Raw genomic sequence first — 56,409 nt, forward strand, 5'->3', positions numbered from 1 at the left:
CCTTCGTCGATCAGGCGGCGGATATGGCGGATGACGGGGTTCTGGATGTAATTGTAACCCATCGCTGCCGCCTTGCCGGAGCGGCGGGCCGCATCGCGCATCTTCACCGCGTCAGCAAAAGCGGGCGCCATCGGCTTTTCACACCAGACATGTTTGCCGGCCTCAAGGGCGGCAATGGCCATTTCCGGGTGGAAGGCGTTGGGCGTGGTGACCGAAATCACGTCGATCTCGGGATCGGACAGCAGGTCGCGCCAGTTGCCTGTCGAGCGGGCAAAGCCGAACTCGGCGGCTTTCTTCGCGGCAAGCTCGGAGTTAACTTCCGCGAGCGTCACGAGGCGGGGGCGTTCCACATCGCCGAAGACGCTGGTGACGTTGTTCCACGCCAGCGCGTGGCATTTGCCCATGTAACCGGTGCCGATAAGGCCCACGCCAAGAGCGGCCATGCTATTCTCCTCCCGAAATTATTTGAATTAATTCAATTGTTTGGATGCGTTGGTTCAGCTCCGACGCAGAGTCGAGACGTACCTCCGCAGCCCCCTCATTCCTGTGCCTGTCACAGGAATCCAGCCGACGCGCGTCTGCGCGACGGAAAGACTCCTTTCAGCCCAAGGACTTGGCTGGCTGGATCCCTGTGACAAGCACAGGGATGAGGAGGCGGCGGTGTTTGCCTGAAATGCCTTACGGATTATCCCGCTTGAAAATCCAGTCGTGATCCGGGTGGTTCTTGAACCGCCATTTGCGCATCGGCCCCGCCATCACGTTCAGATAATACATCTCATAACCATAGGGCGCGCCGCAGGGGTGGTGGCCCTTTGGCACCAGCACGACATCGCCGTCCGACACCGCCATGGTCTCATCCAGCGAACCGTCTTCGGTGAAGACGCGCTGGAAGCCGAAACCCTGCGCCGGGTTGAGGCGATGATAATAGGTCTCCTCCAGATAGGTCATATCGGGATAGTTATCCTCATCATGCCGGTGCGGCGGATAGGATGACCAGTTGCCCGACGGCGTGAAGACCTCCGTTACCAGCAGGCTGTCGGCCACATCGCGCTCTTCCATGGCGATGGGGAAGATGTAACGCGTATTGGCGCCCTTGCCACGCTCGGTGAGCTGCACGCCATTCGGGCCGATCTGCTGCGCCTCGCGGCTGCCTTTTTCGCCGGGTGCGGTGCAGACGCCGATGGTGCAATCCGTTGTGGCGGTCAGCGACCATTCGGAGCCGGCCGGAACATAAACGCAATGCGGCGGCTTGCGCTCGAACACATTCATGCGGTCGCCGAGTTCACCGAAGTCCTTACCGCCTGCGGAAATCGTCGCCTTGCCTTCCACCAGCACGAGGATGACTTCCGTATCGCCGGTGTTTTCCGCCGCCGTCTCGCCCGGCTTCAGGCGGTAGAGGCCGAAACCGACATAACCCCAATCCGCGCTTTGGGGCGTGATATCGTGCACCTTGCCGCTGGTCGCGACCGGCTTGCGCAGAAGTGAGGTCATGGTGGTTTTCCTTTTTGGTCAGTCGTTCGTCGGTTCTTGCCGTCTCGTCACCCCGGCCTTGAGCCGGGGTCCAGCCGACGCGCGTCTGCGCGGCGGGGACAACTCTTTTCAGCCCAAGGACTTGGGCTGGCTGGATATCGGCTCAAGGCCGGTATGACGGGCGGGGTATGCCGCCCGTTATCGGTTCAGCTCAAGCAGCCTGAGCCTTGTCCAGCCCTGCTTCGCGCGCAAAAGCCTTCAGCGATTTCAGCCCGAGGCTCTGATATTCGAACGGGTTGCGCACGTCAGGGTCCTGCTCGGCCTCGATCACCAGCCAGCCGCTGTAACCATGCTCGGCCGCAACCTTCAGCACCGGCGGGAAGTTCACGCCGCCTTCGCTGTCGCCGGGAACGGTGAACACGCCGCGGCGCACGCCTTCGAGGAAGGAGAGCCGCTCACCCCGAACCTGATCGGCAATGGCAGGGCGCACATTCTTGGCATGGATATGGCCGACACGACCCATGTATTTCTGCGCAACGCGCACGGGATCGCCGCCGCCGAACAGGCAATGGCCGGTATCGAGCAGCAGATGCGTCTTCGGGCCGGTGTGTTTCATCAGGAGATCGATTTCCTCTTCGCTCTCGACCACCGTTCCCATGTGGTGGTGATAAACGAGGGTGATACCCTGTTCTGCGGCAAAGGCGGCCAGCGCCTCCACGCCCGCGCCGAATTTCGCCCAGTCCTCGGCCGCAAGGCGCGGACGGTCGACCAGCGCCTTGTTGTCATCGCCATGGATGGCGTTGGAGGTCTCGCAGACGATGATGACCTTCGAGCCCATGGCTTTCAGCAGGTCAAGCGCCGGCTGCAACGCCTTCTTTTCGGATTCGATGTCGTCGGTCAGAAGGTTCAGCGAATGCCAGCCGGAGACGAAGGAGAGGCCGCGCGGCGAAAGCACGCCCTTCAGGCCTTCCGCCTCAGTCGGGAACTTGTGGCCCTTCTCGATGCCGTCAAAACCGATCTTGGCGGTCTCATCGAGGCATTGTTCGAGGCTGATATGCGCGCCCAGCGTGCGGTCGTCGTCGTTGGACCAGGCAATCGGGTTGGTTCCGTAACGGATCATCTTACTGTCTTTCCTTGACATGGTTTTCATAACGGACGCGGGCCGGGCCGATTTCGGCGCGGTCGGAAACTTCAGGCACCGCGACATCCCACCAGTGACCGCCGGCCTGCGGCGTCGGGTAAGGGTCGGTATCGATAACGATGACGGTGGTGCGGCTGGAGGCACGGGCTGCCGCAAGCGCCTCTTCCAGCTCGGTAATGGTGGAAACCTTGCGCGCATCCGCCCCCATCGAGCCTGCATGGGCCACGAAATCGATGGCGATCGGGTTGACGTTGGTGTGGGCGTAGAGATTGTTGAACTCCGCGCCGCCGGTTTCCATCTGCAGCCGGTTGATGCAGCCGTAACCGCGATTGTCGGTGATGACGAGCGTGATCTTCACGCCCATGGCAACCGAGGTCGCAAGCTCGGAATTCATCATCATGTAGGAACCGTCGCCGACCATGACGATCACGTCGCGGTCCGGTTCCGCCATCTTGATGCCGAGGCCGCCGGCCACTTCATAACCCATGCAGGAGAAGCCGTATTCCATGTGATAGGAGAGCGGCAGCTTGGATTTCCACAGCTGGTGAAGCTCGCCCGGCATGGTGCCGGCCGCGCACATGACGACGGTATTGTCACGCGACTGGCGCTGCACCGCGCCGATGACCTGCATGTCGGTGGGCAGGCTGTTGGCATTGTCCTCGCCCGGCGCTGCCGTATCGGCATCGGCCTTTTTAAACCATGCAGCCTTGAGGCCGGCATCCGGCGCCGCAAAACGGTGGCTGCCGAGTGCTGCGGAAAGTTTCTCAAGCCCGATCTTCGCATCCGCCGTCAGGCTGATCGCATCGTGCTTGGCGCTGTCATAGGGCTGAACGTTAAGCGCCAGGATTTTGCGGTTCGGGTTCTTGAACAGCGCCCAGGAGCCGGTGGTGAAATCCTGAAAACGGGTGCCGACACCGAAGACAAGATCGGCCTTTTCGCTGATGATATTGGCGCTCTCCGCTCCGGTCACGCCAACGGGGCCGAAATTCAGATCATGGTCCCAGGCGAGGGCCGATTTACCGGCCTGCGTTTCGACGACGGGAATGGAATGGGTTTCGGCAAAGCGCTTCAGCGTTTCGGTTGCGCCGGCAAAATGCACGCCGCCGCCAGCAACGATGATCGGGTTCTTCGCCGCCTTGAGCGCAGCGACGGCCTCTTCGAATTCCACCACATCCGGCTCGGGGCGGCGCTGACGCCAGACACGCTTTTCGAAGAAGCTCTCGGGGTAATCATAGGCTTCCGCCTGCACATCCTGGCAGAAGGCGAGCGTGACAGGGCCGCAATCGGCCGGGTCCGTCATGGTGCGCATGGCGCGGGGAAGTGCGGTGAGCAATTGTTCCGGCCGCATGATGCGGTCGAAGTAACGGCTGACGGGGCGGAAGCAGTCATTCACCGTCATCGTGCCATCGCCGAAATCTTCGAGCTGCTGCAAGACCGGATCGGGCCCACGATTGGCGAAGACGTCGCCGGGGATCAACAGCACGGGAAGGCGGTTGACATGGGCAAGGGCGGCGGCCGTCACCATGTTTGCCGCACCCGGGCCGATGGAGGAGGTGACCGCCATGGCGCGGCGGCGGCGCAGCTGCTTCGAATAGGCGATGGCCGCATGGGCCATGGATTGCTCGTTCTGGCCGCGATAGGTCGGCAGTTCGTCGCGGATACCATAAAGCGCCTCGCCGATGCCGGCGACATTGCCATGGCCGAAAATGGCCCACATGCCGGCGATATAGGTTTCGCCATGTTCATTCCTCTGCGCTGCCAGGTAACGAACCATGGCCTGCGCAGCCGTCAATCTGATTGTCTTCACGCTGCCTCTCCCTTTTTGGCGCGCGCCTCATCCCAAATGCGGCACAGGCTGGTATAGCGCTGCGCCATATCCCTGACCGCTTCCTCATCGGTCATCTTGCCACCGAGCCAGCTGCGGGCGGCATCCGCGAAAATCGTGCGGCCAACGGCGAAACCTTTGACCAGATCGAAACCGGCGGCAAGGCGGAAGCTCTCTTCCAGTTCGCTTTGCGGTGCGTCGAGACCGAGAACGACGATGCCCCGCACGTAAGGATCGTTGCGATGCACGGCGTCGCAGGCATTCTTCCAGGCCGCACGGGTCTTCATCGGCTCCAGCTTCCACCAGTCGGGATAGACCCCGATCTCGTAAAAGCGCTCGATGATGCGGGCGGCGGTCAAATCGTCGGTCGGGCCGACCTTGGAGGGAATGACCTCCAGCAGCATTTCCAGCCGGTTGCGTCGTGTCGCCTGGAACAGACGCGTGACCGTCTCTTCCTGCGCGGCGCGCATCTCATCCGTATCGTCGGGATGATAGAAACACAGAACCTTGACGACATTTTCAAGCGGCCATTCGGAAAGACCGCCGAAATCCTTGCCGAGATCGGGTTCCAGCGTCAGTGGGCGCGAACCCGGCCATTCCACGGGACGGCCGATCCAGAGGCCCGAGCCGCTGGCGGCAAACAGGGCGTCACGTCCGAGACGGCCATCGCAGAGAATGCCGTAACCCGGCCTGTCGCCGGCGACATGCTGCGCGGCCTGAAGGCAGAGTTTCTTGAAAGCGCCGATCTGCTCATGCTTCACGCCAAGCTCGTCGGCGATGGCTTCCAGCTGCATGCGGTGGTCGAAGGCGAAGACGCGCATCGTGTCCCAGTCGCCCTTGCGGTTGGTTGACCAATGCACCTGCTCCAGCGCCTCGTCCTTGCGCAGTGCCTTATTGCGAATGCCCGCCTTGAAGAAATATTGCAGTTCTTCCCAGCTTGGATAGGCCGGCGTGCAGCCATGGCGGGAGACGGCGAAGGCGCCGCAGGCATTGGCATATTTCAGCGTCGTCGGCCAGTCTTCGCCGCGCAGCCAGCCGCGAAACAGCCCGGCCATGAAGCCATCGCCGGCTCCTAGAACATTGAAGACCTCGATGGGGAAACCCTCGCCCGTCTCGCCATCGTCGAGGCTGGAAGGAATTTCACCGGCGAAAACCGAAGCGCCCATCGGCCCGCGCTTGCACACCAGCGTCGCATTCGAGACCTTGCGCACGGCGTTCAGCGCGGTCAGCGTATCGGTGGAGCCGCCGGCAATGTGGAATTCCTCTTCCGTGCCGACGATCAGATCGAAGAGATGCAGGGTGGATTGCAGCTTGGCGGTCACCTTCTGCGATTCCACGAAACGGCTTTCGCCATCGCCATGGCCGGCCACACCCCAGAGGTTGGGCCGGTAATCGATATCGAGCGCGGTCTTCGCGCCATTTTCGCGGGCGAGTTTCAGCGCCTTCAGCACGGCCGCTTCCGTCTTCGGATGCGACAGATGCGTGCCGGTGGCGCAGATGCAGCCGGCCTCGGCAATGAAGGCTGGATCGATGTCGTCTTCGCTGAGCGCCATGTCGGCGCAGTTTTCGCGATAGAAGATCAGCGGGAACTGGTTCTGGTCACGAATGCCGAGCAGCACCAGCGCGGTCAGCCGCTCCGGATCGGTCTTCACACCGCGCACATCGACGCCTTCGCGCACCAGCTGTTCACGGATGAAGCGGCCCATATGCTCATCGCCGACACGGGTGATGACGGCGCTGTTGAGCCCGAGGCGCGCAGCGCCGGCTGCAATATTGGTGGGAGAGCCGCCGATATATTTGGCAAAGGAGGCCATGTCCTCGAGACGGCCGCCGACCTGCGAACCGTACAGATCGACAGACGAGCGCCCGATCGTGATGAGATCAAGTTTTTTCAAAAGGTTCCTCCTTAGCACCGCACCTCGGTACGGTCTGCCTCACATGTCTGGAGCGGCATTCAGGCGACGATCGCCCGCATCTTTCGCCATCCCGCTCCGATGAGCCTCCTCCGCTCATTTTCGTTCGTCACGAGACGGACGATTATGGAATGCCCGTTTCATGGATTTGGATCATAAATTCTATTTTTTCCGTTTTCAATAAAAATATTCAGGCTGTTTTGCGCGTTCCCACAGCCACGGCCAGCGTAATGGCCAGACAGAGCGTGGCGGAAAGCGAGCGGAACGCGCCGAAATCGATCTCGGTGACGGTCAGCAGCGTCGCGCCGGATTTGCGCAGCGGATTGACGGCGGAATCGGAGAGCGCCACGACCGGAATACCGTTGGCGCGGGCGTTTTCCGCCAGCTCCAGCGTTTCTGCGGAATAGGGAGAAAAGGTGATCGCGATCAGCGCGTCGTCACGGGAAATGGCGCTGATATTGCCGAGCCCGCCGACCGCACTGTGCAGAACCGCCGGCACCTTCATCTTCTCGAAGGCGTAAGCGAGATAGCTGGCAATGGGGAAGGACCGCCGCAGACCGATGATATGCACGGTGCGCGCCTTCGCCAGCGCCGAAACCGCCTCGTCAAGCTGGCGGGTATCGACCGATTTCAGCAGCATTTCCAGCGAGGAACGGCCGGCCTCCACGAATTCGGCAAGCAGGCTGGAAGCGCTTTCATCGCCCTTCTCCCGCAGATGGTCGAGTCGCGTGGCATAATCCGGCCAGCCGCCGACGTAGGAATCACGGAACAGCCGCTGCATTTCCGAAAAGCCGGAAAAACCCATGATCTGGCAAAAACGCATGAAGGCCGAGGGCTGCACGCCGGCCCCTTCCGCCATTTCGGCGACGGTGGAAACGGCGATGCGATCCTGATTGGAAGCGACATAATCGGCGCATTGCCGCAATCGTTTCGGCAAACCCTCCGCGACCTGGAGCAGCCGCTCCTCAAAAGCCTTTACGGATTCTGGCGCCTCGATTGCCGTCATTGTCGTTCCTTTGTGCAGACTGAAATCGTGTGCACTTTAACTGCAGTGGAATTTTTATTCCATTGGGTTTTTTGAGGAAGAGCAAATGAGACGGCGGGCGCTTTGTGTGATCGGTCACCCTCCGTCATTCCGGCCTTGAGCCGGAATCCAGCCGGCGCGCGTCTGCGCGGCGCGAAGTGTCTTTTCACCCCAAGGACTTGGGGTGGCTGGATACCGGCTCAAGGCCGGTATGACGAGATTATATATGTGAACGCGCAACGGCGATGCGTTGGCTCAATGCAGCCCGCCAACCCCAAGATGCGTATCGATAATATCCGGGTTCTCCGCAAGGTCGCTCGACGGCCCTTCCCAGACGATGCGGCCGCGTTCCATGATGATGGCGTGGTCGGCGAAGTCGATGGCCATCTGGATGCGCTGTTCGACAAGGAGGATGGTCATTTCGCCCGATTGCGCCAGTTTGGAGAAGGCGGCCATCAGCTCCTCGCAGATCACCGGGGCGAGGCCTTCGAGCGGTTCGTCGAGAAGCAGCACGCGCGGCTGGCCGAGAATCGTGCGGGCGGTGGAGAGCATCTGCTGTTCGCCGCCCGAAAGTTGCGAGCCGAGATTGCGGCGGCGCTCTTTCAGGCGCGGAAACAGCGTGTAGGCTTCCTCAATGGCCGATTTCGGCCGGGCCTTGAGGCCGACGAACAGGTTTTCCTCAACGGTGAGCGTCGGGAAAACGTCACGCGTCTGCGGCACGTAGCCGAGGCCGGCCTTGGCGCGGGCGGCGCTCGGCAGGGCCGCGATGTCCTGCCCCCCGATGCGGATATCGCCGGCAAAACGTTTCGTCTGGCCGGCCAGCGTGGCGAAGAGGCTGGTTTTGCCGACGCCGTTGCGGCCGAGCACGGCAAAACGCGAGCCCGACGGCACGGAAAGCGACAGGCCCTCGATGACGCGGGTGGGGCCATAACCGGCGGTGAGGTTGACGATTTCAAGCGGCGCTGCGGGCATCGGCGTAACTTCCCAGATAAGCTTGGCGGACTTCCGCATTGCTGGTGACGTCTTCCGGCGAACCGTCGAAGATGACCGCGCCTGCGGCTAGCACCACCACACGTTTGGCAAAACGGAAGACCAGATCCATGTCGTGCTCGATCATCAGGATCGCGAGGTCGGCCGGCAGCCGGTCGAGCGCCTGTTCGATGCGCGCGGTTTCCGTGGAAGGCACGCCGGCGGCCGGTTCGTCCAGCAGCAGGATTTTAGGGCGAAGCGCCATGGCAAGCGCGATCTCGATCAGCCGCTGCTGGCCATAGGCGATTTCGCGCACCTTTGTTTCGGCAAGCGCCAGAAGGCCAAGCGTGCCGAGAATGTCGCGGGCTTCGCCCATCACCGCAGGCATGGCGCGGTAACGGCCGAAAATCCGGCGCGTCCTGCCTTCGCGCTGGAGAATGGCGAGCGCCACATGTTCCTCCGGCGTCATGTCCTGAAACAGCCGGGTGACCTGGAAGGAGCGGACGAGGCCACGCTTCACCCGCTGGCTGGCGCTGAGGCCGGTCACGTCCTCGCCGGCGATGCGCACCGTGCCGGCCGAGGGCTTGATATTGCCGGTGACGAGATTGACGAAGGTGGTTTTGCCGGCGCCATTGGGGCCGATCAGCACCGTGCGGTCTCCCGGCGACAGCGACAGCGAGACATTGTTGGTGACGACGAGGCCGCCGAAATTTTTCTTGAGGCCGGAGACTTCGAAAATGGCGCTCATTTGCGACCTCCACGGATGCGCGCAATGATCTGCTCACCCGCGCCATAAAGTCCACGCGGCGCAAAAAGCACGACGGCAATCAGCAGCAGGCCGACAATGGTGAGCCAGTGGAACGGATTGGCGGCGGAAACGACATCCTCGAACCACATGAAGGTGACGGTGCCGATCAGCGCGCCGTAAAGGGAACCCGCGCCGCCGAGCACCAGCATGACCAGCGCTTCGGCCGAAAGCGTGAAGCTGAGGCTATCGAGACCGACGACCTGGGTGGAAATGGCATTCAGCGCACCGCCAATGCCGGCGACGATGCCGGATATGACGAACATCTTCAAAATCGTGCCGTTGACGGCGCCGCCCATGGCCTGAATGCGGATGCTGTCCTGCTTGACGCCGCGGCACAACATGCCAAAGGGCGAGTTGACCACCACCCTGAGGGCGAGGAAGACGACGAGCAGCAGACAGACGCCATAAATATAGGCGGTGCGGCCGAAAAGGTCGAATTCGAAGGTGCCGAACAGCGCGTCCGGGGAAACGCCGGCAAGACCGTCGCTGCCGCCCGTCCAGCCCGATGCCTTGTTGGCCGCCTCATGAAACAGGTGGATGACGGCGATGGAAAGAACGAGCTGCGGCAGGCCCTGGGCGCGCAAGAGAACCGTGCCGGAGACCAGCCCGGCAACGCCGCCCGCGCCTGCGCCGATCACGGTCATCAGCAGCGGATCGGTAATCTCGAAATGGGCGGCGGCAATGCCGGCGGCATAGGCGCCTGCGCCGAACAGCGCGGCGTGGCCGAGCGTGGCGACACCGCAATAGCCGGTAACGAGATCGATCGACAGCACGAGAAGCGCAATGGCGATGATGCGGGTCAGAAGCGCCAGATTATCCGGAAACAGGTAATAACCGGCAATGGCGGCGATAATGATGAGGAGCGGCCCTGCAAGCGTGCGCAGCGGCGAGCGCGCCTTCGGGATTTCTGCCGTTTCAGTCACGTCGTTCATGAGCACCGCCATCTCATTTCGCCCTTCCGAGAAGGCCGCGCGGGAACAGCGTGATGATCACGATGACCGCCAGGTAAAAGAAGAATTCGCCATATTCGGGCGCGAGATACCGCCCGGTCGTATCGATGGCGCCGAGCAGCAGGCAGGCGATCAGCGCGCCGGGAATGGAGCCCGCGCCACCGACCGAGACCACCACGAGGAAGGTCACCATATAACGCAGCGCATAATAGGGTTCGACCGGCAGCAATTCCGCGCCGATGACGCCGCCCATGGCGGCAAGGCCGACGGCGATGGCGAAGCTGACGGCATAGATGACCTCGGTGCGAACGCCGAGTGCGGCCGCCATGGCGGCGTTATCGACAGCAGCGCGCAGCTTGATGCCGAAAGCGGTCTTTTCGAAGGTGAACCACAATGCGCCGGCAACAGCCAGACCGCAGGCAATGGCGAAGATGCGGTGGGTGGCGATGGTGCGGAAGCCGAGATCGGTGGGGCCGGCCAGCTGCTGCGGCAGCGGAATGGTCTTCAGCGTCGGGCCGAAGACGAAATTGGCGATGCCGATGATGCAAAACGTGATGCCGATGGTCATCAGCACCTGTGTCAGCTCCGGCGCGCCATAGATGCGGCGATAGAGAAAACGCTCAAGCGGAATGGCGATGACGATGGTGCCGACAATGGCGACGAGGATCGCCAGGGCATAACCGAGGCCGAGGCCATGGGCGGCATAGGAGGCGAGATAACCGCCGATCATGGCGAAGGCGCCATGCGCCAGATTGACCACCCGCATCAGCCCCATCGTCACCGAAAGGCCGATGGAGATGATGAACAGGACCATGCCATAGGCAAGCGCATCGACAAGGATGCTGAAGACCGTCTGCATGCTGAAAAACCCTCCCGGTGCTGCAATGCCCATCCGGGCCGGAGACGGGCCGCTATTGGCGGCCCGACAACGTCTTTTAAAAGCTGCCGTTACTTCGCGGCGGCGAGGCCCGGATCGCCCTGTTTTTCGAAGGTCTGGACTTCCTTGTTGTAATAATTGCCGTCATCGCCCTTGGCCACTTCGCGCAGGTAGATATTCTGCGTGATGTGGCGGCTTTCCGGATCGATGCTGACAGGGCCGCGCGGGCTTGTCCAGGAAAGACCCTTCACCGCGTCCACGGCCTTTTCCGCATCCTGCTTGCCGCCAGTAGCCTCGATCATCTTGCTGATGACATACATGCCGTCAAAGGCGCCGACGGAAGGGAAGGAGAGCTCCTTCGGGTTGCCGATCGCCTTGGCGGCGGCCTCCACGAAGGTCTTGTTCTCAGGGGAATCATGCGAGACGGCGTAATGGAAGGTCGTCTGCATGCCGAGCGCGGCTTCGCCAAGCGCCGGCAGGTCGGATTCCTGTGTCAGATCTCCCGGCGCGAAGAGCTTGACGCCTGCGGATTTCAGGCCGTTATCATTGAAGGCCTTGACGAAGCCGAGCGTGGTCGGGCCCGACGGCAGGAAGGCGAAGACGCCTTGCGCGCCGGAATCCTTCACGCGCTGCATGATCGGGCTGAAATCATTGGTGGAAAGCGGCATGCGAATGCTTTCGACAACCTCGCCGCCGGCGGCGGTGAAGGCCGCCTTGAAGGCGTTCTCGGCATCGACGCCGGGGCCGTAATCGCTGACCAGCGAAATGACCTTCTTTACGCCGCCATCAAAGGCCACCTTGGCGATGGGGGTGGAGGTCTGCCAGGTGGTGAACGAGGTGCGCACCACATAGGGGCTCTTGGTCACGATGGCCGAAGTGGCGGCATTCATGATGACCATCGGCACATTGCCCTGCTTCAGCAAAGGCGTGACGGCCATGGCGTCGGGGGTGAAATAGAAGCCGGCGAGATATTGTACGCCTTCCTTCACCACCAGCTCCTGCGCCAGCGCCTTGGACTGCGCCGGATCGGCCTGCGGCACATCGCGATAGACGACTTCTACCGTATCGTCGCCGACCTTGTTGCCGTGCAGCGCGAACCAGGCATCGATGCCGGCCTTGAAGTTCTTGCCCTGCAGCGCGAAGGGGCCGGAGAACGGACCGACCACGCCCACCTTGATTGTATCGGCATAAGCGGCAGTACTGAAGCAGATGGCCGCGATGGCGGCGGTGATCCGTAATTTCATGATTTCCTCCCAATTGATCCGTGGCTCCCATCCACCGATCCAGACTGCCAGATTGATGAGTGCGGTGGCCAAAGTAAAATGAAATAAGGGGGGTGATAAATAACCTGACGGTTATCAATACCCGTCCCGCAGGGTTTGTCTCATGCGAGATCGCACAATAGTGATCATCCCGTGATTCTCACTATATAGCGCCGCCGCAGCCATCACGACCGGTGTTTTCGCGGCACGTGGTATCGAAATGCTTCCTCATGAAAACCAGCTTTTGTGACATGTTTCGAAAATGACGGTCATACCCGCGCAAGCCTCGTGCCTTAACCAGTTCTAAGGGGATTGTTTGTAGCCTCGCGAAGCATATTGTGAACTTTATTTGGTGTCTGATGGGCGAATATCAAAATAGAGTTGTTGAGTTGATGCGAGATCGCGTTGGCGAAAGTATACTCAACAATAAGATCGAGCGCCGCGAAGCATTTCTTCGCAAGGCGCTGGCGCTGTATCACGTCATGGGCGGAGACGCGCAAGGCATGCACGCTGCGGCGGAGGATGCGATCAACCTGCAAAAGCCGAGTGTCGATGTCGCTATTGGCGACGTGATGCATGAGCTGGCAGCAATCGGTCACGTTGCCGATCTTGATATTATCCAAGCCGGGTACAACAAGCTTGATGCCGCCAATATGCATATTCTAAGCAAGGGCAAGAGGCTGTTGCAGAAGCAGCGGGACCAAAAACTCGCGAGCACGGCGGGAAAATAGGCCGCCCATCGAGGGCGGCCCGCAATATCAGGCCACTTCCCCCACGAGAATCTCCTGCCAGGCATCATAGGCGGAGAGAACCGTTTCCATCTGTGCGGTGTGGCCGGTGATGAAGTCGTTGCCGTAGATCGTCTCGTCCGGATATTCGGTGATCAGCGTCATCGGCACGGTGTGACGGTCATCGACGGAGGACAGGCACGGGAAGCCGTTGATGATGCGGAAACCGGTTTCGCCGGCGTGGATTTCATAAAGCGCGATCTGGCGGTTATTGTAATCGAGCAGGCCGGGAATGGCGCCGAGATGGCGGGTTACCCGGTCGAGCAGGGCTTCGGCCTGCCTTTCCCAGTCCGCATGGTGGCGGATGATGAGGAAGAACCCTTTCGGCAGCGTCCACATGGCGAAATTGCGCGGGACATAACCGGAAAGCGGCCGGGTCCATTCGTGGGATGGATAACCATGCAGGTTCACATGCAGGCTCGCGCCGCTCATCTCCTGCGCCCTGAAACGGATTGCCTTCTCGTTGAGATGGACACCCGAATTTTCCCGCGTGCGATATTCGAGATCGTCGCCGAGCGCCGTGTAACGCGCCGCGTGATGCATGTGGCGCGGATTGTCGGCTCTCAACCGCTGATGCAGGGCGTAACCATCCGGATTTTCCAACGGCGAAATGGTGAAATGTGCGCCCTTGCGCTCTGCGAGTTTGCGGGCGGCGCGGATGGCGCCAACGATGCCTGTGGTCTCATTGGGGTGCTGACCGCCGCTGATCATCACGGCGGCATCGCTGCCGGGGACATAACGGGCGGCAAGAATGCGGCCGGAACGCGAGCGGGCCTCGAAGGCTTCGCCGCCGATCTCTTCAAGCAGTTTTGCGAGCTGGCCTGCAGCAACCGGTTCGCTGGCCGTATCGATCTGCTGTTCGCGGCCATCGAGAAAGGCGGTGGTGAGCGTGCGCGCCTCGATGCGGACGGAGACTTCGCCTTCGCTTTTGACAATTTCCGGCACGATCTGGCCGGGCTTCAGGCCCCGGTCACCCAGCGGCCGGCCGGACTTCTTCTGGAAGAATTCCAGGAGCGAGAAATAGAAATCCTCATGCAGGGCTTCGCGCAGGCTGACGACCTCATCGCCGAGGGCAAGTGGCAAATCTTCGGCCGGATGCGCGACGCGGATGTTCAGTTCCTCGAAATAGGGCTCTTCATCGCCCCAGCCGTGGTTGGCGACGGCATGGATCGCCGCTTCGAAAAGCCGTTCGTAATCCGTCTCCAGCCGCTCACCCACAGCATCGCCGGCAAGCCGGAACCAGCCCGTGGGTGAAACATTGGTTTCGCCGACGATATCCGTGTGCACCCGGTTTGGCGCCAGAATCTTCAGGGTTTCCTTCTTGCCGTTGCGGCTCAGGGTAACATCATAATGGAAGGCGTCGTCGTTCCGGGCGACGAAGTCGATCTTCGCATCGCCCACCAGAGCCGCCAGCGGATAGGCTTCCAGCCGGAACCGGTTGACGGGGGCGTTTGCGTGTACGGGGTAACGCACCTCGATGGTGTCGACGCCATCCAGATTGATCTCTTCCATAAAGGTGAAGAGAAGCGGCTTGTAGGCGCTGCGGATGCGGGCGCTGACGCCTTTTTTCTTCAGCCGGTTTTCGGCTTCGCGGCGGCTTTTGGCATCATCGAAGCTCCATGCCTCGAAGGACTGGCCGGGCTCGGCATTGGCGAGAAGCGCATCCAGCGTGCGTTCGAAAGTCTGGTCGAAAATCTGGCTCATCGCTGTTACCTCGAGGTTCTGCCGGTGGGGTCGAGGCTGTCGCGCAGCCAGTCGCCGAGAAGGTTGAGGCCAAGCACGGTCAGAAGGATGGCAAGACCCGGGAAGACGCTGACCCACCATGCCGTCTGCAGATAGGTCCGCCCATCCGCCAGCATGCCGCCCCAGCTCGGAATGGTCGGATCGACGCCGAGACCGAGGAAGGTGAGGCTGCTTTCCAAGAGGATGTTATTGGCGACATTCAGCGTCATCAGCACGATGACCGGGCCGATAAGGTTCGGCAGCAGGTGCTGGAGAATGATGCGCCAGTCTTTCACGCCAATAGCGCGGGCGGAAAGGATGAATTCCCGCTCCCGCAGCGTCAGCACCGAGCCGCGCACGAGACGGGCATATTGCACCCATTGCGAGACGATCAGGAGGATGATGGTGTTTGTGAGGCTGCCGCCGACAATGGCGATGAAGGTGATGGCGAGCAGAATGAAGGGCATGGCGAGCTGGATATCGGCAAAGCGCATGACCAGGATATCCCAGAAGCCGCGATAATAACCCGCCACCAGTCCTACCGCGACGCCGAAGATGACCGCGCCGATAACCGAGGTGAAACCGACAAGCAGCGAAATCTTGCCGCCGGCGACGACACGGGCGAGCACGTCACGACCCAGCGGATCGGTGCCGAGCGGATGGGCGGCATTGGCAAAGGGCTTGGCAAGGCGCGCCATCAGGTCGATCTTGTCCGCGCCGCCCGGAAACAGCACATCGGAAAAGACGACGGCAAGGCAGATGACCACGGTGAGGAACGCGCCGAGGACGAATTCGAGATTGGTGAAGCGCGCGAGACGCGAGGTTTTGGCAGCCATCGTCACTTACTCCGTGCGGATGCGCGGATCGACAAGCCCATAGGCGATATCGACCAGAAGGTTGATGCCGACGATCATCAGCGACAGCACGGTGATGACGGCCTGAAGCACGGGATAATCGCGCGCGCCGACCGCATCGAAAGCCAGCGTGCCGAGGCCCGGCCAGTTGAAGACGCGTTCGATGACGACGATGCCGCCGAGCAGCCCACCAAATTGCAGGCCGAAATAGGTGATGAGCGGAATGGCGCAGTTGCGCAGCGCGTGTTTGTAGAGAACCTTGTTTTCGCTGAGGCCCTTGGCGCGCGCCACCATGACATATTGCGAGCGCAGCGTATCGAGCATGGCTGTGCGCACCAGGCGCACATTGGTGGCGGTGAGGATGACACCCATGGTGACGGCGGGCATGATGTAGCTGGCAAAGCCACCCATGCCGCTTGGCGGCAGCCAGCCGAGCGTGATGGAGAACAACAGCACCAGCATGGTGGCCAGCCAGAAATTCGGGAAGGACAGGCCGACGAGCGAGAAGATACGGATCACCTGATCGACCGTCTTGCCGCGCGAGGTCGCCGCCTTGATGCCGAGCGGGATGGAAAGCGCAATCGACACCGCCATGGAGATGAAGGCGAGAAGCAGCGTGGCAGGCAGGGCATCGGCAATGAGGCGCGAGACCGGCGTGCTGCCGGTGAAACTGCGGCCGAAATCGAGCGTCACGAGGCCCTTCAGGAAGCTGAAATATTGCACGAAGAACGGCCGGTCGGTGCCGAGTGCTGCGCGAATGCGCGCCAGATCGTCTTCCGTCATGCTGCCGCCACCCTGGAACATGGTGACAGCCGGATCGCCGGTGAGGCGAATGGCGAAAGAAACGAGAAGGGTGATGGCTATGACGACAAAAATCGCCTGCAGCAATCGCTTGATGAGGAAACCGGCCACGTTTTTTACCTTGAAGAGAAGTTCTGCCTTGCCCGCGCGTGGCGGGCAAGGCGACTTATGAGAGGATCAACCAGCTTATTCGACGGTGACGTCGGTCAGCTTCAGGCGGTTGTCCGGCGGTGCGACGAAACCCTTGACCCGCTTGTTGATGCCGTAAATGGCATTGGTGTTGTAAAGCGGAATTTCCAGCGCGCGTTCGGCGGTATAGCTGCCGATTTCCTTGAGGATCTTTTCGCGCGCGGCACGGTCGGTCAGCGGACGCTGGGATTCCAGCAGCTTGTCCAGCTTCTCGTCCTTGTCATAGGGGTTCCACTTTTCACCGGAGTGATACATGGAATAGGCCGTGTTGTCGTAATCGAAGGTCCAGCCGCCCCATTTCTGCTGGAACATCGCGCCGGTCTTGCCCTGCGGTATGATGTCGTTCAGCAGCACGTTGGTTTCGTAAGGCTTGATGGTGGCGGTGATGCCGACCATGGAGAGGTAGCTGGAAATAACCTGCGCCACCTCGTTCATCGTCGCGTCGTTGCCGCGGATATCGATCTGCAGCGCCGCACCCGGCTTGACGCCGGCTTCCGCGAGCAGCTTCTTGGCGCCTTCCGGATCGTAGGGCAGCGGCTTCAGTTCCGGGTCGTAACCGAAGGACAGCGCGCTCTGGAAGCTCGCGATTTCCGATGCCTGACCGGCAAGGATCGACTTGACGATGGTGCCGCGGTCGACCGCCATGATGATGGCCTTGCGCACCTTCGGATCGGCGGTGATGCCATCACGAGTGTTGAAACGCAGCGCATCGACCGTCGGGCCGGGAACGCTGACGATCTCAAGCTTGGAATCGCCTTGGATAACCGGGATCATGCCAATCGGGATGGTGGGCGGAATGACGAGATCGACGCGGCCTGCCTGCAATTCGGCAACGGCGGTCGCCGGCTCGGCGATGAAGCGATATTCAAGCTCGGAAAGTTTTGGCGCGCCGCCCCAGTAATCCGGGTTGGCTTCCAGCTTGATATTGGTCTTCGGCGCGTAGGAAACGAATTTGAATGCGCCGGTGCCGACGGGGTTGAGATTGAAGTTGTCCTCGCCCTTTTCCTGAATATATTTCGGCGGAACGATCATGCCGCCATAACCGGCAAGCTTGGTCAGAAGCACCGGATCGGGCGCCTTCAGCTTCATGTCGACGGTGTAATCGTCGATGACATCGACGCTTTCGATGGCGACGTAGTTGGAACGCTGCGGGCCCTTGGCACCCTGTTCGCCGAGAAGGCGCTCGAAGGTGAACTTGACGGCGGCGGCGTTGAAGGGCTCGCCATTGTGGAACTTGACGTTCTGGCGCAGCTTGAAACGGATGCGCTTGCCCTCATCCAGCTCTTCCCAGGATTCGGCAAGGCCGGGCACGACCTTCAGGTCCGGGCCGCGATAGGTGAGGCCATCGAAAATGTTGGTGGCGACGGCCGCCCATTGCACGAGGAAGGTGTCGATCGGATCCCAGCTGCCCGGATCCTGCGGGCTGGAAATGGTCATCTTGCTGGCGGCGAAAGCCGGTGCGGCGGTAAAGGCCGTTGCGGCCATGGCAAGCGCGACGAACGTTGTCGTCATCCCCTTCTTTATCATTGTCATCTACCTGTTCCTCTTCAGATGGTTGCGGTTCTGGTTGTTATTCAGGCGCTCTTCGCGATGAAGTGGCCCGGATTGATTTCCTCATGGGCGAGAGTGGCCGGCTCATCGCCGACACGGCGCACGGGATTGGGTATTTCGCCCTCGATCATGGCGATGCGGCGCTCGATGGTCGGATCGGCGACCGGCACGGCTGATAGCAGGCGGCGGGTGTAATCATGCGTCGGGGTTTCGAAGACCTGGCGGCGGCTGCCCATTTCCATGATCTGGCCAAGATAAAGCACGGCGACGCGGTGGCTCATCTTTTCCACGACAGCCATGTCATGGCTGATGAAGAGATAGGCGAGCCCGCGTTCGGCCTGCAAATCCATGAACAGATTGATGATCTGCGCCTGAATGGAAACATCGAGCGCCGAAAGCGCCTCGTCGGCAATGATAAGCTTCGGGTCGGAAGCGAGCGCGCGGGCAATGCAGACACGCTGGCGCTGGCCACCGGAAAACTCGTGCGGATACCGCGCGGCGTGCTCGGAGGAGAGGCCCACACGCTCCAGCAATTCGTCCACGCGCCGGCGTACCGCCTTCTGATCGTTGATCAAACCGTGGGTGTTGATCGGCTCGGCAATCGAAAAACCGACCGTCTTGCGCGGGTCGAGCGAGGCGAAGGGATCCTGGAAGATATATTGCACTTCCTGGCGCATGCGGAAACGCTCCGCCGCCGACATCTCAGAATAGCTGCGACCATTGAAGGCAATTTCGCCCGAGATGGCCGTCTGCAATTGCTGGATGGTGCGGCCGATGGTGGATTTACCGGAACCGGATTCGCCCACCAGCGCCAGCGTTTCGCCGGCATGAATATTGAAACTCACCTTCTGCACGGCGCTGAGGCGGTGCGTCGCCTTGCCGAACAGGTTCTTGCGGATATCGAAGCGCACGAACAGGTCCTTGACCGACAGAAGCGGCTTCTGGTCGTATTTCGCGGTATTTTGCACGCGTTCCTCACCGACCACGACAGGCTGGCCATCCTGCAACACGGTGAGCGGCAGGCGCTTGGGAAACTCTTCACCTTCCATGCTGCCGAGGCGCGGAACGGCGGACAGCAGGGCGCGTGTGTAAGGGTGCTGCGGGTTGGCGAAGATATCCTTGACCGGACCTTCCTCCACCTTCTTGCCCTTCCACATGACGACCACGTCATCGGCCATTTCCGCCACCACGCCCATATCGTGGGTAATGAAGACCATGCCCATGCCGAGCTTCTTTTGCAGGTCGCGCATGATGTTGAGGATTTGCGCCTGAATGGTCACATCCAGCGCCGTCGTCGGCTCGTCGGCGATCAAAAGCTTCGGCCGGCAGGCGAGCGCCATGGCGATCATCACGCGCTGGCGCATGCCGCCGGAAAGCTGGTGCGGATACCGCTTCAGAAGCTCGGCGGCATCGGGCAGGCGCACCATTTCGAGCAGCGTCTGTGCTTCCGACATCGCTGCCTGCTTGCTCATCTTCTCATGCAGGACAAGCACTTCGCAGATCTGGTCGCCGATGGTGAAGACCGGGTTGAGCGAGGTCATCGGCTCCTGGAAGATCATGGCGATCTCCTTGCCGCGGATCGCGCGCATCTCTTTCTGAGACGCCTTCAGCAAGTCCTTGCCTTCAAACAGGATTTTGCCGGTGGGGTAGGTCGCGCCCATCATGTCGGCAAGGCGCATGGTGGAAAGCGAGGTGACCGATTTTCCCGACCCGGACTCGCCGACGACCGCGACAGTGCGGCCGGGCTCGACGCTGAAGGAGATATCGTCCACGACGCGGCTATTGCCGAACTCGACGCTCAGGCCTTCGACCGAGAGGAGGGCGTTTGCGGGTGCGGCAGTCATGTCAGCGTCTCCGGCGTGGCCTGCGCGGCGAAGCTGGCGCGGCCATGTGAAAGTGAGGAAGGGGAAAATGTCTCGGGCAGGTGCGTGCTGGGCGACGCCACGGGCAGGGACGGGGATTTCGCGAAGAACTGCATGTCTTCAGGCCGCTTTGCCAGCGGAACGCGCATTGGCCGTCGCCCGCGGACACGGCACATTCGATGTCACCGAAGCGCCGCAGGCAACCTCATCGGTACCGGCCGGATGATTTGCGTCGGCCGCAGATTCGACGATGCGCATGTAACTCTAATTCCCCACCCTTGTTTTGCCGAAAAAGCTAACAAAACCGAACAATCATGTCCAGAGTGTTGAACAATTTTTGTGTACTGCTCTACAAATACGCAATGTGCATTTTAATTTGGCGCGGATTCGTCCGGGATGGGACCAAACAGCGAGCAGTGGTTCGTTGCACTCACCTCCCTCATCTCTGTGCTTGTCACAGAGATCCAGTCAGCCCAAGTCCTTCGGTTGAAAAGATTCTTCCCGCCGCGCAGACGCGCATCGGCTGGATCCCTGTGACAAGCACAGGGATGAGGAGGGGGAAGGTGGCGGCAGGCTGAAAGGAGCACCCTCTTAGCTCAATGCCACCCGGTTTCCATGCCGGCTGTTATTCCTTCGGCATGCCGACCGGCGGCGCAAGCCGTCTTTGTGCGGCAATGCGGAAGGGGGCGTTCATTGCGCCATAACCGCCATAGGCTCCGCGCCTTTCGATGATTTCGAAGAAGAAACCCTCGCCGAAGGTGCGGCTGTAGATCTGGAAATATTCGCCATTGTCGTCGCGGTCATAAAGAATGCTCGCGGCTCGGAGCGCATCGGAAAACTCCGGCTCCAGCCCGAAACGGGCTTCCAGATCGTCGTAATAATTGCGCGAGATCGGCAGGGCGTGGAAACCGCGCGCCTGCAGGGCTTTTGCTGTGGCGAAGATATCGTCGGTGGCAAACGCGATGTGCTGGATGCTGGTGCCGAAGCCCTCGGCCAGAAATTTGCCGGCGAAAGTCTTGCGATTGTCCGCACCGTTCATGGTCAGACGGAAATGCGGCGAGGGCACGCTTTCAATCGCCTGGCTGCGCACCAGCCCGCCCGGATCGACCACATCGACCATCGGCGTGCGCCGCGTCGCAAACAGCGAGGTGTAGAATAAAAGCCAGGTCAGCATTTCATCGTAATGCGTTGTTTGCGCAAGATGATCGATCCGCCTGAGGCCGGCATCGCCTTCCGGCGTTCGGCCTTCCGTCGGTACGAATTCATTGTCCCAGATGGAAGAAAGCTCCGGTGAACCGTCAAGGAAATAGATGACGCCGTTGCCCACGCCCTGAATGGCGGGAACGGCGACCTCGCCTGACTTACGCGGCTCGGCGAATGTAGGCGCGCCGAGCGCTTCGGCCCGTGCCAGCGCTGCTGCGGCATCATCCACCTTCAGCCCGAAGGCATAAGCATTGGTGCCATGGATGGAATAGGAGGCTCCCGCGAAACTGTCGCCACCATCGCTGGTATTGATGACGATGCGAATATCGCCCTGCGTATAAAGATCGACATCGCGGTTGCGGTGCCGGGCGGTGTTTTCAAAGCCGAGCGTGGCGAGAAGGGCTTCCAGATTAGGCTTTTCTTCCGGTGCCGTGGTGAATTCGACGAACTCCACTCCTTGCGTCTCCACCCGTTCCGGCATGGCGGGCACATCGATGCGGATGTCGGGTTCGAGACGGCGCACCTGGTCCATCAGGTTGATGAGCGAGCGGTGGCCGTCTTCGGCCAGCAGCCGTGCCGAGCCGCCGCGGAACTGGTCGTTGAAGATTTCGAGCGATAGCGGGCCGCTATAGCCGGTTGCCGCCACGGCGCGCATGAAATCCACCACCGGCAGATCGCCTTCGCCCGGCATGTTGCGGAAGTGGCGGCTCCAGTAGAGCAGGTCCATGTCGATCAGCGGCGCATCGGCAAGCTGCACGATGAAAATCTTGTCGCCGGGAATGGAGCGGATCGAATTGGGATCGATCTTGCGCGACAGCGTGTGGAAACTATCGAGGATGATGCCGACATTGGCGTGATCGGCGCGGCGCACCACCTCCCAGGCATCGCGGTGATCGCTGATATGGCGGCCCCAGGCCAGCGCCTCGTAACCGACGCGCGCGCCATGTTTTGCCGCAAGCTCGCCTAGCTGATGGAAATCGGCGGCGGCGCGGTCGATGCCGCCGAGCGAGACCGGCGAGACATTCGAGCAGATCAGCATCAGGTCGGTGCCGAGTTCGCCCATGATGTCGAATTTGCGCTGAGCGCGCTCGAAGGCGCGGGCACGGTGGGGTTCCGGCATGCCCTCGAAGTCGCGAAAGGGCTGGAAGAGGGTAATCTCAAGGCCGTGATCGGCGGCTAGCGCCTTCACCTCGCGCGGCGAAGCATCGTAGGTCAGGAAATCGTTTTCAAAAATCTCAACGCCCGAAAAGCCTGCCTTGGCAATCGCCGCCAGTTTTTCGGGGAATTCGCCACTGATCGATACGGTTGCAATGGATGTGCGCATTGGCATGCCGTGTCCTGCTGTGTCATAGCTCGCCATATTGCCTTCCTTTTCAGCCTTATGTACTGATTGGTTAATAATACGGGCGTGGGCGGTAACCGCAAGCCCAAGGGTGGATTGATCGACCATGACGAAAACCGCGACCTCCAAAGGCACAGCAGAAACTCGCCCGGCGAAAAGAGACCCGGAGGGTGTGCGGCGCGATATTCTGTCCGTGGCGATGGAGGAATTTTCGCAAAACGGACTGTCTGGAGCGCGGATCGACGAGATCGCCGCGCGCACGCGCACGTCCAAGCGCATGATCTATTATTACTTCACCGACAAGGAGAGCCTTTACCAGCATGTGCTGGAAGAGGCATATGCCAAGGTACGCGGTGGGGAAAGCGATCTGGGCCTGGATGATCTGGAGCCTGTGGCGGCACTCGAGAAGCTCTGTCGGTTCACTTTCGATCACCACCGGCGTAACCCGGCCTTCATCCGAATGGTGATGATCGAGAATATTCACCACGGGCGGCACATGCAGTCTTCCGGGACGATACGCGAGTTGAACCGTACCGCCATCGAGGCGCTGGAGAGCGTGCTGGTGCGCGGCCAGCAGAGCGGCATCTTTCGGCAGGGCATCGACGCCTTGGAATTGCACTGGCAGATCAGCGCCCTGTCGTTTTTCAACGTCTCTAATGTCGCGACGTTCTCGTTTATCTTTGGCGACAGCCTGTTTACCGATGAAGGCCAGGAGACCTTGTCGCAGCACGCCAGCGACATGGTGCTGCGTTATGTGCTGGCGCCCGCCCATCTCACGAAGATCGTGAAAGACGCTTGATAAGGTGGCTGAGAGCCACCTCGTATCCTTCGATACCCAACCCAGCGATCACGCCCTCTGCACGGGGCGAAATGTAGGAGTGGTGCCGGAAGGCCTCGCGCTTGTGAATGTTCGAGATGTGCACCTCGATGACGGGAGCCTCGAAGGTATTCAAGGCGTCGAGGATTGCCACAGAGGTATGTGTGAACGCGCCGGGATTGATGACGATGCCCGCGGACTTGCCGCGGGCTTCATGGATCCAGTCGATGATCTCATATTCCCGGTTGCTCTGGGCAAAAAACAGTGTGTGCCCGGCAGCGTCGGCAATGGCGCGGCAGTTTGCTTCGACGTCGGCAAGCGTTTCATAACCATAGATTTCCGGCTGGCGCTGGCCAAGCAGGTTGAGATTGGGACCGTTGAGGACCGTGAAGAGGCTCATGCGACGCCCTCCGCCATACAAAGCTCGGTGAAATGCGCCGTCATGCGCCCGGCATCCGGCTCGCGGCCGCAGAATAGGCGGAATGCGCCGACGGCCTGAAACACCGTCATGCCGCCGCCTGGCAAGGTGCGGCAACCCTTCTGTGCCGCGGTGGCCAAAAGCTCTGTCACAAGCGGCATGTAGACAATGTCGGCCACCCAATGTCGCTGTTCGATGAGATCGGCGGCAACAGGCATTCCGGGATGCGCTGGCATGCCCATCGGCGTGGCGTGAATCAGGCCATCTGCATAGGGCAGGGACGCGGCCGGGTCCTTCACCGCAAAGGCGCGACCCTCGCCAAAACGGCCGTTGAGGTCCTGCGCCAGGCGTTCGGCCCTTGCCAAATCCCGATCAAAAATATCAAGGCGGGCAATGTCGAGCTTCAACGCCGCGTGTGCGACGGCAACCCCGGCGCCACCCGCGCCGACCAGCAGTGCCCGATCGCGTTTTGCATCCGGCAGGCCACGGACAAAGCTTTCGTGAAAGCCGTACCAGTCCGTATTATGGCCGATCCGTCGCCCATCGCGAAAAACCACCGTATTGACCGCGCCCAGCATCCGGGCGTCGTCCGACAGTTCATGCAGATGCGGGATGACCGCCTGCTTGAACGGATGGGTAATGTTGGTGCCGGCAAACCCGCGTGCTTCGAGCTCGGAAAGAAGCTCCGGAAGCGCCGTTTCCGGCAGTTTGCGGGCGGTGACATCCACAAGCTCATAGGAATAATCGAGACCATGGGCCGCGCCCTCGCGCATATGCAGAGCAGGCGATTTCGATAGCTGGATGTCGGCGCCTATCAGGCCGACCTTGAAGGATGTTTTTTCTGTCATGATCACGTGTCGCTCATCGGACGGTGTGGGAGAGGCGGGATTATTCCCGCCTGTCTTAAGAGCGCGCGAACCTCAGTGGTGGGCGAGAATTTCGCCGAGGAACGTGCGCGTGCGCTGGTGCTTGGGATCGCGGAAGAATTCCTCCGGCGGGCCTTCCTCGATGATCTCGCCGTCCGACATGAAGATCACCCGGTCGGCCACCTGCCGTGCAAAGCCCATTTCATGGGTCACGCAGATCATCGTCATGCCGTCGCGGGCAAGGCCGATCATGGTGTCGAGCACTTCCTTGACCATTTCCGGGTCGAGCGCCGAGGTCGGCTCATCGAACAGCATTGCCTTCGGCTCCATGCACAGCGCCCGGGCGATGGCCGCACGCTGCTGCTGGCCGCCGGAAAGCTGGGCCGGGTACTTGTCTGCCTGGTTGAGAATACGCACGCGCTCCAGATATTTGCGCGCCGTCGCTTCCGCATCGGCTTTCGACAGGCCTTTCACCCGCATGGGCGCGAGCGTACAGTTTTCCATGATGGTCTTGTGCGGGAAGAGATTGAAGCTCTGGAACACCATGCCCACTTCGCGGCGAACCGCATCGATGGCGCGGCTGGAATCCGACAGCGTCGTTCCCTCGACCGTGATCTTGCCCTCCTGGATTTCCTCCAGATGGTTGATACAGCGGATGAGCGTGGATTTGCCCGAACCGGACGGCCCGCAAAGAACGATTTTTTCGCCTTTGCGAACCGTCATGTTGACGTTTTTAAGCGCGTGGAAGGCTCCATACCACTTTCCCACCCCTTCAAGGGCGATCAGCGGAGCCTGAGCGGTGGATTGCGGCATGGAACTTTCCTTCATGCTAAGCAGGAGTTTCAGTTGACGATGCAGGGAGACGTCGTCTTCAAATGTTCTGGCACTTGCACTCGCAGGCGTCAGGATTGGCAGCAAGCTGCCAATCGTGACGCCAAGCGCAGTGCGCATGCTGTCTCTTGTCTGAAGATTCCCATCGGTTTCCCGATATTTCGATCTTGCACCGCGGGTGAAGGGTCACTTCACGGTGAACGGGATATCAGGCAGGCTTTCCGGGAATGCAGGCACTTCGCGCTTCATCCACTTGTCGTAGATCTTGGCGAGCTGGCCATCCGACTTGATCTTGTCGAGGAAGGCGTTGATGGTTTCATTCCAGTCCTTTTCACCCGGGCGGGTGCCGGCGCCATTGTAAAGCGTCGTCAGGTCGAACTTCGATTCGTATTTTCCATCAGCAGCCTTGTTCAGGCGGTCACCGTAGAACTGGTTGCCGCCGACGACTTCAACCTGGCCTGAGATCAGCGCCTGGATGTTGGCGGCGTCGTCGTCAAAACGCAGAATGTTGGCCTTGGAGCCGGCGCCGGCGGTGATAGCCGTATCCATGGCGCTCGACTTCGGAACGCCGACGGCAACGCCGGTCAGATCGTCGTAACCAGCAATCTTCTTGTCCTTGGGACCATAGACGGAGAGCACGTTACCGGCATAGGGCTTGGAATACTGGATGGTCTTGGCGCGCTCTGCAGTCATGCCCATGGTTGCGAAAAGGACATCGACCTTGCCGGTCAGCAGTGCCGGAATACGGTTGGCGACAGCGAGCGGCACGAACTCAACCTTCACGCCAAGATAGTCGGCGAAAGCCTTACCGATGTCGGCATCGAGACCATCCTGAACGCCGCTGGAATTGACGAAGCCCCACGGCGAGTTGTCGCCCTGAATGCCGATGACGACCTTGCCCTTGGCCTTGGCCTCTTCCACCGTGCCGGCGAAAGCATCGACCGGTGCGACGAAGGGCAGGGCAACGGTTGCCGCGGCGAGCGCGAGCAGGGCGCGGCGAGAGAATTTCATGCTGGTGGTTTTCATCTTTTGCTCCTCCTTACAAAGCTGATGAGATCTTCATGGACTTAGCGGGTTGCGGTCTGCAGCCGCTTTTCAACGCTGGCGCCCCACAGGGAAAGCGGCCAGCAGATCAGGAAATAAATGACGCCGACGAGGGCGAAGACGGTGAGCGGGCGGAACGTCTGGTTGGAGACGATCTGGCCGGCGCGCGACAGTTCGACGAAGCCGACAATGGCCGCAAGCGAGGTGCCCTTGATGAGCTGCACGAGGAAACCGATGGTGGCCGGCAGCGAAATCTTGAAGGCCTGCGGCAGAACCACGTCCTTCATGCGCGAGATGTAATGCAGGCCGAGCGCATTGGCGGCTTCCGTCTGGCCCTTCGGCACCGCCTGGATGCCGCCGCGCCAGATTTCGCCGAGGAAGGCGCTGGCATGCAGCGTAAAAGCGATGGCGACCGCAATCCAGGCATCGACATTGAGGCCCGCAAGCGCCACGCCGTAATAGACCACGAAAAGCTGCATCAGGAGCGGCGTGCCCTGAAAGACGGCGATGTAACCGGTGCTGGCGCGCTGGATCGCCGGGCTATCCGCGACGCGGGCAAGCGCCACGCAAAGGCCGAAGACGCCGCCGCCGATAAAGCCGATGATGGTCAGCGCAAGCGTCCATTTCAGGCCTTGCAGCAGGAAGAAGAGTTCGTTGGGACCGATGGATGCCATTGTCTTTTCCTCACTTGACCGGATAGCTGAAGGATGCGCGGGAGATGAGCGAGAAAATGCCCATCATCAGCGAGGAAATGACCAGATAAAGCAGCGTGATCGAGAAATAGACCTCGAAGGACCGGAAGGTATCCGCCTCGATCTTCTGCGCCACCGAGGTCAGCTCGTAAGCGGCGATCGAGGTGCAGACCGAGGTGGTCAGCGTCAGCATGATGAACTGGCTGGTGAGCGAGGGATAGACCGCCCGCAGCGCCGGCTTCAGGATGATGTGCCGGAAGATTTGCGCGCGGTGAAGGCCGAGCGCAAGTCCCGCCTCCACCTGGCCCTTGGGAATGGAATCGACCCCGCCGCGAATGATTTCAATCGCATAGGCGCCGCCGTTCAGAGCCAATGCAATGATGGCCGTTACCGTCGGGTTGAGCTTGATGCCAATCTGCGGCAGGGCGAAGAAGATGAAGAATATCTGCACCAGAAACGGCGTGTTGCGGATTGTTTCCACAAAACCGATGACGAGGCCGCGCAGCAGCTTGAACCGCGAGCGGCGGGCGACGACGCCCAGAACGCCGATGACGGTGGCGAGCGACATGCCGGCAATCGCAAGGCCGATCGTCGCCAGACAGGCTAAAAGCAGCTCGGGAAGGCGGTCTATGACCGCCGAAAAATCGAGACTGTAAGACATTCTTCCTCCCAACCCGTTCGGGTCCGGACAGGCGTTTCGCCTTGTCCGCATTGCTTTGGAAACCTTGCGGCGCCAAAGCCCTCCATTTGTCGTTCACTGTCGCCGCAGGCTTCAAAACCCTTGTTGGCGGCAGGCTGTTAATTATAATGTTTGTACCAGTTAGTTCATTTTTGTGTCAAGCGGCATGTCCGGTTAAAAAGCAGCTTTCATGCTGTTTTTTCATTTTCTGGATTTCTGAATAAAGTCTTTTTTATCAATGACTAATGCGGAAAAGCGCAATCACTTCCCGCGCGTCGTCGCATCGTCTCCGGCTGCTGTTCGGCAGTGCCCGAAAACCAAGTTTGCACACGAAATCGACCGGCCTTGCGGCTAGTTTTCGCCTGTGCCCAGCCTGTCTATCTGCTCGGCCAATCGCCCGGCGATCAGCAGCGAGGCGCCCGTTGCCGTCACCATTTGCGGCAGCGACAGCCATTCCAGCATCCAGCCCGCGCCAGATCGTTCCTGTTCGTGCACGAGCGACTGGTGAAGGGCGGATATCTGCACCGCATTGAAGCGTGCGAGCGTCACCAGCGTTTCGGCATTGACCGGGTTCTGTTTGTGCGGCATGGCCGAAGAGCCGCCGCCACCGGAAAGGCGGATTTCCGCACCGAGTTCGGCCATCAGCGCAATATCCTGCCCGAACTTGCCGAGCGCGCCGGTGATCAGCGAGAGCAGATTGGCGAATTCGGCGATGCCGTCGCGCTGGCTTTGCCATTGCGGCCTGTCGGCAAGGCCGAGCCGTTTTGCGAGATCGGCTCGCACCGCTGCGGCATCGTCACCAAGCTTTTCCAGGGTACCGGCCGCCCCGCCGAATTGCAGGGCGAAGCCGCTCTGCGTAAAACTTTCGAGCCGCAGCAGGTGGCGTTCCAGCGGCGCAGTCCAGCTCGCCGCCCGGTCGGCGACGGTGATGCCGATGGCGGCCTGCATGCGGGTATAGCCCGTCAGCGGGTTGTGGCCGTCGCGGGAGGCAAGGTCTCCCAGCGTATCGATTAGGCGGCCGAGCCGGGCGGAGATGATTTCCGTCGCAGCCTTCAGCCGCAGCATCAGGCTGGTATCAATGACATCCTGGCTGGTGGCGCCGAAATGCACCCTTTCCGCCGCCTGGCCGGCGACCGCCGCGCGCATCTGCCGGATGAGTTCGGGAACCACGACGCCGTCCTTCGCGACGCCATGGCGAAGCGCGGTCATATCGGCGGCAAAGTCTGAAAGCCGCGAAACGATCGTTTCCGCCGCATCCTCGGGGATGATGCCGGCCTGCGCTTCCGCCTGCACCAGCCCCGTCTCGAAACGGACCATGGCGTCGATATCCGCTCTTGCCGAAAACAGCTCGACGATCTCGCTGTCGCCGAAGAGGCCTGACAAAAACGGATGCTCGAAGGGGGAAAGGCTCATCTTCCGTCTCGCTTTCTTTTGCGCGATATGCGTCAGATATCGAAAAACACGGTTTCGCCTTCGCCCTGAAGGCGGATATCGAAACGATAGACGTTGCCTTCCTCTTTTTTGGCGACAAGCGTGGCGATGCGGCTTTTCTGCTCGATGCGGGCAAGAACCGGATCGGCGGCATTGGCCTCCTGTTCTTCCGGGAAATACATGCGGGTCTGCAGGCCGATATTGATGCCGCGTGCGACGATCCAGAAGGTGATGTGCGGCGCCATCGGCCGGCCGTCGCGGAACGGCACCTTGCCCGGCTTTATGGTTTCGAAGACGAATTCGCCCGTATCCATGTCGCCGGGCGAGCGGCCCCAGCCGATGAAATTCGGATCTGCCTTGCCGCGGGTTTCGCTGGGGCTGTTGTAATAACCGTCGGTATCGGCCTGCCAGATTTCGATCAGCGCGTCCTTCAGCGCCATTCCGGCCCCGTCATAGACCGTGCCGCGCACGCTGATGCGTTCGCCGCGGGCCTTGTCGTTATAAAGCGGACCGGAGCCGAGATCCTTCTCGAACACGCCCTCGATGCCGACGAAATTCGGCGTGCAGCCGATATGCACGTAGGGCCCCGCCGTCTGCGAGGCGGTTTCCTTGAGATAGCTGAGTGGCTGAACCATGGTCAGTTGCCCTCCATGCGGTTTTCGAAAAGGGTCGAGCGGCGGCCGCGCAGCACGATATCGAACTTGTAGGCCAGCATGTCCATCGGCAGCGTCGCATTCATGTCCAGCGGCGCGATCAGCCTTCTGATCGCATCCTCATCCGGAATGGTCTTGACGATCGGACATTTCCAGATGAGCGGGTCGCCTTCGAAATACATCTGGGTGATGAGCCGCTGGGCGAACCCGTGGCCGAAGACCGAGAAGTGAATATGGGCCGGCCGCCAGTCATTGACGCCGTTGGGCCAGGGATATGCGCCGGGCTGGATGGTCTTGAACCAATAATAGCCGTTCTCATCCGTGATGGTACGGCCGACGCCGCCGAAATTCGGATCGATGGCGGCGAGGTAGCTTTCCTTCTTGTGGCGGTAGCGTCCGCCGGCATTGGCCTGCCAGAATTCCACCAGCGCGCCATCCACGCCGCGGCCACGCTCGTCCAGCACCCGGCCGTGCACCAGAATGCGCGGCCCGACCGGCATTTCGCCGGGGCGGGCATAGTTGAGGATGAGGTCATTATCCAGCGGGTTCAGCATGCCATGGCCGAAGACCGGGCCGGTGATCTCGCTCCTGGTGCCTTCCAGCGAAATCAGTGCGCGCTGCGGCGAACGCAGGATCGAGGTTTTGTATCCGGGCGCATAGGCGAGCGGATGAATGTCGCGGTTGCGTGCGAAGAACGGTCCGGTTTCCGGCGGCTGGTTGCTCATTTCGTCTCCTCCTCGCTGGAACTATCGGCTTTCATGCTGGCCAGGGCAAGCTTGGCGATTTTGAAAGCGTGGTTGGCGGCGGGCACGCCCGCATAGATCGCCACATGCAGCAGGGCCTCGCGAATATCTGCCTCGGTGGCGCCGGTATTGGCGGTGGCGCGCACATGCATGGCCAGCTCTTCGTCCTGCCCGAGTGCGGCGAGCAGGGCGATGGTCACCATCGAGCGCTCGCGCTTCGTCCAGTGGTTGCCGGACCACACCGTTCCCCAGGCGGCTTCGGTGATGAGCTGCTGGAAAGGCTGGTCGAAACCGGACGTCATGGTTTGCGCCCGGTCCACATGGGCGTCGCCGAGCACGGAGCGGCGGGTTTTCATGCCCTGTTCGAAACGTTCGTTCTTGTCGATATGGTCCGCCATCGGTCAGTGCTCCGGCAAGGTCTTGAGAAAAATGGAGGCTGCCTGCGCGTAGGTGAGCGGCTGTTCAAGGCAGGGAATATGGCCACAGCCGGCAATGGTGACAAAGCGGCTTGCGGGAATGAGACCGGCCAGCGATTGCACCAGTTCCGGCGGTGTTGAGCCGTCCTGATCGCCCGCGACACAAAGCGTCGCCACGGCGATGTGCCCGGCCTCTTCGGTAAAATCCGCATCGCGGATGGCGGCGCAGGTGCCGCTGTAACCGGCTTCCGGCTGTTGCGAAAGCATGTTGCGCGCGCCGGCATAGGCGGCATTGTCGGGCTTGCGAAAGGCGGGTGTGAACCAGCGCTCCATGACGGGATCGACCAGCGAGACGAGGCCGTCTGCGGCGATCTTGTCGATGCGGGCGTTCCACATCTCGGCCGTGCCGATCCTGTGGGCGGTGTTGCTGAGCACGAGTGCGCGCACCAGATCAGGACGGCGGGCATAAAGCCCCTGCGCAATCAGGCCGCCCACCGACAGGCCCCAGATGATCGCGCTCTTCACGCCAAGATGATCGAGGAGTGCGATCAGATCGCCGGCATGATCGTCGATGGAATAGGGAGCGTGCCCGACATCCGAGAGCCCGTGGCCGCGCTTGTCGTGCAGCACATAGGCATAATCATCGCCGAGCGCTTCGATCACCGCATCCCAGATGCGGAAATCGGTGCCGAGCGAATTGATGAAGGCGATGACCGGCTTGCCTGTGTCCAATCCCTTGATGCGGTAATGGATCACGGTCTCGCCACAGCGCAGAAAATGCATGATGTGCTCCTCCTGCCGGGGATATTGCAAGCGGGTTCCGGTTAAGTAAAATGACATTATCGATGAAAATCATAACCTGTGGATTATATGAGCGATGGTCGATCAGCGTATCAAGTTCCGCCACCTGCAGACTTTCGTGGAGGTGGCGCGGCAGAAAAGCGTCATCCGCGCTGCGGAAATCCTGCATGTCAGCCAGCCGGCGGTGACGAAGACGATCCGTGAGCTGGAAGATATTCTCGGCGTCTCGCTGTTCGACCGGGAGGGGCGCGGCATCCGCATCAGCCGTTATGGCGAGGTGTTCCTGCGCCATGCCGGCGCGACGATGACGGCGCTCAGGCAGGCGGTCGATTCGGTATCGCAGGAGGCGGCGCGCGCCGGTCCGCCGGTGCGGGTCGGCGCTCTGCCCACGGTGTCTGTTCGCATCATGCCGAAGGCGATGGCCGGTTTTCTGGCCGAGAAAACCGGCAGCCCGGTGAAGATCGTCACAGGCGAAAACGCCGTTCTGCTGGAGCAATTGCGCGTCGGCGATCTTGATCTTGTCGTCGGCCGTCTGGCCGCGCCGCAGAAAATGGCGGGTTTTTCCTTCGAGCATCTCTATTCGGAAAAGGTCCGCTTCGTGGTGCGCGCCGGCCACCCGCTGTTGTCACCCGGCCTTTCGGTGTTCGATCACCTGCATGAATATCCAGTGCTGATGCCGACACGCCAATCGGTCATCGGCCCCGTCGTCGAGCAATTTTTGATCGCCAACGGCGTTCCGGCCCTGCCGATCCGCATCGAAACCGTGTCCGACGCCTTCGGTCGCGCCTTCCTGCGCACCAGCGATGCGATCTGGATCATCTCGGAAGGTGTGGTGGCGGCGGATGTGGCGGATGGTGTTCTGGCTATCCTGCCCGTCGAGACCGGCGATACCAGCGGCCCGGTGGGGCTGACGGTGAGGGCCGATACGCAGCCCTCGCTGCCGCTGTCGCTGCTGATGCAGGCTATTCGCGAGGCGGCGGGCGAGTTGCTGGATGGGAGGCCGGAGGCCGGTTATTGAGATGAGGGCGAGAGTCGGAAAAGTCTGAGAACCTCTCCTCCGTCATTCCGGCCTTGAGCCGGAATCCAGCCACCGCGCGTCTGCGCCGTGAAAAGAGTCTTTTTCGATCAATGACTTGATCGCGCTGGACCCCGGATCAGGTCCGGGGTGACGGGTGTGAAAACGGTAGAGATAAAAGCCGCGTGTCTGGGGCAGCCCCTAATAAGGAAGCCCCACATAATTCTCTGCAAGCGCGGTGGAAGCGGCGCGCGATTGCACGAGGTAGTCCAGTTCCGCTTCCTGAATGCGCTGGCCGAAATCTCCTGTGTCAGGGAAGCGATGCATCATCGTCGTCATCCACCAGGAGAAACGCACGGCCTTCCAGACCCGGGAAAGCGCCTTCTGCGAATAGCCGTCGATGCCGGCCTCGGAACGGTCGCGATAAAATTCGATCAGCGCCTCGCTCAGATAATGCACATCGCTGGCGGCGAGGTTGAGACCCTTCGCGCCCGTCGGCGGCACGATGTGGGCGGCGTCTCCGGCCAGAAACAGCCTTCCGAACCGCATCGGTTCACAGACGAAGGACCGAAGCGGCGCGATGGATTTTTCGAAGGACGGGCCGGTGACCATGGCATCCGCATGGTTTTCCGGCAGGCGGCAGCGGATTTCGTCCCAGAAACGCTCGTCGCTCCAGTCCTCCGGCCGGTCCTCCAGCGAACACTGAATGTAATAACGGCTGCGGGTGTGCGAGCGCATGGAACAGAGCGCAAAACCGCGCGGGTGGTTGGCATAGATGAGTTCATGGTTGACGGGCGGCACTTCGGCCAGAATGCCGAGCCAGCCGAAAGGATAGACCTTCTCGAATTCCTTGATGGCGCCCTCAGGCACCGATTTGCGGCTCACCCCGTGGAAGCCGTCGCAGCCGGCGATGAAATCGCAATCGATCCGGTGGGTTACGCCGTCTTTCTGATAGGTGACATAGGGGCTGGCGCCATCGAAATCATGCGGTTCGACATTGCTGGCGTCGTAGATGGTCACAAGGTTTGCCGCTTCGCGGACATCCATCAGGTCATGGGTCACTTCGGTCTGGCCGTAAACCATCACATGGCTGCCGCCGGTCAGGTCGAAGAGATCGATACGGTGGTCGCGACCGTCGAAGGTCAGCGAAAATCCGTCATGCGGCAGGCCTTCCCGGTGCAGGCGTTTATCCGCGCCGACCTTTTCCATGAGCTGCACCGTGCCTTCTTCCAGCACGCCGGCGCGGACACGGCCGAGAATGTAATCCTTGCTGACCCGGTCGAGAATGACAGTCTCGACGCCTTCTCTGGCCAGAAGCTGGCCAAGCAGAAGCCCTGAAGGGCCGGAGCCGATGATGACGACCTGGGTGCGCATTGTTTCCTCCCGAACTTGTCTCCTATCAAGAAATTGACCAAGCGACGCGGCAAGCTCAATGGACTTTCTGATCGGTAAATTGCACAATCCGACCATTGTGCGGAGGAGCGAAGGAACATGCGGCTTGCTGCGAGTGAGGGTTTGTATGGCGAAGAAGCGGTGCAAGGCACTGATTTCCGGTTTCATTGCGAGACGCTTTTTTCGAGAAGCAGCCTGCACCGCTTTGAAATCGGCCTGCACCGTCACGCTGCGTTTCAGCAAATCTTGTACATTTGGGGCGGCGAGGGCGATGCGCTGCTGGATGGCCGCATCGAGGCGATCCGCCCGCCGGTCGCCATTGTCGTGCCGCCGGGGTTTGAGCACGGATTTCGGTTTTCGCGCGATATTGGCGGGGTGATCGTTACCGTGCTGCCGGGCGCCCTGCCGGCCTCGGTGCAAGCGCTGCTGCTGCGGAATTTCCAGCGGCCTGTCCTGTTGCCGTTGCGGGATTTTACCGATGGCGAACGTCTGCGCAGCGGGTTCGAACAGATTTCCGCCGAATATGAAACACGCGAGACGGGCCGGGATGCCATCATCGAAGGTCAACTGGCCATCGTGACGGCGCTTCTGGCGCGGGCGGCGCGGCCGCTCATGGAAGGCACCGGCGAAGGTTTAGCGGAGCAGCGTTTCGAACTTTTGCTGTCACTGATTGCACGCCATATTCGCGAGCCGCAAAAGGCGGAGTTTTATGCGAAGAAGCTCGGTCTTTCCGAGACGCATCTCAACCGTCTGGTCCGCTCCGTTTCCGGCCTCAGCCTGCAGCGGCTGATCGCCAAACGTCAGATCGAGATCGCCCAGCAGGAGCTGATCTTTACCGTTTCCAGCGTGCAGATGATTGCGGAGGGGCTGGGTTTTGCCGATCCGGCCTATTTCAACCGGTTCTTCAAGCACGAGACCGGCATGACCCCGCGCGCCTGGCGGCTGGCGGAGCAGCGGAAAATGGGGGATTCCGGGGCGCGGCAGGTGCCGCTTCAGACCAGCATTCTTGCCAGTTCCCGCTGAACGGCAAGAAGCGCGGGCAGGTATCGCTCCACGAGGTCTTCCATCGAGGCGACCGAGGCGGCAAGCCCGACATTGAGGGCGGCCACCGTCTGCCCGCGCACGGTTTTCAGCGGCACTGCAATGGAGCGAAGGCCGATCTCCACCTCCTGATCGATCAGCGCATAACCGCGATGGCCGGTGGCCTCGATTTCGGCGAGCAGAGCGTCCATGCTGGTAATGGTCTTTTCCGTACGGCCGACCAGCCTCGAGGCTTCGAGAATGTCGCGCTGCCGCTCGGCAGTCTGCGCCGAAAGAAGAACCCGGCCCATGGAGGTGCAATAGGCGGGCAGGCGCGAACCCGGCATCAGCGCAATCGACATCACCCGCTGCTGCGCGGCGCGGGCCACATAAACGATCTCGGTCTCATCCAGAATGGAAACGGAGGTGCTCTGTCCGATCTCTTCGGAAAGGCGGTCGAGCAGCGGCTGCACGATGCGCGGCAGCGGCATGGTGGCAAGACAGCCGGTGCCGAGGCGCAGCACCTTCGGCGTCACGGTAAAGAACTTGCCGTCATAAGCGGCATAACCGAGTTCCGAAAGCGTCAGCAGGCAGCGCCGCGTCGTGGCGCGGTCCAGCCCGGCAATCTCGGCGGCATCGGAAATCGACAGGCGCGGCCGTTCGGCGCTGAAGGCCTCGATCACCCGCAATCCCTTGGCGAGACCGCCCATCATGTCTCTTTCGCTGACAGCCATGTCGCGGCTCCATTTGTGCGATATACGAACAAAAATCATATAGCGCACAAAACCCTTGCCGTCGAGGTGCTTTCGGATTTACCTCACGCTCAGGCAGCCTTGCGGGTTCCATCCGTCCGGCTGGATGGAGGTTTTAATGGACAAGACAATCAAGAGCGCGGAAGAGGCGCTTTCCGGCATCGGTGACGGTGCGACGATCATGATCGGCGGTTTCGGCGGCTCCGGCGCGCCCATCGAACTGATCCATGCGCTGATCGACAGGGGCCCGAAGAACCTGACGGTCATCAACAACAATGCCGGCAACGGCCGCATCGGCATCGCCGCGATGATCGACGCCGGCATGGTCAAAAAGATGATCTGCTCCTTCCCGCGCTCTTCCGATCCGCGCGCTTTCACCGACCGGTATCTGGCCGGCGAAATCGAGCTGGAACTGGTGCCGCAGGGCACGCTTGCCGAGCGCATCCGCGCCGGCGGTGCCGGCATTCCGGCCTTCTACACCCCCACCGGCTTCGGCACGGAACTGGCTGAAGGCAAGGTGATCGCGGAATTCGAGGGCCGCTCTTACGTGCAGGAACGCTGGCTGAAGGCGGATTTCGCCATCGTGAAAGCCGAGCTTGGCGATACCTATGGCAACCTCACCTACAACAAGGCCGGGCGCAATTTTAACCCGCTGATGTGCATGGCCGCGAAAACCACCATCGCGCAGGTCTCGAAGATCGTCGCTGCCGGCGAGATCGACCCGGAGCATGTCGTGACGCCGGGCATTTTCGTGAACGGTGTCGTGGAGATTCCCGATCCGCAACAGGAAGAAGTCCTCATTCGTGCGGGAGTAGCCTACGCATGACCCAGACCATCGACACCCGCGAAGACATCAAGCTTTCCAACGCCCAGATCGCATGGCGCGCGGCGCAGGACATCGAGGATGGCGCTTATGTCAATCTCGGCATCGGCTTTCCGGAAATGGTGGCGCGCTACCAGCCGCCCGGCCGTCAGGCGATCTTCCATACCGAAAACGGCATCCTGAATTTCGGCGAAGCGCCGCCGGAAGGCGAAGAGGATTGGAACCTCATCAATGCCGGCAAGAAGGCTGTGACGCTGAAGCCGGGTGCGGCCTTCTTCCACCATGCCGACAGCTTCGCCATGGTGCGCGGCGGGCATCTGGATGTGGCGATCCTCGGAGCCTATCAGGTGGCGCAGAATGGCGATCTCGCCAATTGGCGTGTCGGCTCCAAGGGCGTGCCGGCCGTCGGCGGCGCCATGGATCTGGTGCATGGCGCCAAGCAGGTCTTCGTCATCACCGAACATGTGACCAAGAACGGCGAACCGAAGCTGGTTGAGAAATGCGCCTTCCCGCTGACCGGCGTCGGCTGCATCACCCGCATCTATACCAGCCACGCGGTGATTGACGTGGTCGATGGCCGCTTCGTGCTGCGTGAAAAGCTGGCCGCGATGACGTTTGAGGAATTGCAGGCCATGACCGGCGCGCCGCTTCATGTGGATGGCGTGGTTGCCGATCTCGTTGCACCGGAACTTTGAGGAAACACCGATGACCGAAGCCTATATCTGCGATTATATCCGCACGCCCATTGGCCGTTTCGGCGGTGCGCTTTCTTCCGTGAGGGCGGATGACCTCGGCGCGGTGCCGCTGAAGGTGCTGATGGAACGCAATCCTTCCATCGACTGGGAAGCCGTCGAGGATGTGATCTTTGGCTGCGCCAATCAGGCGGGTGAGGATAACCGTAACGTGGCGCGCATGTCGCTGCTGCTTGCCGGCCTGCCGGTTTCCGTGACGGGAACGACGATCAACCGGCTGTGCGGCTCCGGCATGGATGCGGTCATTGCAGCCGCCCGCGCCGTCAAGTCGGGCGAGGCTGAACTGATGATCGCTGGCGGCGTCGAAAGCATGAGCCGCGCGCCCTTCGTTATGCCAAAGGCGGAAAGCGCCTTTTCCCGCAATGCCGAAATCTATGACACCACCATCGGCTGGCGTTTCGTCAACCCGCTGATGAAGGCGCAATATGGCGTCGATTCCATGCCGGAAACCGGTGACAATGTCGCGGTCGATTATCAGGTCTCGCGCGAGGATCAGGATGCCTTCGCCGTACGCAGTCAGCAGAAGGCGGCGGATGCGCAGGCCAATGGCCGTCTCGACAGGGAGATCGTGTCCGTGACCATCCCGCAGCGCAAGGGCGATCCGCTGGTGGTATCGAAGGATGAACACCCGCGCGCCACGAGCCTTGAAGCGCTGGCGAAGCTGAAGCCGGTCAACAGGCGCGAGGGCGCGACGGTGACGGCGGGCAATGCGTCCGGCGTCAATGACGGCGCGGCCGCACTCATCGTCGCATCGGCGGAAGCTGCGAAAAAATACGGGCTGACGCCGATTGCCCGCATTCTCGGCGGTGCCGCCGCCGGTGTGCCGCCGCGCGTCATGGGCATCGGTCCGGCCCCAGCATCCGCGAAGCTGCTGGCCCGGCTCGGGCTGAAGCAGGAGCAGCTCGACGTAATCGAGCTGAATGAGGCTTTCGCCAGCCAGGGCCTTGCGACGCTGAGGCAGCTCGGCATTGCGGATGACGATGCGCGGGTGAATGCCAATGGCGGCGCCATCGCGCTCGGCCATCCGCTCGGCATGTCCGGCGCGCGCATTGCCGGCACGGCGGCGCTCGAACTTTCGCTGACCGGCAAGCGTCTTGCCCTCGCCACCATGTGCATCGGCGTCGGGCAGGGTATCGCCGTGGCGCTGGAAAGGGTCTGATTGTCTGGCGGCATTCGGCATCGCCAAAACGGTGCGAATGCCGCTGCCGCAGTTTCCTTACGTGTGACAGTGGCCATTCGGGCTACTCGGCGGGCGGGTGATTTTCTCGCTCTGACATATCCCGGCCTCCTCATTCCTGTGCTTGTCACAGGAATCCAGCCGACGCGCGTCTGCGCGGCGAAAGGACTCTTCTCAGCCCAAGGACTTGGGCTGGCTGGATCTCTGTGACAAGCACAGAGATGAGGGAAGGAGCCTACTGGACCAGGCAAGTCGGCCCTGCGGTGTAGCTCTGGCCTGATTACTCTCTGATGAAGCACTCCATGCCCTTATCCCTTCACGCATGTTGGATTCCATCATAATCCGTGACATGTTTTGCGAGATATGACAGGAATCTTTCCGTCTACGGGGTGCCCGCATGAAACGTCCGACCATCACAGATGTTGCGACAGCCGCCGGTGTCAGCGTCGCCACCGTCGACCGGGTGCTGAACGGTCGCCTGCCGGTGCGGGAGGAAACCTCCCGGCGGGTGTTCGAGGCGGCGGAGAAGATCGGTTTCCATGCCACCAACATCATTCGCCAGCGCATGCTGGCCGATCTGCCCTCCTATAGTCTCGGCATCATCCTGCGCAAGGAACGGCACGCCTTCTACCAGACCTTCGCCGACGAGCTGGAGCTTGCGGCGCGCAACGTCCGGGATCGCCATCTCAATCTGCGCATCGAATTTGCCCAGTCGGGCGAGCCGAGCGAGCTTGCGGCCCTTCTGGCGGGCATGAAGGGCCGCGTGCAGGCCGTGGCGGCCACGGGGCCGGACCATCACGATGTCACCGCCGCCGTCGAGGCCCTGAAGGCGAAGGGCATTCCGACATTTTCGCTGCTTTCGGATTTCGCGCAGGGGGTGCGGGAAGCTTATCTCGGCGCCAACAACATGAAAGTCGGGCGCACGGCGGCCTGGATGATCTCGCGGCTGGCGCGCAGCAGGGGCAAGGTGCTTCTGCTGCTCGGCGGGCACCGTTTTCACGGTCATTCGCTGCGTGAAACCGGCTTTCGCAGCTATATGCGGGAATATGCGCCGGAATTCGAGGTGATGGATGCGCTGATCACGCTGGAAACCCGGCGGCTGACCTATGAGCTGGTGATGGACACCATCGCCAAGCACAAGGATCTTGTCGGCATCTATTGCATCGGCGGCGGCATGGAAGGCGTCATCGAGGCCCTGCAGCAGGAAAACCGGCAGGAGGCCATCGTCTGTCTTGTGAATGAACTGACGCCCGAATCCCGTCAGGCGCTGCTGGAAAAGCGTATCAGCGGCATATTCCAGACGCCGCTCCGTGAATTATGCACGGACCTCATCGCCACCATGGTTCACAGCATCGAACATGGCATGGCGGAAACGCCGGGACAGCGGTTTGTACCCGCCCATCTGTGGGTTCCTGAAAGTCTTTGATGGTTTGATAGATTCTATCATAAATTCGGAGTCTCTTTCTATCAGCCTTGATGGTTTCGGTTGCCGCTGACCCGTTGACGCCGGGCTGGGACTGGGAAATCTTGCCTGCGTGTGGAGCGGGCAGGAGGCTGATCCACGATAATAACGATGTTTCGGATTGCTTCAGGCTGCGGACTTGTCTTCGCGGCGACGGGTACTTTTTTGCCGGCAAACGGTGGCGGCGCGATGGGCGCTGGACCGTGCAGCCGGTTCTTTTCAAGGGTTTTGGAGGAGAACGACATGAAAAGACATTTCGCGATTGCAGCGCTCGCCACCATGCTGGCGACGACCGCCTCGGCGGAAACCATCGGCGTTTCGATGGCCCTGTTCGACGATAATTTCCTGACCGTGCTGCGCAACGGCATGATCGATTATTCCAAGGGCATGAGCGGCGTTTCGCTGCAGATCGAGGATGCGCAGAACGATGTCGGCAAGCAGTTGAGCCAGGTGCAGAACTTCGTTGCCGCCGGCGTCGACGCCATCATCGTCAACCCGGTGGATACGGATGCGACCGTGGCGCTTTCGCAGGCTGCCGCTGCCGCCGGCATTCCGCTCGTTTATGTCAATCGCCAGCCGGTCAACCTCGACAGCCTGCCGGAAAAACAGGCCTTCGTTGCCTCCGATGAAAAGCAGTCCGGCACCCTGCAGACGCAGGAAGTCTGCCGCCTGCTGAAGGCCGCCGGCAAGGCGGAAGCGAAGGCGGTGGTGATGATGGGCGAGCTTTCCAACCAGGCGGCTCGCATGCGCACGCAGGATATCAAGGATGTGGTGGCGACGCCCGATTGCAGCTTCATCAAGCTTGTCGAGGAGCAATCCGCCAACTGGTCGCGCACGCAAGGCTCGGACCTGATGACCAACTGGCTTTCGGCCGGGGTCCAGTTCGATGCGGTGATTTCCAACAATGACGAAATGGCCATCGGCGCCATCCAGTCGCTGAAGGCGGCAGGCCGGTCGATGGATGACGTCATCATCGCCGGCATCGACGCCACGCAGGACGCGCTGGCCGCCATGGCGGCGGGTGAGCTGGATGTGAGCGTTTTCCAGAATGCCGCAGGGCAAGGCAAGGGCGCGGTTGATACGGCGCTGAAACTGGCAAAGGGGGATGCGGTGGACAAGAAGGTTTTCGTACCCTTCGAACTGGTCACACCCGCAAACCTCAAGGACTATCAGGCCAAGAACTGAGACCCGTTCGGGCCCGACAAGATGTAACAGACCGAAGACGCTGAAGGCGGGGGGAGGATATTCCGGCTTCAGCGATATCAGTGCGATTGAACCAGCGGAGGTTTTCCGCGGGAGGAAAGACTTTGAAAAACCTGTTGATGGCGACTGCGCTCTGCATTTTCGCAACGCCTGCCCTTGCCGAGACCCGTGTTGCGGTCTCCATGACATCGTTCGACAATCCGTTCCTGACGATTTTGCTGAACGGTATCAGGGCTGAGGCCGGGCGTGACAAGAACATCGAGCTTCTGGTGGAGGACGCCCAGCTCGATCCTTCGAAACAGCTCAATCAGGTGCAGAATTTCATCGCCAACGGTGTCGATGCGATCATCGTCAATGCCGTGGATGGCGATGCCACCTCGGCGATCACCAAGGCTGCATCCGCCGCAAAAATCCCGCTCGTCTATGTCAATCACCCGCCGGCAGAACTGGAAACCGGCCTGCCTGATGGCACGGCCTTCGTCGGCTCCAACGAACTCGATTCCGGCACGATGGAGGCGGAAGCCGCCTGCAAGCTGATGGGCGGCAAGGGCAAGGCCGTGATCCTGATGGGACCTTTGGAAAACCATGCGGCGCTGGTGCGCACCAAGGATGTGGAAACGGTGTTTGCCCGGCCGGACTGCAAGATCGAAATCCTCGAAAAGCAGACGGCGAATTGGAGCCGCACGCAGGCGCAGGATCTCGTTTCCTCCTGGCTGACGGCGGGCATCCAGTTCGATGCCGTCATCGCCAATAATGATGAAATGGCGATCGGCGCCGCGCAGGCGCTGAAGGCGGCGGGCGTTTCCATGAAGGATGTCGTCATTGCCGGCATCGACGCCACGCCGGACGGCCTTGCCGCCATGCAGGCCGGCGATCTCGACATTACCGTCTACCAGAATGCGACCAAGCAGGGCGAGGTCTCGGTTCAGACGGCGGTGAAGGCCGCTGCCGGGCAAGGCACCGAGAAGACGCTTTGGGTGCCCTTTGAACTCGTGACCCCGGAAAACATGTCCGCCTACGCCAAATAAGCGGGGGCTTCGACCCGGTCCATCTATCACTCCACTGGAAACAGCCATGAAACATACGCTCGATCCCCACATGTTCCGACACCTTTCGCTGGCCGAGACCTGCCGCAAGGTTGCCGAACTCGGTTATGATTACGTCGAACTTTCACCCCGTCCGGATTGCCTCTCCTGGTGGACCCGGCCGAAGGTCTATCCCGAACGGGTCGCCGAATTTAAAAAGGCGCTGAAGGACCATGGTGTCGGCCTTGCGACGCTGCAGCCCATGTATCGCTGGGCAAGCCCCTATCCGGACGAATGGGAGGTGGCGATCGACAACTGGAAACGTGCCATCGAGATTGCGGTCGAAATGGAATGCCCGATGTTCGTTTCGGAATTCGGCCGTGGCGGCTCGCCGGATCGCAGCCTTAACGACCGTTCCGGCCTGCATCGCCCGGAAACCTGCGAAGCGCAGTTCTTCCGCGCAATGGATATTCTGGTGCCGATCCTCGAACGGGAAGGTCTGGTGCTGTCGCTGGAGGCCCATCCAGAAGACTGGATCGAGGAGATCGCGCCGGCCATCGACATCATCAAGACCATCAATTCCAAGGCGGTAAAGGCCTCCTTCATCGCGCCGCACACGTTCTTTTACGGGCCGGACATGGTGGCTAACCTGCGTGCCACCGAGGGCCATCTGGTGCATGTGCGCCTTGCCGATACCTATGACCACAACAAGTCGTCGCAGCTGCGCTACATCGTTAATCCCCCCGGTTCCAAGGTCAGGGTGCACCAGCACACCGATTTCGGCCAGGGCGAGATCGACTGGGAAACCTTCTTTGCGACGCTCGCCGACATGAAATTCGACGGCGTGCTCTCGAACTGCGTGTTTGCCTGGGAAGATCGTGTCGATGAAAGCGCGCGGTTCATGCTCAGCGAAACCCGGCGATACGTCGCCAAATACTGGAAATGAGGTTTTTCAAATGACTGTCAGAATTGGTGTCGTCGGCACCGGCGCAATCGGGCGTGATCACGCTCGCCGTATCAACAAGGTTCTGGGCGGCGCGAAGATCGTTGCGCTGAGCGACGTCAACCGCGCCTCGGCCGAGGCGGTCAAAAACGACATCGCCCCGGATGCCGTCGTTTTCGCCACCGGTGAAGAGCTGATCGCATCGCCGGATGTGGATGCCGTGCTCGTCACCTCATGGGGCGCAACCCATGAGCAATATGTGCTGGCGGCAATCGCCGCCGGCAAGCCGTGCTTTTGCGAAAAGCCGCTCGCAACAACGGCGGAAGGCGCAAGACGCATCGTCGACGCCGAGGTGGCGCATGGCAGGCGGCTGGTTCAGGTGGGCTTCATGCGCCGATATGACGCCGGCTACGTGGCGCTGAAACAGGCCGTCGATAGCAGGATCGGTGCGCCGATCATGGTGCACGCCGCCCACCGCAACCCGGCGGTTCCGGAGCAATATGTCACGCCCATGGCGATCCATGACACGATGATCCATGAGATCGACGTGCTGCGCTGGCTGCTCGACGATGACTATGTTTCGGCGCGGGTTCTCTTTCCCCGTTCGGCGGCCAGAAGCCATGCGCGGCTGAAGGACCCGCAGATCGTCATTCTGGAAACGGCGAAGGGCACGATCATCGACGTCGAAATCTTCGTCAATTGCCATTATGGCTACGATATCCAGTGCCAGGTGGTGGGCGAGGACGGCATTGCCAGCCTGCCGGAGCCGATGTCGGTGCAGACCCGCCTTGGCGCCAAGCTGCAGAACGATATCCTGACCGACTGGAAAGACCGCTTCATCGCCAGCTACGATGTGGAATTGCAGGACTTCATCCATGCGGCGGCGAAGGGCACGGCATCGGGACCCAACGCATGGGACGGCTACGTGGCCGCCGTCACCTCCGACGCCTGCGTGGCCGCGCAGGAAACGGACGGGGCAGCAGTTGAAATCAAGCTTCCTGCCCGTCCCGCCCTTTATCAGTGAGGTCTTTCATGCGTTTTGCCATCAACCACATTACCGCGCCGAAGCTTTCCCTCGAGGCGTTCTTTGCGACGGCCCGCGAACTCGGCCTGACAGAAGTCGAAATCCGCAACGACCTGCCTGATATCGTCGGCACGGTGGATCCGGCCGAGGTAAAGGCGGCGGCCGAAAAGGCCGGTGTGACGATTATCTCGATCAATGCGCTTTATCCCTTCAACGTCTGGTCGGGCGATCTGCCTGCGCGGGCCGTCGCCATGGCCGATTATGCGGCGGCAAGCGGTGCCAAAGCGCTAGTCATGTGCCCGCTCAACGACGGTACGCCGGTGTCTTTTGACGATCTCGTCACGGCGCTGAAGGCCATGAAGCCGATCCTTAAGGAACGCGGCCTGATCGGTTTCGTTGAGCCGCTCGGTTTCCCGGTCTCTTCGCTGCGCACCAAGGCCGAAGCGATCAGGGCCATCGATGCGGCCGGTGGCGGCGATGTCTACAGGCTGGTGCACGACACCTTCCACCACCATCTCGCAGGCGAGACGGAGTTCTTCCCCGACCGCACCGGCCTCGTGCATATTTCCGGCGTGATCGATCCTGCCGTCTCCGTCGCTGACATGCTCGATGCCCACCGCGTTCTGGTGGATGGCGACGACCGGCTGGAAAATATCACCCAGATCAGGACGCTCGAGGCGGCCGGTTACAAGGGACCTTACAGCTACGAACCCTTCGCGACGGAAGTGCACGAGCTGAAGGATCCAGCCGCTGCCGTAAAGAGCAGTATCGACCATATCTCCCAGGCGCTCTGACCGCCTTGCCGCCCGCGGTTCGCTGCGGGCGGCGTTTCTTGCGGGCGATTAAAAACCAGAGAAATCAATTCCGCATTTACGGATGATGCTGTAGTCTTCGAGCGACGAGAGAGCAGCAAACAGGCACGGGTATTCTTCAGATCGACTGCGTGAGGCAGGCTTTCTGCCCGCACCGTCCGAAGTAGAGTGGTTGAATTTCCCCTTTATGAAAATAGACAGGAAAACGACGCTTAAGGACGTGGCGCGGGAGGCGAATGTTTCGCTGAGCACGGCTTCGCACGCCATCAACGGCACAGCACCCTTGACCACGCAGGTTCGCGAGCGGGTGCTGGAGGCGGCACGCGCACTCGGTTATCTCGAAAACCGGCGACAGAAGGCGACGATCGCCACTTTGCGTGTCGTGCTTCTGGCCATGACCAATGATGCAGCGCCCCAGAGCGATCTCAACATGGTCAGCTGGACCATGCTGAACGGCTTCCGGCGCGAATGCGAGCGGCGCGGCATTCGCATCGTTCCTTATGTCAGCACAACGAGCCGGCTCGACCCGGTTGCGGTGGCGGCGGCGGCGGATGCCGACAATGTCGACGGTATCGTGATCCTGAACGATGACAGGCCGCAACTGGTCGAGGCGCTGTCTGCGCTTGCGCGGCCGGTGGTGCTGATCAATGGCGAGGACCCGGCCATGATCGTCGATACGGTGACCGCCGAGAACCGTTTTGGCGCGCGGCTCGGTATCGAACATCTGCTGTCGCTCGGGCATCGCAATATTCTGCACATCACCTGGAAAGGGCGCACGACGATCCGCCGCCGATATGACGGTTATAGCGACGCGTATCTCGCGGCGGGTCTCTCTATTCCCGCCGATATGGTCATCGAGGTGGAGAGCTATGAGCCGGAATGGGGTGAGGCCGCCACCCGCCGCCTGCTGGCCGAGGAAAAACCGCTCAGAAACGCCACGGCGATTTTCTGCGCCGCGGATAATCTGGCGCTCGGTTGCCTGAAGGCCCTGACGGAGGCCGGAATCCGGGTGCCGGACGATGTTTCGGTATTGGGGTTTGACGATATCATGCCGGCGGCCTTCAGTGCGCCGCCGCTCAGTACCATCCAGTTGCCCGCCGACAGGCTGGGCGGCGCGGCGCTTGCGCTGCTGGAGCAGCGGCTTGTGGCGGCCGATCCCACCCGCCCGGCGCACCGGCTGGAACTCGGTTGTCGCCTTGTGCTGAGGGGCAGCATCGCGCCGCCCCCGAAGTAGGGTGTTGGAGTATCGTCTAGTGTTGACCGCTGAACAAACTCCAGACGTTTAATTCTCCCGTCATTCCGGCCTTGAGCCGGAATCCAGGCAGCCCAAGTCCTTGGGCTGAAAAGAGTCCTTTCGCCGCGCAGACGCGCGACGGCTGGATCCCGGCTCAAGGCCGGGATGACGGGTAGAGGGGCTTTAACATTCCAATCGTGACGGTCTGCTGTCTCACCGCAACGCTCTTACTCTCCTCACTTCATCCCCGTGCCGGCAATCCCTGTCGTGATGTAACGCTGCAGGAACAGGAATACGACGGTGACTGGCGCCAGGCTGAGGAAGGTCATGGCGAGGATATAGTGCCATTGCACCGAGAACTCGCCCTGGAAGGCGTTCAGCCCCACCTGCAGCGTGAAGTTTTCGCGACTGCTGAGAACGATCAGCGGCCAGAGGAAGTCGTTCCAGCGCCAAAGCACCGAGAAGATGGCTAGAACCGCAAGCGCCGGCGCCGTCAGCGGCAGGATGATGCGCCAGAAGATACGGAATTCGCTTGCCGCATCGACGCGGGCCGCCTCGATCAGCTCATCGGGAATGGTCAGCATATATTGCCGCAGCAGGAACACGCCGGTCGGCGTCGCCACCGTTGGGATAATGACGCCCCAGAGATTGTCGACGAGGCCGACGCCGACGATGACCAGATAGGCCGGTACCATGACGACGGTGAGCGGGATCATCAGGGTGGAGATGATCAGCACGAAGATCGCCTTCTCGCCGCGGAAGCGGTACTTCGACAGCGCAAAGGCGGCCATGGCATTGACGATCAGCGTCAGGACGGTTGCGACGAAGGTGACGAAGACCGAGTTCTTGAGGAAGGTCAGGAAGCTGAAGCGGGTGAGCGGATCGGTGAAGTTCTCCGTCGCGATAGTCAGTTTCTGGACGGGTGTTATTTCCCGCGTATCGACGCTGACCGGTGGGCCGGGATTGGCGGGGTCGACCATCTGGGCTTTCAGGCCGATGCGGCGGACCATGGCCATTTCCCGCTCCATGCCGTCGATGGGGGCTTTCCAGAGGCTGAGCGGCTTGTCGTAACCCTGCACGTCCACCTGCACGGCGGCGCGCGGCAGAAGGCTCGGCGGAAACCGGGTGATTTCGGCTTCCGGTTTCAGCGATGACATGGCGGCCCAGACGACCGGGATGAGGACGGCGAGCGTGCCGCCGATGAGCCAGACCCATGACAGGATATCGGTGAGACCGATCCGGCCGGGGCGGCGGGTGCGCGTGAGGAAGGAGACGGCGTTGGACATGGTCAGGACTCCATCTTTTTGCCGAGGCGCAGTTGCACGAGCGTCAGCGCGAGAAGCACAAGGCCCATCAGAACCGATGCGGCGGACGCAAGGCCGAACAGCCTCAGATCGCTGCCGAAGGCCATCTGGTAGATATATTGCACGACGAATGTATTGGCCGTGCCCGGCCCGCCGCCATTGGTCAGAACCCATGCCTCATCAAAGATTTGCACCGAGCGGATCATCAGGAGGATGAGCACGACGAGCAGGTTGGGGCCGAGAAGCGGCAGGGTGATGCGGAAAAGCGTGCGCCGGGGCGAGGCGGCGTCGATGGCGGCGGCTTCATAAAGGTCCTTCGGGATGGCCTGAAGGCCGGCCAGCAGGATCAGCGTATAAAAGCCCATGTGGAACCAGACCGAGACCACCACGACGAAGAAACGCGACCAGCCGACATCCAGCAGGAAGATTTCCGGCGGCACGCCGAGCATCTGGAAAAAGGCGTTGAGCAGGCCGTTTCGGTCGAGGAACCATTTCCAGATGAGGCCGATGACGACGGGCGACAGCAGCACCGGATAAAAGAACATGGCGCGGAAGAAACCGCGCGCGGCAATCGCCCGGTTGAGGATGAGGGCGGTGATGAGCGCGACCAGCAGCGTGGCGACGACGTTGAAGCCCACGAACCACAGCGTGTTCCAGATCGCCGTCCAGAACAGCGATTCCCGGCAGCTTCCGGGGTCCATGTAGCTCTGGCAATCCAGCAGCTTGCCGAAATTTTCCAGACCGACGAAGGGGCGGTCGGTAATGAGAAGTTCGGTGCCGCCGGTGAAAGCGTAACCGACGGCAATGGCAATCGGCAGGAAGGTGAAGATGCCGAAGAGAACGAGGTTCGGCATCAGGAAAATATAGGGCATGCGCCTTTTGCCGATCAGCCGCTCGATGAAGTTGAGCGGCACTTCGGCAATTGCCATCACGGCATCGAGCGCACGGTCGGACAGTCTCGCAAGCGTCGGATTGGCCATGCTAACCTCTCCCTTCGCTGTTCAGGCGCGGCAACGCCAGTTCGGTGGCGGGATCGAAGACATGCACCTTTTCCCGCGCCGGCATGATCTTCAGCACCGAGCCGGAAGCGGGGGCGAAATGGCCCGCCTGATGCACGATGATCTGCTCTTTCTCGCCCTGGAGATTGCCGTAGAGATAGGTCTCGGTGCCGAGGCTTTCGTGATACTGCACCTCGAAGGGCAAGCCGGCATTGTCGGAGATGGTGAAATGCGAGGGGCGGATGCCCGCGAGAACCGCCTGCCCGGAGCTGACGGCTGCCGGATCGACAAGACAGGGCAGGGACACACCGTAGCCGGCGTCGATGGCGATGCTGCCGTCGCTGCCCTTGGTGATCGTGCCCTTCAGCATGTTCATGCGCGGCGAGCCGAGGAAACCGGCGACGAAGAGATTGCGCGGATTGTCGAAAAGCTCAAGCGGGCTGCCCACCTGCTCGATGCGCCCGGCTCGCAGCACCACGATCTTGTCGGCCATGGTCATGGCTTCCACCTGATCATGGGTGACATAGATCATCGTCGTCTTGATATCGCGATGCAGGCGGGTGATTTCGGCACGCGTCTGCACGCGCAGCGCTGCATCGAGGTTGGAAAGCGGCTCATCGAACAGGAAGATATCCGGTTCGCGCACGATGGCGCGGCCGATGGCGACGCGCTGGCGCTGGCCGCCGGAAAGCTGTTTCGGCTTGCGGTCGAGATAGGGCTCGATGGCGAGCATGCGCGCCGCCTCATTGATGCGGCTTTCGATTTCCGCCCGCTTGAAACGCAGGTTTTCCAGGCCGAAGGCAAGGTTCTTGCGCACGCTCATATGCGGGTAAAGCGCGTAGGACTGGAAGACCATGGCGATCTTGCGCTCGGCCGGAGACAGCGCGCTGACATCGCGCCCGCCGATAGCGATTGTGCCGGCGGTGACGTCCTCAAGACCGGCGATGATGCGCAGCAGCGTCGACTTTCCGCAGCCCGAGGGGCCGACGAAAACGACGAATTCGCCGTTCTCGATCTGAAGATCGATGTCATGCAGCACATGAACGGCGCCGAACGCCTTGTTGAGGTTTTCGAGTTTCAGACTTCCCATCACCTGCTCCCTTCGGGCAAGTTCGTCGTCGCGACGATCTCTTGGCTGTTCCAGCCCTCGGGCAAGGGCGTCGTTCTTTTGATGGCGACATCGCGGGCCGCAAATCCTTCCACGCCGGCAAGATAGACCGCCGGCATTCCGCCGGGATAATCCTCCATTCCGACGATCCTGCCCTCAGCATCCTGCGTCCAGGCATTGGCGCGGCCGGCGGCATGGGGGCTTGGCGCAATATCCGCATTGGTTGGGCGCAGATCGTATTGCAGGCCGGTGCCGAGCTTGCCGGGTTGCTGCGACAGCGTGATGCGCTCCAACCGGACATTGTGAATGCCGGCCTTCGATATGGCGACGAGGTTGATCGCCCCTTCCATGGAGCCGCTCAAGTCTTCCACGACCAGATTGTCGACGCTGCCGGCCTGACGCTCGGGGCGTCGGTCGACGACGGTGACGGTGACAGCCTCACCCGAACCCCAGAAGCCGCCCGGCGTTTCGTGGCATTCGGTCTCGATCCTTGAAAAGCGGATGTTGCGCATCGCGCCGCCATCGCGGGAAAACAGGCCGACGCCGCGATTGGACTGGACGATTTTGCAATCCTCGAACGCGACATTGGTGAAATCGCCGAAGGATTCCGTGCCAAGCTTCAGCGCGCAGCTCATGCTGGAAACGGTGCAGCGGCGAACGGTGATATCGGCGCAGGCTCCCACCGCCTTGCCATCCGGCCCGGCGCTGGTCTTCAGGCAGATGCCGTCATCGGCGGTCGAGATGAAGCAATCCTCGATCAGGGCGCGCCGGCAGGCATCGAGCACAATGCCGTCGGTATTCGGCAGGCGGCGGTCGTTTTCGATGCGGAGATTGCGGAAATGAAGGTCTTCGCAATCGACCATGTGCAGCGTCCACATCGGCGAACCACTGACGGAGAGGTTTTCAAGGCGCACGTTGCGGCAGCTTTCCAGCACCATCACGCGTGGGCGTTTTTTCGCCGGGACATAGGTGCCCATGGCCTTGTCGTCGCCGACGATGAAGTTTTCACCGCCGGCCTCGATGCGGCCGGGACCGGTGACGGCGATATTGCTTGCGCCGCTGGCGATGATCATGCCGCGATCGGAGTCTTCGGCAATCACCGAAACCCGGGTCAAGGCATAGGCGTCGTAATCGGAAACGGGGGCAAGTACCGCATCTTCCGCAAGGTGCAGTTCCACGCCGCTTTTGAGATGGAGGCCGGCGCTGACGTGACGCCCGGCCGACAGAGACACGCGCCCGCCGCCTGCGGCCGACACGGTGTCGATAGCCTGCTGGATGGCTGCCGTGGCATCGAGGCCACCTGCCGCGACTGTTATGTCCTGACTGATGTTCATGATGCTCACGATGCCTTTGGCCTTTTCAGAAAAACGTCGATCAGAAGCAGCATGGTCAGCGCCTGCCCGTAGGGCGTGGGCAGATTGGGAATGCGGCGGTAGAAGTCGAGATCGTGGCCCATCGGCGTGCCGTCGGAAACGCCGTGGACGACGCCTTCGTCGTCGATATTGCCAAGCACCGCCTTCAGTGCGCGTTCCGCATGCGGGCGATTTTCTTCGCCGAGAATACCGGCCTCTATGCCGCGCAGAATGCCATAGGCGATGCCGGCCGTCGCCGATGTCTCGACCGGCGATGTCGGATCATCGAGCAGCGTGTGGAACATGCCGTCCTCGCGCTGATATTGGCGCAGCGACCGCACCTGGCTTGCCAGCACATTCGCGAGGAAACGCCTGTCCTTTTCGCCAAGCGTGGGCACTAGTTCGAAAAGCTCGGGAATGGCGACGGTGATCCAGGAATTGCCGCGCGCCCAGAAGGCGTCAGCGAAATTATGACGTCCGTTGAAGGTCCAGCCGTGATACCAGAGCCCAGTGACGGGGTCAGACAGATAACGCGTATGGATCATGAACTGGTAGACCGCCTCGTCGATCCAGTCCTGACGTTTGCAGACGACGCCGGCGCGGGCGAGGAACAGACATGCCATGAACAGCGTGTCGTCCCAGAGTTCGCCCTCATTCAGCCGCTCCTTGACGACATGCTGGAAGCCGCCATCTTCGGTTTTCGGCAATTGATGCACCAGCCAGTCGGCCCAGTCTTCCACCAGCGCCCGGAAATCCGGCCGGTCGACATGTTCGGTGAGGATGACAAGCGGCAGCATCGGCGCGGAACTGTTGATCTGGCGCGGCGGCAGGCCACGGTCGATCTGCCAGCCGTACCATGTCACGAGGTCGTCAATCGCCTTCCGGTCGTTGGCGGCGAGCGCCCGGCGCAGGAAACCGTAAAGGCCGACACCCACTTCCCAGTCCCATTCGTCGAACTGGATCTTGCCATCGGAACTGCCGCTGACCAGACCTTCCTGAATGCCCTTGAGGCGGCTGAAGGCGGCGGCGACATTGTCGATTGTCGTCCTGAGAGTGTCTTTTTCCATGCTTGGCTGGTTCATCTGTCAATTCCGCTTACGAGTAGAAGGGTTTTGCAGCGCTGCCCGAAGCTGGGTCGGCGCTGTCGAAGGTGATTTCCGGCTGGGGCTGGCCGTGGTCGAAGGCCATGGCCTGCCCGCCAATGGTGAATGCGCCGTCCCAGGTCAGGGTAAGCTCAGCTCCGCCCGGCGGCGTGACCGAGAGCAGCCGGCTTTCGGCATCGAAGCTGATCTGCGTGGCGAGGGTTTTTTCCCGAAAACGGGCAAACTCCACGACATCCCCGCAGCCGATGATGCCGACCCAGCCGGCGCGGCGGCCCGGCGATCTGATCTCGCGACTGGCGGTGGCGCCGGTGGTGATGGGCTCGAGCCCGTTGGTCGCATAAAGCGCGGCAAAGCCACGGCCCGAGCGGGTGATGAGCCAGTTGCCCTCCACGAGCACCTCGTCCAGCCCGTCGCGGCCGAGATAAGCATGGGTCCAGTCGTTGCGGTGATCCTGCGTATCGAAGATCAGCATCGCCAGATCGCGATGTTGCACCACGCGCGGCAGGATGCCGCTTCCCGCCCAATAGGAGGGGCGCTGGGTGCCCCACGGATCGTCTTCGCCCGGATGATTGACCCAGAGCCGCGCCATCGGGTGGCCGGCAAGCTTGATGTCCATGACGTGCTGCTGATGGCCCTTGCGGCCGGTCTTGTGATCGACAACGGTGGAAAGCTGGGCGGCCTCGTTCTTGAAGAGCACGAGCTTGGCGGGCTCCAGACCCTGCGCATACCGCGCCTCGACCATGCGGCCGCCTGTCAGTTGGGAAAGGGAGGCGAGATGCGCCGGTGGCAGGTAATCGCCGCAGCAGAACATCGGCAGCGAGGCAACGCCATTGTTCAGCCAGCCCTGACCGAAGGCGACCTGCGCAAAGGGCGCCAGTTCCGTCAGCGGCCCGGCGCGCAGCTCCTTGTCATAAGCCCGCCCTTGCGAACCGGAGGGAACGCCGCCGAGCGTGTGCAATGCGATCATTTCGAAGATGAGATCGATCTGGCGGCGCGCGCGGGCGGCAAGCTCCGGTCCCGCCCAATGTTCGATGGCGAGAAGGCCGATGAAATCCACCGGATAATAGGCAGCGGAGTTCCACTCGGCCAGCCCATGCGCCTCGACGCTGTCGAACCAGCGCCCCAGCCGGTCTGCCGCCAGCGCCGCCTGTTCTCTGCCGGTGCGGCCGGAGGCGGTGAATACGGCATCCGGCAGATATTCGCCAGCCAATAACTGGCTGGTGTGGAAGCAGAGAACATGGTTCTCGCTCCAGAACCACATGACGTCATTGCCCGGTTCGTCCACCCAGTAGCGATAGCCGAGGATCGAGGCATCGATCCGCGCCCGCATCTCGGCCGGCAGGCGGTCCCCATAGGCGCGCACCAGCCACAGAAGCGGGATCATCACGAAATCGGAGCAGTCTTCCCGCCGATCGATGGAATGCAGCGTCGCATCGACGATCCCGCCGATCGTCTCGATATCGTCGCTGCCGGTGGCGACCATCGCCAGCGCGCGGCCGATGCGCCAGGCACCGAAACGGGCGCTGAAGGAGAGAGCGGCTTTTTTTCGCTCGTTGATATCGGCATCGGATGCTTCCGGCGCGATATCATGCATGAACGCCGCGTCGATGACGCGGGTTACCGTTCCCGCTCCCGAACCCATGGTGATTTTGACACCGTGATATCCGTCCGAAATGCCTGTCGTTTCAGGGATCTTCAGCGAGGATTGCCCGGCCTTCAGCACCGTATCCACTTCCGCGAGCGAAGCGCGCTCGTGCCCATGGCTTTTGACGGCAATGTGCACCGGCAGGTCGCTAGCTGGCGCCGCCCCGAAGACCAGTTCGAGGGCTGTGCCGGAAAACACGTCACGCGCCGGGCGAACATCGCGCACCAGCGCGGCGAGACGCTTCGTTTCCTCCCGGTCGAGCGGCACGGGCAGCACGACGGTCAGCGGTGTGGCGTCGACGACCTCAAGCTCGAAGAACCAGATGATGTCGCGTTCCGCCAGATCCTCGCAGAGCAGCAGCACCTCGTTATCGCCGGCTCCGAGATCGAGCGTGATGTCACGGCTGCTTTCGACATTGCGGATGAAAGGTTCGAAACGGACCTGTTCGACGCCGCCTACCCAGATGCGGACGCCGCCGCAGGTGCGCAGCCGAAAATGCGCCTGTCTTGCCGCATCGCTACGGAAGGTGCCCTTCAGCCAGCGCTGCACATGTGTGGGAACGTGCCAGAAACCCGTGAATTCGACGCGGCGATTGGAGCCCGGCAGATTGAGGTGCGATACCGGCCAGCTGGTATCGGGTGCGATATCGCGGCCGATCATGGTCTGCTGGAAAGCCTTGCGGCAGGGCAGGTCGCCCACATCCACGAAACCGTTGATGAAGCGATAGTTCACGCGGTCTTCGGCGGGGGCTGCGGTGCCGGGAAACGACGTCTCCACCAGATCGGAGACGATCCAGGCGGTCACCGTTTCGCCGTTTGCGACGGTATATGTCGGCTGCGACGCGTTCGCCGCAAATGGTCCATCCGTCATAATGGATCGCCTCCCGTCGATCTTTATGAAATTATTTTCACAAACCGATTTTCGCTTTTCTGCGTCGATTTGTGCGATTTATGCAAAACAAACAGCTTGACGTTTATTCTGTCAAGCCGCAAAACATTATAAATCGAATTAAGCAGAGGAGCTTCCGTTCGATTTATGAAAATATTTTCATTGGGAGGATGAGCATGATGAAATTGTTTTCGGGCGTCAGCGCCCTTGTGGTGGCCTCTGTCGCCGGTCTTGCGACGGCCCAGGCCGAGACCCGCACGATTACTTTCCTTTTTACGGATGACGACCAGGGTTATGTGCAGCGCATGTCGGAACTCAGCAAGGAGTTCGAGACGGCCAATCCGGGTGTGAAGATCAATTTCGTGTCTTCGGGTTATGACGCGGTTTCCAAGCAGCTGCCGGTGCAGCTGGCGGTCGGCGAAGGTCCTGACATCGCCAAGATCACCGACTGGCAGCTTGCGCCCTATTATCTCGACATGCGCCCCTATATGAAGGATGCGGAAGCCTTCGCGAAGTTGCACGGTTCCAGCCTCAACCAGCTTCGCCTGCCCAATGTCAACGATCCGCAGTCGATCAACGGTTACATGGCATCGCAGACGCTGAACCTGCCCTTCGTCAACAAGACGCTGTTCGAGCAGGCGGGCGAACCCTTGCCCGGCCCGACCGCAAAGTTCAGCGAGATCGTCGAGGCCTCCGCCCGTGTCGCCAAGGCGACCGGCGTGCAGATTCCCTTCACCATGGACCGTTCCGGCCACCGCTTCTCCGGCGGCGCCTTTGCTTATGGCGCGACCTATGTGAAGGACGGCAAGTTCAGCTTCCCGGACGATGCGGCGAAAAAATATATCGCCGATATCTATTCATGGACGCAGAATGGCAGCTTCCCAAAAGAGATGTGGGGTGCGGCCGGCGGTTCGCAGTACAAGAACATGGGTGACGAGTTCGTCAACGGCAATGTCGTGACCTATCTGGCCGGCAACTGGATGGTGAATCCGTTCCAGAACAAGATCGGCGACAGTTTCGAATGGACGGCGATCAATGCGCCCTGCGGTGAGGCCGGATGCTACGCCATGCCCGGCGGCACCGCCATTGTCGGCTTCAAGCGCACCAAATATCCGGAAGATGTGGCTCACTTCATCGAATTCCTCGGCTCTGAAAAGGTGCAGCGGGAAATCGCCGAGAACTACGTCATCCTGACCGGCGCGGAGATCGTCGATCCGCAATACAAGCTGAAGAGCGAAGACGCCAAGGCGGCGATGAAGGTGTTCCTCGACAACAAGAAGAACGTGCCGCAGGCCGCCCGTGAGTTCGAACGCGCCAAGGGCGGCAGCGCCATGTATCAGCAGATCGTGCAGCGCATGAGCCAGCTCATCGTCGGTGAGTTGACGCTCGACCAGACCTACAAGGTTCTGGAAGATGACGTCGCCAAGATCAACGA

Annotated in this window: 52 protein-coding genes (2 of these 52 running past the window's edge); 15 read left to right on the top strand and 37 right to left on the bottom strand. The window is 61.1% G+C overall.

The annotated features are described in order from the left end of the window. The 11 genes from PH605_RS13585 to PH605_RS13635 form a co-directional block, all read right to left on the bottom strand. On the bottom strand, nt 1–443 hold the 5' end (the start) of the coding sequence (locus tag PH605_RS13585; protein WP_142845207.1) for a Gfo/Idh/MocA family protein. It extends 685 nt beyond the left edge of the window; only the first 443 of its 1,128 coding nucleotides appear in the window; the start codon lies at nt 441–443; the stop codon falls past the left edge of the window. Between the two features lie 235 nt (nt 444–678). Further along, entirely contained in the window at nt 679–1,491 is an 813-nt protein-coding gene (gene iolB / locus PH605_RS13590) for a 5-deoxy-glucuronate isomerase (RefSeq protein ID WP_080857918.1), read from the bottom strand. Between the two features lie 190 nt (nt 1,492–1,681). Beyond that, nucleotides 1,682–2,590: a myo-inosose-2 dehydratase gene (gene iolE / locus PH605_RS13595; protein WP_142845205.1), complete on the bottom strand. Its 909-nt coding sequence runs from the start codon at nt 2,588–2,590 to the stop codon at nt 1,682–1,684. 1 nt (nt 2,591) lies between these two features. Then, a complete protein-coding gene (gene iolD / locus PH605_RS13600) occupies nt 2,592–4,418 on the bottom strand; it encodes a 3D-(3,5/4)-trihydroxycyclohexane-1,2-dione acylhydrolase (decyclizing) (RefSeq protein ID WP_142845204.1) in 1,827 nt (608 codons plus the stop codon). Next, complete coding sequence (locus PH605_RS13605) at nt 4,415–6,331, bottom strand: bifunctional 5-dehydro-2-deoxygluconokinase/5-dehydro-2-deoxyphosphogluconate aldolase (RefSeq protein ID WP_125146053.1); 1,917 nt, start codon at nt 6,329–6,331, stop codon at nt 4,415–4,417. The genes iolD and PH605_RS13605 overlap by 4 nt, the downstream gene beginning before the upstream one ends. A gap of 208 nt (nt 6,332–6,539) precedes the next feature. Then, nucleotides 6,540–7,355, bottom strand: a complete 816-nt coding sequence (locus PH605_RS13610) for a MurR/RpiR family transcriptional regulator (RefSeq protein WP_142845203.1) — start codon at nt 7,353–7,355, stop codon at nt 6,540–6,542. Between the two features lie 273 nt (nt 7,356–7,628). Then, nucleotides 7,629–8,345 carry an ABC transporter ATP-binding protein gene (locus PH605_RS13615; protein ID WP_003519829.1) on the bottom strand — a complete coding sequence of 239 codons (717 nt, stop codon included), beginning with the start codon at nt 8,343–8,345 and terminating at the stop codon, nt 7,629–7,631. Then, complete coding sequence (locus PH605_RS13620) at nt 8,326–9,090, bottom strand: ABC transporter ATP-binding protein (RefSeq protein WP_142845202.1); 765 nt, start codon at nt 9,088–9,090, stop codon at nt 8,326–8,328. The genes PH605_RS13615 and PH605_RS13620 overlap by 20 nt, the downstream gene beginning before the upstream one ends. Next, the gene (locus PH605_RS13625; RefSeq protein ID WP_142845201.1) at nt 9,087–10,094 is read right to left on the bottom strand and encodes a branched-chain amino acid ABC transporter permease; all 1,008 of its coding nucleotides are present in this window, start codon (nt 10,092–10,094) and stop codon (nt 9,087–9,089) included. Before PH605_RS13625 ends, PH605_RS13620 begins: the two co-directional genes overlap by 4 nt. 1 nt (nt 10,095) lies before the next feature. Next, entirely contained in the window at nt 10,096–10,959 is an 864-nt protein-coding gene (locus tag PH605_RS13630; protein WP_065655352.1) for a branched-chain amino acid ABC transporter permease, read from the bottom strand. 89 nt (nt 10,960–11,048) lie between these two features. After that, entirely contained in the window at nt 11,049–12,221 is a 1,173-nt protein-coding gene (locus PH605_RS13635) for an ABC transporter substrate-binding protein (protein WP_065655351.1), read from the bottom strand. A gap of 377 nt (nt 12,222–12,598) precedes the next feature. On the opposite strand from PH605_RS13635, the gene PH605_RS13640 reads away from it, so the two are divergent. Further along, complete coding sequence (locus PH605_RS13640) at nt 12,599–12,970, top strand: hypothetical protein (RefSeq protein ID WP_142845254.1); 372 nt, start codon at nt 12,599–12,601, stop codon at nt 12,968–12,970. Nucleotides 12,971–12,997: 27 nt separating this feature from the next. Here PH605_RS13640 and PH605_RS13645 read toward each other — a convergent pair whose 3' ends face one another. The 7 genes from PH605_RS13645 to PH605_RS13675 form a co-directional block, all read right to left on the bottom strand. Further along, the gene (locus PH605_RS13645; protein WP_142845200.1) at nt 12,998–14,731 is read right to left on the bottom strand and encodes a M14 family metallopeptidase; all 1,734 of its coding nucleotides are present in this window, start codon (nt 14,729–14,731) and stop codon (nt 12,998–13,000) included. A 5-nt stretch (nt 14,732–14,736) separates the two neighbouring features. After that, entirely contained in the window at nt 14,737–15,585 is an 849-nt protein-coding gene (locus PH605_RS13650; protein ID WP_078053180.1) for an ABC transporter permease, read from the bottom strand. Nucleotides 15,586–15,591: 6 nt separating this feature from the next. Beyond that, a complete protein-coding gene (locus PH605_RS13655) occupies nt 15,592–16,515 on the bottom strand; it encodes an ABC transporter permease (RefSeq protein ID WP_161987893.1) in 924 nt (307 codons plus the stop codon). A gap of 75 nt (nt 16,516–16,590) precedes the next feature. Further along, the gene (locus PH605_RS13660) at nt 16,591–18,126 is read right to left on the bottom strand and encodes an ABC transporter substrate-binding protein (protein ID WP_142845199.1); all 1,536 of its coding nucleotides are present in this window, start codon (nt 18,124–18,126) and stop codon (nt 16,591–16,593) included. 41 nt (nt 18,127–18,167) lie between these two features. After that, nucleotides 18,168–19,988: an ABC transporter ATP-binding protein gene (locus PH605_RS13665; protein WP_142845198.1), complete on the bottom strand. Its 1,821-nt coding sequence runs from the start codon at nt 19,986–19,988 to the stop codon at nt 18,168–18,170. Next, nucleotides 19,985–20,155, bottom strand: coding sequence for a hypothetical protein (locus PH605_RS13670; RefSeq protein WP_161987892.1), 171 nt, complete (start codon nt 20,153–20,155; stop codon nt 19,985–19,987). Before PH605_RS13670 ends, PH605_RS13665 begins: the two co-directional genes overlap by 4 nt. Nucleotides 20,156–20,631: 476 nt before the next feature. Beyond that, nucleotides 20,632–22,533, bottom strand: coding sequence for a bifunctional sugar phosphate isomerase/epimerase/4-hydroxyphenylpyruvate dioxygenase family protein (locus PH605_RS13675; RefSeq protein WP_142845253.1), 1,902 nt, complete (start codon nt 22,531–22,533; stop codon nt 20,632–20,634). 124 nt (nt 22,534–22,657) lie between these two features. On the opposite strand from PH605_RS13675, the gene PH605_RS13680 reads away from it, so the two are divergent. Further along, complete coding sequence (locus PH605_RS13680) at nt 22,658–23,350, top strand: TetR family transcriptional regulator (protein ID WP_080857931.1); 693 nt, start codon at nt 22,658–22,660, stop codon at nt 23,348–23,350. Here PH605_RS13680 and aroQ read toward each other — a convergent pair. The 11 genes from aroQ to pcaD form a co-directional block, all read right to left on the bottom strand. Further along, entirely contained in the window at nt 23,325–23,768 is a 444-nt protein-coding gene (gene aroQ / locus PH605_RS13685; RefSeq protein WP_065655344.1) for a type II 3-dehydroquinate dehydratase, read from the bottom strand. The genes PH605_RS13680 and aroQ overlap by 26 nt on opposite strands. Continuing rightward, entirely contained in the window at nt 23,765–24,634 is an 870-nt protein-coding gene (locus tag PH605_RS13690; protein WP_142845197.1) for a shikimate dehydrogenase, read from the bottom strand. The genes aroQ and PH605_RS13690 overlap by 4 nt, the downstream gene beginning before the upstream one ends. Before the next feature lie 72 nt (nt 24,635–24,706). After that, the gene (locus PH605_RS13695; RefSeq protein WP_142845196.1) at nt 24,707–25,465 is read right to left on the bottom strand and encodes an amino acid ABC transporter ATP-binding protein; all 759 of its coding nucleotides are present in this window, start codon (nt 25,463–25,465) and stop codon (nt 24,707–24,709) included. Between the two features lie 204 nt (nt 25,466–25,669). Beyond that, the gene (locus PH605_RS13700) at nt 25,670–26,509 is read right to left on the bottom strand and encodes a transporter substrate-binding domain-containing protein (protein ID WP_078053175.1); all 840 of its coding nucleotides are present in this window, start codon (nt 26,507–26,509) and stop codon (nt 25,670–25,672) included. 41 nt (nt 26,510–26,550) lie between these two features. Then, a complete protein-coding gene (locus PH605_RS13705; protein ID WP_035262651.1) occupies nt 26,551–27,201 on the bottom strand; it encodes an amino acid ABC transporter permease in 651 nt (216 codons plus the stop codon). A 10-nt stretch (nt 27,202–27,211) separates the two neighbouring features. Beyond that, nucleotides 27,212–27,880 carry an amino acid ABC transporter permease gene (locus tag PH605_RS13710; protein ID WP_059758436.1) on the bottom strand — a complete coding sequence of 223 codons (669 nt, stop codon included), beginning with the start codon at nt 27,878–27,880 and terminating at the stop codon, nt 27,212–27,214. 369 nt (nt 27,881–28,249) lie between these two features. Continuing rightward, entirely contained in the window at nt 28,250–29,311 is a 1,062-nt protein-coding gene (locus PH605_RS13715) for a 3-carboxy-cis,cis-muconate cycloisomerase (protein ID WP_142845195.1), read from the bottom strand. Nucleotides 29,312–29,343: 32 nt separating this feature from the next. After that, nucleotides 29,344–29,964: a protocatechuate 3,4-dioxygenase subunit alpha gene (gene pcaG / locus PH605_RS13720; RefSeq protein ID WP_142845194.1), complete on the bottom strand. Its 621-nt coding sequence runs from the start codon at nt 29,962–29,964 to the stop codon at nt 29,344–29,346. A 2-nt stretch (nt 29,965–29,966) separates the two neighbouring features. Next, nucleotides 29,967–30,707, bottom strand: a complete 741-nt coding sequence (gene pcaH / locus PH605_RS13725) for a protocatechuate 3,4-dioxygenase subunit beta (RefSeq protein ID WP_065655340.1) — start codon at nt 30,705–30,707, stop codon at nt 29,967–29,969. Further along, nucleotides 30,704–31,123, bottom strand: coding sequence for a 4-carboxymuconolactone decarboxylase (gene pcaC / locus PH605_RS13730; RefSeq protein ID WP_065655339.1), 420 nt, complete (start codon nt 31,121–31,123; stop codon nt 30,704–30,706). The genes pcaH and pcaC overlap by 4 nt, the downstream gene beginning before the upstream one ends. Before the next feature lie 3 nt (nt 31,124–31,126). After that, nucleotides 31,127–31,924, bottom strand: a complete 798-nt coding sequence (gene pcaD / locus PH605_RS13735) for a 3-oxoadipate enol-lactonase (RefSeq protein WP_142845193.1) — start codon at nt 31,922–31,924, stop codon at nt 31,127–31,129. 94 nt (nt 31,925–32,018) lie between these two features. On the opposite strand from pcaD, the gene pcaQ reads away from it, so the two are divergent. Beyond that, nucleotides 32,019–32,960 (top strand): pca operon transcription factor PcaQ, encoded by a 942-nt coding sequence (pcaQ, locus tag PH605_RS13740; RefSeq protein WP_065655337.1) that lies wholly within the window; start codon nt 32,019–32,021, stop codon nt 32,958–32,960. A 198-nt stretch (nt 32,961–33,158) separates the two neighbouring features. Here the strand turns inward: pcaQ and pobA are convergent, their stop codons facing one another. Then, a complete protein-coding gene (gene pobA / locus PH605_RS13745; RefSeq protein WP_142845192.1) occupies nt 33,159–34,331 on the bottom strand; it encodes a 4-hydroxybenzoate 3-monooxygenase in 1,173 nt (390 codons plus the stop codon). A gap of 117 nt (nt 34,332–34,448) precedes the next feature. On the opposite strand from pobA, the gene PH605_RS13750 reads away from it, so the two are divergent. Further along, a complete protein-coding gene (locus PH605_RS13750; RefSeq protein ID WP_065655335.1) occupies nt 34,449–35,372 on the top strand; it encodes a helix-turn-helix domain-containing protein in 924 nt (307 codons plus the stop codon). On the opposite strand, the gene PH605_RS13755 is transcribed toward PH605_RS13750, so the two are convergent. Continuing rightward, nucleotides 35,342–36,103, bottom strand: coding sequence for an IclR family transcriptional regulator (locus PH605_RS13755; protein WP_142845191.1), 762 nt, complete (start codon nt 36,101–36,103; stop codon nt 35,342–35,344). The genes PH605_RS13750 and PH605_RS13755 overlap by 31 nt on opposite strands. Nucleotides 36,104–36,239: 136 nt before the next feature. On the opposite strand from PH605_RS13755, the gene PH605_RS13760 reads away from it, so the two are divergent. The 10 genes from PH605_RS13760 (at nt 36,240) to PH605_RS13805 (ending at nt 46,576) form a co-directional block, all read left to right on the top strand. Then, nucleotides 36,240–36,947, top strand: coding sequence for a 3-oxoacid CoA-transferase subunit A (locus PH605_RS13760; protein WP_142845190.1), 708 nt, complete (start codon nt 36,240–36,242; stop codon nt 36,945–36,947). Next, the gene (locus PH605_RS13765) at nt 36,944–37,639 is read left to right on the top strand and encodes a CoA transferase subunit B (RefSeq protein ID WP_142845189.1); all 696 of its coding nucleotides are present in this window, start codon (nt 36,944–36,946) and stop codon (nt 37,637–37,639) included. Before PH605_RS13760 ends, PH605_RS13765 begins: the two co-directional genes overlap by 4 nt. A gap of 10 nt (nt 37,640–37,649) precedes the next feature. After that, nucleotides 37,650–38,855, top strand: coding sequence for a 3-oxoadipyl-CoA thiolase (pcaF, locus tag PH605_RS13770; protein ID WP_142845188.1), 1,206 nt, complete (start codon nt 37,650–37,652; stop codon nt 38,853–38,855). 415 nt (nt 38,856–39,270) lie between these two features. Next, nucleotides 39,271–40,299 carry a LacI family DNA-binding transcriptional regulator gene (locus tag PH605_RS13775; protein WP_065655332.1) on the top strand — a complete coding sequence of 343 codons (1,029 nt, stop codon included), beginning with the start codon at nt 39,271–39,273 and terminating at the stop codon, nt 40,297–40,299. A 279-nt stretch (nt 40,300–40,578) separates the two neighbouring features. Next, nucleotides 40,579–41,520, top strand: coding sequence for a sugar ABC transporter substrate-binding protein (locus tag PH605_RS13780; protein ID WP_080857939.1), 942 nt, complete (start codon nt 40,579–40,581; stop codon nt 41,518–41,520). A gap of 137 nt (nt 41,521–41,657) precedes the next feature. Beyond that, the gene (locus PH605_RS13785) at nt 41,658–42,566 is read left to right on the top strand and encodes a sugar ABC transporter substrate-binding protein (RefSeq protein ID WP_065655330.1); all 909 of its coding nucleotides are present in this window, start codon (nt 41,658–41,660) and stop codon (nt 42,564–42,566) included. A gap of 46 nt (nt 42,567–42,612) precedes the next feature. Beyond that, nucleotides 42,613–43,509, top strand: a complete 897-nt coding sequence (locus PH605_RS13790; RefSeq protein ID WP_142845187.1) for a sugar phosphate isomerase/epimerase family protein — start codon at nt 42,613–42,615, stop codon at nt 43,507–43,509. Nucleotides 43,510–43,519: 10 nt separating this feature from the next. Further along, nucleotides 43,520–44,530: a Gfo/Idh/MocA family protein gene (locus PH605_RS13795; protein WP_065655329.1), complete on the top strand. Its 1,011-nt coding sequence runs from the start codon at nt 43,520–43,522 to the stop codon at nt 44,528–44,530. Between the two features lie 8 nt (nt 44,531–44,538). Continuing rightward, a complete protein-coding gene (locus PH605_RS13800) occupies nt 44,539–45,324 on the top strand; it encodes a TIM barrel protein (RefSeq protein ID WP_142845186.1) in 786 nt (261 codons plus the stop codon). A gap of 205 nt (nt 45,325–45,529) precedes the next feature. After that, on the top strand, nt 45,530–46,576 hold the full coding sequence (locus PH605_RS13805) for a LacI family DNA-binding transcriptional regulator (RefSeq protein WP_193559577.1): 1,047 nt from the start codon (nt 45,530–45,532) through the stop codon (nt 46,574–46,576). A 236-nt stretch (nt 46,577–46,812) separates the two neighbouring features. Here PH605_RS13805 and PH605_RS13810 read toward each other — a convergent pair whose 3' ends face one another. From PH605_RS13810 to PH605_RS13835, 6 genes are read right to left on the bottom strand one after another with little or no spacing between them, the layout of a single operon-like run. Further along, nucleotides 46,813–47,862: a carbohydrate ABC transporter permease gene (locus tag PH605_RS13810; protein ID WP_020808844.1), complete on the bottom strand. Its 1,050-nt coding sequence runs from the start codon at nt 47,860–47,862 to the stop codon at nt 46,813–46,815. A gap of 2 nt (nt 47,863–47,864) precedes the next feature. Beyond that, nucleotides 47,865–48,860 carry a carbohydrate ABC transporter permease gene (locus tag PH605_RS13815; protein WP_020808843.1) on the bottom strand — a complete coding sequence of 332 codons (996 nt, stop codon included), beginning with the start codon at nt 48,858–48,860 and terminating at the stop codon, nt 47,865–47,867. A gap of 1 nt (nt 48,861) precedes the next feature. Further along, nucleotides 48,862–49,968 (bottom strand): ABC transporter ATP-binding protein, encoded by a 1,107-nt coding sequence (locus PH605_RS13820; protein ID WP_142845184.1) that lies wholly within the window; start codon nt 49,966–49,968, stop codon nt 48,862–48,864. Then, on the bottom strand, nt 49,968–51,320 hold the full coding sequence (pglB, locus tag PH605_RS13825) for a polygalacturonase PglB (protein WP_161987891.1): 1,353 nt from the start codon (nt 51,318–51,320) through the stop codon (nt 49,968–49,970). Before pglB ends, PH605_RS13820 begins: the two co-directional genes overlap by 1 nt. A gap of 5 nt (nt 51,321–51,325) precedes the next feature. After that, nucleotides 51,326–52,420 carry a beta-galactosidase BglB gene (gene bglB / locus PH605_RS13830; protein ID WP_142845182.1) on the bottom strand — a complete coding sequence of 365 codons (1,095 nt, stop codon included), beginning with the start codon at nt 52,418–52,420 and terminating at the stop codon, nt 51,326–51,328. 13 nt (nt 52,421–52,433) lie between these two features. Beyond that, a complete protein-coding gene (locus tag PH605_RS13835) occupies nt 52,434–54,956 on the bottom strand; it encodes a hypothetical protein (RefSeq protein WP_142845181.1) in 2,523 nt (840 codons plus the stop codon). 194 nt (nt 54,957–55,150) lie between these two features. On the opposite strand from PH605_RS13835, the gene PH605_RS13840 reads away from it, so the two are divergent. Further along, a protein-coding gene (locus PH605_RS13840) for an ABC transporter substrate-binding protein (protein ID WP_031233411.1) crosses the window boundary here: on the top strand, nt 55,151–56,409 show its 5' portion. It continues 22 nt past the right edge of the window; only the first 1,259 of its 1,281 coding nucleotides appear in the window; it begins with the start codon at nt 55,151–55,153; its stop codon lies beyond the right edge, outside the window.

The sequence above is a fragment of the Agrobacterium sp. CFBP 3001 genome (assembly GCF_027871605.1).
Lineage (GTDB): Bacteria > Pseudomonadota > Alphaproteobacteria > Rhizobiales > Rhizobiaceae > Agrobacterium > Agrobacterium leguminum.

What these genes read in the sequence shown, in the direction of transcription:
- PH605_RS13805 (WP_193559577.1), top strand. Translation starts at nt 45,530, where the DNA reads ATGAAAATAGACAGGAAAACGACGCTTAAGGACGTGGCGCGGGAGGCG.
- PH605_RS13705 (WP_035262651.1), bottom strand. Translation starts at nt 27,201, where the DNA reads ATGGCATCCATCGGTCCCAACGAACTCTTCTTCCTGCTGCAAGGCCTG.
- iolE (WP_142845205.1), bottom strand. Translation starts at nt 2,590, where the DNA reads ATGATCCGTTACGGAACCAACCCGATTGCCTGGTCCAACGACGACGAC.
- PH605_RS13615 (WP_003519829.1), bottom strand. Translation starts at nt 8,345, where the DNA reads ATGCCCGCAGCGCCGCTTGAAATCGTCAACCTCACCGCCGGTTATGGC.
- PH605_RS13665 (WP_142845198.1), bottom strand. Translation starts at nt 19,988, where the DNA reads ATGACTGCCGCACCCGCAAACGCCCTCCTCTCGGTCGAAGGCCTGAGC.
- PH605_RS13785 (WP_065655330.1), top strand. Translation starts at nt 41,658, where the DNA reads ATGGCGACTGCGCTCTGCATTTTCGCAACGCCTGCCCTTGCCGAGACC.
- PH605_RS13675 (WP_142845253.1), bottom strand. Translation starts at nt 22,533, where the DNA reads ATGCGCACATCCATTGCAACCGTATCGATCAGTGGCGAATTCCCCGAA.
- pcaQ (WP_065655337.1), top strand. Translation starts at nt 32,019, where the DNA reads ATGGTCGATCAGCGTATCAAGTTCCGCCACCTGCAGACTTTCGTGGAG.
- PH605_RS13795 (WP_065655329.1), top strand. Translation starts at nt 43,520, where the DNA reads ATGACTGTCAGAATTGGTGTCGTCGGCACCGGCGCAATCGGGCGTGAT.
- PH605_RS13715 (WP_142845195.1), bottom strand. Translation starts at nt 29,311, where the DNA reads ATGAGCCTTTCCCCCTTCGAGCATCCGTTTTTGTCAGGCCTCTTCGGC.
- PH605_RS13650 (WP_078053180.1), bottom strand. Translation starts at nt 15,585, where the DNA reads ATGGCTGCCAAAACCTCGCGTCTCGCGCGCTTCACCAATCTCGAATTC.
- PH605_RS13760 (WP_142845190.1), top strand. Translation starts at nt 36,240, where the DNA reads ATGGACAAGACAATCAAGAGCGCGGAAGAGGCGCTTTCCGGCATCGGT.
- PH605_RS13630 (WP_065655352.1), bottom strand. Translation starts at nt 10,959, where the DNA reads ATGCAGACGGTCTTCAGCATCCTTGTCGATGCGCTTGCCTATGGCATG.
- PH605_RS13815 (WP_020808843.1), bottom strand. Translation starts at nt 48,860, where the DNA reads ATGGCCAATCCGACGCTTGCGAGACTGTCCGACCGTGCGCTCGATGCC.
- pglB (WP_161987891.1), bottom strand. Translation starts at nt 51,320, where the DNA reads ATGAACATCAGTCAGGACATAACAGTCGCGGCAGGTGGCCTCGATGCC.
- pcaH (WP_065655340.1), bottom strand. Translation starts at nt 30,707, where the DNA reads ATGAGCAACCAGCCGCCGGAAACCGGACCGTTCTTCGCACGCAACCGC.
- PH605_RS13750 (WP_065655335.1), top strand. Translation starts at nt 34,449, where the DNA reads ATGCGGCTTGCTGCGAGTGAGGGTTTGTATGGCGAAGAAGCGGTGCAA.
- bglB (WP_142845182.1), bottom strand. Translation starts at nt 52,420, where the DNA reads ATGAACCAGCCAAGCATGGAAAAAGACACTCTCAGGACGACAATCGAC.
- PH605_RS13670 (WP_161987892.1), bottom strand. Translation starts at nt 20,155, where the DNA reads ATGCGCGTTCCGCTGGCAAAGCGGCCTGAAGACATGCAGTTCTTCGCG.
- pcaF (WP_142845188.1), top strand. Translation starts at nt 37,650, where the DNA reads ATGACCGAAGCCTATATCTGCGATTATATCCGCACGCCCATTGGCCGT.
- PH605_RS13765 (WP_142845189.1), top strand. Translation starts at nt 36,944, where the DNA reads ATGACCCAGACCATCGACACCCGCGAAGACATCAAGCTTTCCAACGCC.
- PH605_RS13625 (WP_142845201.1), bottom strand. Translation starts at nt 10,094, where the DNA reads ATGGCGGTGCTCATGAACGACGTGACTGAAACGGCAGAAATCCCGAAG.
- PH605_RS13820 (WP_142845184.1), bottom strand. Translation starts at nt 49,968, where the DNA reads ATGGGAAGTCTGAAACTCGAAAACCTCAACAAGGCGTTCGGCGCCGTT.
- PH605_RS13775 (WP_065655332.1), top strand. Translation starts at nt 39,271, where the DNA reads ATGAAACGTCCGACCATCACAGATGTTGCGACAGCCGCCGGTGTCAGC.
- pcaC (WP_065655339.1), bottom strand. Translation starts at nt 31,123, where the DNA reads ATGGCGGACCATATCGACAAGAACGAACGTTTCGAACAGGGCATGAAA.
- pcaD (WP_142845193.1), bottom strand. Translation starts at nt 31,924, where the DNA reads ATGCATTTTCTGCGCTGTGGCGAGACCGTGATCCATTACCGCATCAAG.
- PH605_RS13780 (WP_080857939.1), top strand. Translation starts at nt 40,579, where the DNA reads ATGAAAAGACATTTCGCGATTGCAGCGCTCGCCACCATGCTGGCGACG.
- PH605_RS13800 (WP_142845186.1), top strand. Translation starts at nt 44,539, where the DNA reads ATGCGTTTTGCCATCAACCACATTACCGCGCCGAAGCTTTCCCTCGAG.
- PH605_RS13610 (WP_142845203.1), bottom strand. Translation starts at nt 7,355, where the DNA reads ATGACGGCAATCGAGGCGCCAGAATCCGTAAAGGCTTTTGAGGAGCGG.
- PH605_RS13620 (WP_142845202.1), bottom strand. Translation starts at nt 9,090, where the DNA reads ATGAGCGCCATTTTCGAAGTCTCCGGCCTCAAGAAAAATTTCGGCGGC.
- PH605_RS13710 (WP_059758436.1), bottom strand. Translation starts at nt 27,880, where the DNA reads ATGTCTTACAGTCTCGATTTTTCGGCGGTCATAGACCGCCTTCCCGAG.
- PH605_RS13635 (WP_065655351.1), bottom strand. Translation starts at nt 12,221, where the DNA reads ATGAAATTACGGATCACCGCCGCCATCGCGGCCATCTGCTTCAGTACT.
- PH605_RS13640 (WP_142845254.1), top strand. Translation starts at nt 12,599, where the DNA reads ATGGGCGAATATCAAAATAGAGTTGTTGAGTTGATGCGAGATCGCGTT.
- aroQ (WP_065655344.1), bottom strand. Translation starts at nt 23,768, where the DNA reads ATGAGCCTCTTCACGGTCCTCAACGGTCCCAATCTCAACCTGCTTGGC.
- iolB (WP_080857918.1), bottom strand. Translation starts at nt 1,491, where the DNA reads ATGACCTCACTTCTGCGCAAGCCGGTCGCGACCAGCGGCAAGGTGCAC.
- PH605_RS13695 (WP_142845196.1), bottom strand. Translation starts at nt 25,465, where the DNA reads ATGCCGCAATCCACCGCTCAGGCTCCGCTGATCGCCCTTGAAGGGGTG.
- PH605_RS13700 (WP_078053175.1), bottom strand. Translation starts at nt 26,509, where the DNA reads ATGAAAACCACCAGCATGAAATTCTCTCGCCGCGCCCTGCTCGCGCTC.
- pobA (WP_142845192.1), bottom strand. Translation starts at nt 34,331, where the DNA reads ATGCGCACCCAGGTCGTCATCATCGGCTCCGGCCCTTCAGGGCTTCTG.
- PH605_RS13690 (WP_142845197.1), bottom strand. Translation starts at nt 24,634, where the DNA reads ATGACAGAAAAAACATCCTTCAAGGTCGGCCTGATAGGCGCCGACATC.
- PH605_RS13835 (WP_142845181.1), bottom strand. Translation starts at nt 54,956, where the DNA reads ATGACGGATGGACCATTTGCGGCGAACGCGTCGCAGCCGACATATACC.
- PH605_RS13680 (WP_080857931.1), top strand. Translation starts at nt 22,658, where the DNA reads ATGACGAAAACCGCGACCTCCAAAGGCACAGCAGAAACTCGCCCGGCG.
- PH605_RS13790 (WP_142845187.1), top strand. Translation starts at nt 42,613, where the DNA reads ATGAAACATACGCTCGATCCCCACATGTTCCGACACCTTTCGCTGGCC.
- pcaG (WP_142845194.1), bottom strand. Translation starts at nt 29,964, where the DNA reads ATGGTTCAGCCACTCAGCTATCTCAAGGAAACCGCCTCGCAGACGGCG.
- PH605_RS13755 (WP_142845191.1), bottom strand. Translation starts at nt 36,103, where the DNA reads ATGGCTGTCAGCGAAAGAGACATGATGGGCGGTCTCGCCAAGGGATTG.
- PH605_RS13660 (WP_142845199.1), bottom strand. Translation starts at nt 18,126, where the DNA reads ATGACAATGATAAAGAAGGGGATGACGACAACGTTCGTCGCGCTTGCC.
- PH605_RS13810 (WP_020808844.1), bottom strand. Translation starts at nt 47,862, where the DNA reads ATGTCCAACGCCGTCTCCTTCCTCACGCGCACCCGCCGCCCCGGCCGG.
- PH605_RS13645 (WP_142845200.1), bottom strand. Translation starts at nt 14,731, where the DNA reads ATGAGCCAGATTTTCGACCAGACTTTCGAACGCACGCTGGATGCGCTT.